60 protein-coding genes, 1 tRNA gene and 1 riboswitch (1 of these 62 running past the window's edge) are annotated in these 56723 nt (G+C 49.0%); of the genes, 38 read left to right on the plus strand and 23 right to left on the minus strand.

Annotation, left to right across the window (positions count from 1 at the left end):
• Positions 1–448 precede the first annotated feature (448 nt).
• Positions 449–1093 (plus strand): fructose-6-phosphate aldolase, encoded by a 645-nt coding sequence (fsa, locus tag ACI4J0_RS11140; protein WP_439765885.1) that lies wholly within the window; start codon positions 449–451, stop codon positions 1091–1093.
• A gap of 73 nt (positions 1094–1166) precedes the next feature.
• On the opposite strand, the gene ACI4J0_RS11145 is transcribed toward fsa, so the two are convergent.
• The 13 genes from ACI4J0_RS11145 to ACI4J0_RS11205 form a co-directional block, all read right to left on the minus strand.
• A complete protein-coding gene (locus ACI4J0_RS11145) occupies positions 1167–2423 on the minus strand; it encodes an HAD hydrolase family protein (RefSeq protein WP_439765886.1) in 1257 nt (418 codons plus the stop codon).
• Positions 2420–3346 carry a M14 family metallopeptidase gene (locus ACI4J0_RS11150; RefSeq protein ID WP_439765887.1) on the minus strand — a complete coding sequence of 309 codons (927 nt, stop codon included), beginning with the start codon at positions 3344–3346 and terminating at the stop codon, positions 2420–2422. The genes ACI4J0_RS11145 and ACI4J0_RS11150 overlap by 4 nt, the downstream gene beginning before the upstream one ends.
• A 97-nt stretch (positions 3347–3443) precedes the next feature.
• Positions 3444–4376 (minus strand): M14 family metallopeptidase, encoded by a 933-nt coding sequence (locus tag ACI4J0_RS11155; protein ID WP_439765888.1) that lies wholly within the window; start codon positions 4374–4376, stop codon positions 3444–3446.
• Positions 4377–4422: 46 nt separating this feature from the next.
• On the minus strand, positions 4423–5199 hold the full coding sequence (locus tag ACI4J0_RS11160) for a transglutaminase family protein (protein WP_439765889.1): 777 nt from the start codon (positions 5197–5199) through the stop codon (positions 4423–4425).
• The gene (locus ACI4J0_RS11165; RefSeq protein ID WP_439765890.1) at positions 5180–5887 is read right to left on the minus strand and encodes an alpha-E domain-containing protein; all 708 of its coding nucleotides are present in this window, start codon (positions 5885–5887) and stop codon (positions 5180–5182) included. The genes ACI4J0_RS11160 and ACI4J0_RS11165 overlap by 20 nt, the downstream gene beginning before the upstream one ends.
• Positions 5866–7182 (minus strand): circularly permuted type 2 ATP-grasp protein, encoded by a 1317-nt coding sequence (locus ACI4J0_RS11170; RefSeq protein WP_439765891.1) that lies wholly within the window; start codon positions 7180–7182, stop codon positions 5866–5868. The genes ACI4J0_RS11165 and ACI4J0_RS11170 overlap by 22 nt, the downstream gene beginning before the upstream one ends.
• Before the next feature lie 344 nt (positions 7183–7526).
• Positions 7527–8840: a phosphomethylpyrimidine synthase ThiC gene (gene thiC, locus ACI4J0_RS11175; RefSeq protein ID WP_439765892.1), complete on the minus strand. Its 1314-nt coding sequence runs from the start codon at positions 8838–8840 to the stop codon at positions 7527–7529.
• 87 nt (positions 8841–8927) lie between these two features.
• Positions 8928–9018: riboswitch (TPP riboswitch) on the minus strand.
• 64 nt (positions 9019–9082) lie between these two features.
• Positions 9083–9586, minus strand: coding sequence for a hypothetical protein (locus tag ACI4J0_RS11180; protein WP_439765893.1), 504 nt, complete (start codon positions 9584–9586; stop codon positions 9083–9085).
• 36 nt (positions 9587–9622) lie between these two features.
• A complete protein-coding gene (locus tag ACI4J0_RS11185) occupies positions 9623–11047 on the minus strand; it encodes a cellulase family glycosylhydrolase (RefSeq protein ID WP_439765894.1) in 1425 nt (474 codons plus the stop codon).
• Positions 11048–11119: 72 nt separating this feature from the next.
• Entirely contained in the window at positions 11120–11605 is a 486-nt protein-coding gene (locus ACI4J0_RS11190) for a S1 RNA-binding domain-containing protein (RefSeq protein ID WP_439765895.1), read from the minus strand.
• Positions 11606–11643: 38 nt separating this feature from the next.
• Positions 11644–12009 (minus strand): hypothetical protein, encoded by a 366-nt coding sequence (locus tag ACI4J0_RS11195; RefSeq protein WP_439765896.1) that lies wholly within the window; start codon positions 12007–12009, stop codon positions 11644–11646.
• Between the two features lie 52 nt (positions 12010–12061).
• On the minus strand, positions 12062–12565 hold the full coding sequence (yabQ, locus tag ACI4J0_RS11200) for a spore cortex biosynthesis protein YabQ (RefSeq protein ID WP_439765897.1): 504 nt from the start codon (positions 12563–12565) through the stop codon (positions 12062–12064).
• Between the two features lie 50 nt (positions 12566–12615).
• Positions 12616–12903 (minus strand): YabP/YqfC family sporulation protein, encoded by a 288-nt coding sequence (locus ACI4J0_RS11205; RefSeq protein ID WP_439765898.1) that lies wholly within the window; start codon positions 12901–12903, stop codon positions 12616–12618.
• Positions 12904–13124: 221 nt separating this feature from the next.
• On the opposite strand from ACI4J0_RS11205, the gene ACI4J0_RS11210 reads away from it, so the two are divergent.
• The 8 genes from ACI4J0_RS11210 (at position 13125) to ACI4J0_RS11245 (ending at position 18943) form a co-directional block, all read left to right on the plus strand.
• Positions 13125–14795 carry a DAK2 domain-containing protein gene (locus tag ACI4J0_RS11210; protein WP_439765899.1) on the plus strand — a complete coding sequence of 557 codons (1671 nt, stop codon included), beginning with the start codon at positions 13125–13127 and terminating at the stop codon, positions 14793–14795.
• Positions 14796–14806: 11 nt separating this feature from the next.
• The gene (locus ACI4J0_RS11215) at positions 14807–15466 is read left to right on the plus strand and encodes a nucleotide-binding protein (protein WP_439765900.1); all 660 of its coding nucleotides are present in this window, start codon (positions 14807–14809) and stop codon (positions 15464–15466) included.
• A 41-nt stretch (positions 15467–15507) separates the two neighbouring features.
• Entirely contained in the window at positions 15508–15714 is a 207-nt protein-coding gene (locus tag ACI4J0_RS11220) for a 4Fe-4S binding protein (protein ID WP_432650120.1), read from the plus strand.
• 28 nt (positions 15715–15742) lie between these two features.
• A complete protein-coding gene (locus ACI4J0_RS11225; RefSeq protein ID WP_439765901.1) occupies positions 15743–16810 on the plus strand; it encodes a 3-methyl-2-oxobutanoate dehydrogenase subunit VorB in 1068 nt (355 codons plus the stop codon).
• The gene (locus ACI4J0_RS11230) at positions 16810–17556 is read left to right on the plus strand and encodes a thiamine pyrophosphate-dependent enzyme (RefSeq protein WP_432650122.1); all 747 of its coding nucleotides are present in this window, start codon (positions 16810–16812) and stop codon (positions 17554–17556) included. Before ACI4J0_RS11225 ends, ACI4J0_RS11230 begins: the two co-directional genes overlap by 1 nt.
• A gap of 18 nt (positions 17557–17574) precedes the next feature.
• Positions 17575–18111 (plus strand): 2-oxoacid:acceptor oxidoreductase family protein, encoded by a 537-nt coding sequence (locus ACI4J0_RS11235; protein ID WP_439765902.1) that lies wholly within the window; start codon positions 17575–17577, stop codon positions 18109–18111.
• Between the two features lie 114 nt (positions 18112–18225).
• Complete coding sequence (locus tag ACI4J0_RS11240; RefSeq protein WP_439765903.1) at positions 18226–18792, plus strand: hypothetical protein; 567 nt, start codon at positions 18226–18228, stop codon at positions 18790–18792.
• A 4-nt stretch (positions 18793–18796) separates the two neighbouring features.
• Entirely contained in the window at positions 18797–18943 is a 147-nt protein-coding gene (locus tag ACI4J0_RS11245) for a hypothetical protein (RefSeq protein ID WP_439765904.1), read from the plus strand.
• 52 nt (positions 18944–18995) lie between these two features.
• Here the strand turns inward: ACI4J0_RS11245 and ACI4J0_RS11250 are convergent, their stop codons facing one another.
• Complete coding sequence (locus ACI4J0_RS11250) at positions 18996–20837, minus strand: cell division FtsA domain-containing protein (protein ID WP_439765952.1); 1842 nt, start codon at positions 20835–20837, stop codon at positions 18996–18998.
• A gap of 620 nt (positions 20838–21457) precedes the next feature.
• Between ACI4J0_RS11250 and ACI4J0_RS11255 the strand changes: the two genes are divergently transcribed.
• A tRNA-Leu gene (locus ACI4J0_RS11255) sits at positions 21458–21541 on the plus strand.
• 185 nt (positions 21542–21726) lie between these two features.
• Here the strand turns inward: ACI4J0_RS11255 and hisC are convergent.
• The 3 genes from hisC to ACI4J0_RS11270 all read right to left on the minus strand — a co-directional run bounded on the left by hisC (position 21727) and on the right by ACI4J0_RS11270 (position 24157).
• Positions 21727–22782 (minus strand): histidinol-phosphate transaminase, encoded by a 1056-nt coding sequence (gene hisC / locus ACI4J0_RS11260; RefSeq protein WP_439765905.1) that lies wholly within the window; start codon positions 22780–22782, stop codon positions 21727–21729.
• Positions 22783–22919: 137 nt separating this feature from the next.
• Positions 22920–23111: a YjfB family protein gene (locus ACI4J0_RS11265; RefSeq protein WP_439765906.1), complete on the minus strand. Its 192-nt coding sequence runs from the start codon at positions 23109–23111 to the stop codon at positions 22920–22922.
• Between the two features lie 50 nt (positions 23112–23161).
• Positions 23162–24157 (minus strand): PocR ligand-binding domain-containing protein, encoded by a 996-nt coding sequence (locus ACI4J0_RS11270; protein ID WP_439765907.1) that lies wholly within the window; start codon positions 24155–24157, stop codon positions 23162–23164.
• A 266-nt stretch (positions 24158–24423) separates the two neighbouring features.
• Between ACI4J0_RS11270 and ACI4J0_RS11275 the strand changes: the two genes are divergently transcribed.
• Positions 24424–25173, plus strand: coding sequence for a PP2C family protein-serine/threonine phosphatase (locus tag ACI4J0_RS11275; RefSeq protein WP_439765908.1), 750 nt, complete (start codon positions 24424–24426; stop codon positions 25171–25173).
• On the opposite strand, the gene spoVAC is transcribed toward ACI4J0_RS11275, so the two are convergent.
• Positions 25166–25606, minus strand: a complete 441-nt coding sequence (spoVAC, locus tag ACI4J0_RS11280) for a stage V sporulation protein AC (protein WP_439765909.1) — start codon at positions 25604–25606, stop codon at positions 25166–25168. The genes ACI4J0_RS11275 and spoVAC overlap by 8 nt on opposite strands.
• Before the next feature lie 123 nt (positions 25607–25729).
• On the opposite strand from spoVAC, the gene ACI4J0_RS11285 reads away from it, so the two are divergent.
• The 7 genes from ACI4J0_RS11285 to ACI4J0_RS11315 all read left to right on the plus strand — a co-directional run bounded on the left by ACI4J0_RS11285 (position 25730) and on the right by ACI4J0_RS11315 (position 33662).
• On the plus strand, positions 25730–26719 hold the full coding sequence (locus ACI4J0_RS11285; protein ID WP_439765910.1) for a GNAT family N-acetyltransferase: 990 nt from the start codon (positions 25730–25732) through the stop codon (positions 26717–26719).
• Positions 26694–27332 carry an FAD-dependent thymidylate synthase gene (gene thyX / locus ACI4J0_RS11290; RefSeq protein WP_439765911.1) on the plus strand — a complete coding sequence of 213 codons (639 nt, stop codon included), beginning with the start codon at positions 26694–26696 and terminating at the stop codon, positions 27330–27332. The genes ACI4J0_RS11285 and thyX overlap by 26 nt, the downstream gene beginning before the upstream one ends.
• Before the next feature lie 12 nt (positions 27333–27344).
• The gene (gene cmk, locus ACI4J0_RS11295) at positions 27345–28010 is read left to right on the plus strand and encodes a (d)CMP kinase (protein ID WP_439765912.1); all 666 of its coding nucleotides are present in this window, start codon (positions 27345–27347) and stop codon (positions 28008–28010) included.
• Positions 28011–28026: 16 nt separating this feature from the next.
• The gene (locus ACI4J0_RS11300; protein WP_439765913.1) at positions 28027–28650 is read left to right on the plus strand and encodes a lysophospholipid acyltransferase family protein; all 624 of its coding nucleotides are present in this window, start codon (positions 28027–28029) and stop codon (positions 28648–28650) included.
• A 46-nt stretch (positions 28651–28696) separates the two neighbouring features.
• Positions 28697–30673, plus strand: coding sequence for a bifunctional 4-hydroxy-3-methylbut-2-enyl diphosphate reductase/30S ribosomal protein S1 (locus ACI4J0_RS11305; RefSeq protein WP_439765914.1), 1977 nt, complete (start codon positions 28697–28699; stop codon positions 30671–30673).
• Positions 30674–30938: 265 nt separating this feature from the next.
• The gene (locus ACI4J0_RS11310) at positions 30939–32393 is read left to right on the plus strand and encodes an ABC transporter substrate-binding protein (protein ID WP_439765915.1); all 1455 of its coding nucleotides are present in this window, start codon (positions 30939–30941) and stop codon (positions 32391–32393) included.
• A 114-nt stretch (positions 32394–32507) separates the two neighbouring features.
• Positions 32508–33662 carry an FprA family A-type flavoprotein gene (locus ACI4J0_RS11315; protein ID WP_439765916.1) on the plus strand — a complete coding sequence of 385 codons (1155 nt, stop codon included), beginning with the start codon at positions 32508–32510 and terminating at the stop codon, positions 33660–33662.
• A gap of 103 nt (positions 33663–33765) precedes the next feature.
• On the opposite strand, the gene ACI4J0_RS11320 is transcribed toward ACI4J0_RS11315, so the two are convergent.
• The 4 genes from ACI4J0_RS11320 to ACI4J0_RS11335 form a co-directional block, all read right to left on the minus strand.
• Entirely contained in the window at positions 33766–35163 is a 1398-nt protein-coding gene (locus ACI4J0_RS11320; protein ID WP_439765917.1) for an oxaloacetate decarboxylase subunit alpha, read from the minus strand.
• Positions 35164–35184: 21 nt separating this feature from the next.
• Positions 35185–35553 (minus strand): biotin/lipoyl-containing protein, encoded by a 369-nt coding sequence (locus tag ACI4J0_RS11325; protein WP_439765918.1) that lies wholly within the window; start codon positions 35551–35553, stop codon positions 35185–35187.
• 32 nt (positions 35554–35585) lie between these two features.
• Positions 35586–36956 (minus strand): carboxyl transferase domain-containing protein, encoded by a 1371-nt coding sequence (locus ACI4J0_RS11330; RefSeq protein WP_439765919.1) that lies wholly within the window; start codon positions 36954–36956, stop codon positions 35586–35588.
• Positions 36957–37108: 152 nt separating this feature from the next.
• Entirely contained in the window at positions 37109–37660 is a 552-nt protein-coding gene (locus tag ACI4J0_RS11335) for an NAD(P)H-dependent oxidoreductase (protein ID WP_439765920.1), read from the minus strand.
• A 188-nt stretch (positions 37661–37848) separates the two neighbouring features.
• On the opposite strand from ACI4J0_RS11335, the gene ACI4J0_RS11340 reads away from it, so the two are divergent.
• The 19 genes from ACI4J0_RS11340 (at position 37849) to ACI4J0_RS11430 (ending at position 55154) form a co-directional block, all read left to right on the plus strand.
• Positions 37849–38916 carry a hypothetical protein gene (locus ACI4J0_RS11340; RefSeq protein WP_439765921.1) on the plus strand — a complete coding sequence of 356 codons (1068 nt, stop codon included), beginning with the start codon at positions 37849–37851 and terminating at the stop codon, positions 38914–38916.
• A 123-nt stretch (positions 38917–39039) separates the two neighbouring features.
• Positions 39040–39780, plus strand: a complete 741-nt coding sequence (locus tag ACI4J0_RS11345; protein ID WP_439765922.1) for a TPM domain-containing protein — start codon at positions 39040–39042, stop codon at positions 39778–39780.
• A 22-nt stretch (positions 39781–39802) separates the two neighbouring features.
• Positions 39803–39979 (plus strand): hypothetical protein, encoded by a 177-nt coding sequence (locus ACI4J0_RS11350; RefSeq protein ID WP_439765923.1) that lies wholly within the window; start codon positions 39803–39805, stop codon positions 39977–39979.
• On the plus strand, positions 39976–40302 hold the full coding sequence (locus ACI4J0_RS11355; RefSeq protein WP_439765924.1) for a hypothetical protein: 327 nt from the start codon (positions 39976–39978) through the stop codon (positions 40300–40302). The genes ACI4J0_RS11350 and ACI4J0_RS11355 overlap by 4 nt, the downstream gene beginning before the upstream one ends.
• Positions 40303–40309: 7 nt before the next feature.
• Complete coding sequence (gene ispD, locus ACI4J0_RS11360) at positions 40310–41011, plus strand: 2-C-methyl-D-erythritol 4-phosphate cytidylyltransferase (protein ID WP_439765925.1); 702 nt, start codon at positions 40310–40312, stop codon at positions 41009–41011.
• Positions 41008–41490 (plus strand): 2-C-methyl-D-erythritol 2,4-cyclodiphosphate synthase, encoded by a 483-nt coding sequence (ispF, locus tag ACI4J0_RS11365; RefSeq protein WP_439765926.1) that lies wholly within the window; start codon positions 41008–41010, stop codon positions 41488–41490. Before ispD ends, ispF begins: the two co-directional genes overlap by 4 nt.
• Positions 41491–41515: 25 nt before the next feature.
• Complete coding sequence (locus tag ACI4J0_RS11370) at positions 41516–42133, plus strand: flavin reductase (RefSeq protein ID WP_439765927.1); 618 nt, start codon at positions 41516–41518, stop codon at positions 42131–42133.
• A 478-nt stretch (positions 42134–42611) separates the two neighbouring features.
• The gene (locus ACI4J0_RS11375) at positions 42612–43871 is read left to right on the plus strand and encodes a transglutaminase-like domain-containing protein (RefSeq protein ID WP_439765928.1); all 1260 of its coding nucleotides are present in this window, start codon (positions 42612–42614) and stop codon (positions 43869–43871) included.
• A 15-nt stretch (positions 43872–43886) separates the two neighbouring features.
• Complete coding sequence (locus tag ACI4J0_RS11380; protein WP_439765929.1) at positions 43887–44303, plus strand: EamA family transporter; 417 nt, start codon at positions 43887–43889, stop codon at positions 44301–44303.
• Positions 44304–44318: 15 nt separating this feature from the next.
• Entirely contained in the window at positions 44319–45005 is a 687-nt protein-coding gene (locus ACI4J0_RS11385) for a DUF6062 family protein (protein ID WP_439765930.1), read from the plus strand.
• Between the two features lie 191 nt (positions 45006–45196).
• Complete coding sequence (locus ACI4J0_RS11390; RefSeq protein ID WP_439765931.1) at positions 45197–45514, plus strand: hypothetical protein; 318 nt, start codon at positions 45197–45199, stop codon at positions 45512–45514.
• Positions 45498–45938: a HEPN domain-containing protein gene (locus ACI4J0_RS11395; protein WP_439765932.1), complete on the plus strand. Its 441-nt coding sequence runs from the start codon at positions 45498–45500 to the stop codon at positions 45936–45938. The genes ACI4J0_RS11390 and ACI4J0_RS11395 overlap by 17 nt, the downstream gene beginning before the upstream one ends.
• A gap of 13 nt (positions 45939–45951) precedes the next feature.
• The gene (locus ACI4J0_RS11400) at positions 45952–46773 is read left to right on the plus strand and encodes an amidohydrolase family protein (protein ID WP_439765933.1); all 822 of its coding nucleotides are present in this window, start codon (positions 45952–45954) and stop codon (positions 46771–46773) included.
• Positions 46774–47091: 318 nt separating this feature from the next.
• The gene (locus tag ACI4J0_RS11405) at positions 47092–48285 is read left to right on the plus strand and encodes a type II secretion system F family protein (protein WP_439765934.1); all 1194 of its coding nucleotides are present in this window, start codon (positions 47092–47094) and stop codon (positions 48283–48285) included.
• Between the two features lie 67 nt (positions 48286–48352).
• Positions 48353–49927 (plus strand): pilus assembly protein PilM, encoded by a 1575-nt coding sequence (gene pilM, locus ACI4J0_RS11410; RefSeq protein ID WP_439765935.1) that lies wholly within the window; start codon positions 48353–48355, stop codon positions 49925–49927.
• Positions 49924–50697: a hypothetical protein gene (locus tag ACI4J0_RS11415; RefSeq protein WP_439765936.1), complete on the plus strand. Its 774-nt coding sequence runs from the start codon at positions 49924–49926 to the stop codon at positions 50695–50697. The genes pilM and ACI4J0_RS11415 overlap by 4 nt, the downstream gene beginning before the upstream one ends.
• Positions 50698–50824: 127 nt before the next feature.
• The gene (locus tag ACI4J0_RS11420; protein ID WP_439765937.1) at positions 50825–53926 is read left to right on the plus strand and encodes a hypothetical protein; all 3102 of its coding nucleotides are present in this window, start codon (positions 50825–50827) and stop codon (positions 53924–53926) included.
• Positions 53927–53938: 12 nt separating this feature from the next.
• Positions 53939–54337: a type II secretion system protein gene (locus ACI4J0_RS11425; protein WP_439765938.1), complete on the plus strand. Its 399-nt coding sequence runs from the start codon at positions 53939–53941 to the stop codon at positions 54335–54337.
• A gap of 13 nt (positions 54338–54350) precedes the next feature.
• Entirely contained in the window at positions 54351–55154 is an 804-nt protein-coding gene (locus ACI4J0_RS11430) for a type II secretion system protein (protein ID WP_439765939.1), read from the plus strand.
• A 60-nt stretch (positions 55155–55214) separates the two neighbouring features.
• Here ACI4J0_RS11430 and ACI4J0_RS11435 read toward each other — a convergent pair whose 3' ends face one another.
• The gene (locus ACI4J0_RS11435; protein ID WP_439765940.1) at positions 55215–56216 is read right to left on the minus strand and encodes a prepilin peptidase; all 1002 of its coding nucleotides are present in this window, start codon (positions 56214–56216) and stop codon (positions 55215–55217) included.
• A gap of 195 nt (positions 56217–56411) precedes the next feature.
• Between ACI4J0_RS11435 and ACI4J0_RS11440 the strand changes: the two genes are divergently transcribed.
• Positions 56412–56723, plus strand: partial view of a GspE/PulE family protein gene (locus ACI4J0_RS11440; RefSeq protein ID WP_439765941.1) — the beginning only. 1380 nt of this gene lie beyond the right edge of the window; only the first 312 of its 1692 coding nucleotides appear in the window; it begins with the start codon at positions 56412–56414; its stop codon lies off the right edge, out of view.

Below are 56723 nucleotides of genomic sequence, written 5' to 3' on the forward strand. Positions count from 1 at the left end.
CACTAAAAGTTTCGCTCAAGCCTTTTCCAAAGGCTTGCGGGGGTCAAGGGGGCAGCGCCCCTTGTCGCCCTCCGCAGAGGGCGAAATCCCCTTTATCCTTCCAAAACGGAGCAGGGGTGAGGAAATGCGACAGCATTTCCGAGGGGCGCAAACACGACCGCGCCCCTTTCTAACAAATTCTAATTATTTTTCCCTCAAAAACGTTCCGGTGGAACGTTTTTGACAAAGCTATTTTTACATTGGTTTGTACATATTATATAATTGTCGTATCTTTTTCGACAAGCTGAGGTCAGTCCGTATCGGGCTGACCTTTTTTTGCACAAAATATATGTTGAACTGCACAATAATTGGCAGGAAAAATCGTATAGAATGATATATAATAAAACAGTAGACCGATACTGTATTTTATTGCAGTAAACCAATAATTTCCGGAAAGGACAGGATAAAAATGAAGCTTTTTATTGACACCGCAAACACCGATGATATCAGAGAGGCTGAGAGCCTGGGAGTTATCTGCGGAGTGACCACAAATCCCTCCCTCATCGCAAAGGAAGGCAGAGTTTTCGAGGAGGTCGTTGCCGAGATAACTCAGATAGTTGACGGACCCATCTCCGCCGAGGTCATCTCTCTCGAGGCTGACAAAATGGTCGAGGAGGCGCTGGAGCTGGCGAAGATACATAAAAACATCGTTATCAAGCTGCCTATGTGCGCCGAAGGTCTCAAAGCCTGCAAGCGCCTTACCGCACAGGGCATAAAGACCAATGTGACCCTTATTTTCTCCGCAGCACAGGCAATTCTCGCCGCAAATGCAGGTGCGTCATATGTTTCCCCCTTCCTGGGAAGGCTTGACGACATCGGCATGGAGGGAATGGAGCTTATCAGAGAAATTGCGGATATCTTCGATGTTCAGGGAATAGAGACAGAGATAATCGCCGCTTCTGTCAGAAACCCCATTCATGTTACCGCTGCCGCAAGAGCAGGCTGTGATATTGCCACAGTGCCCATGAGCGTTATCAGACAGATGATAAAGCACCCCCTCACCGATATCGGTATAGCAAGATTTCTCGACGACTGGAAGAACGCAAAAAAATAAGCCTGCTCCTCGCTTGCAGACTTATAAATAATTTATGTGTATCTCCCCTTCTGCGGCAGGGAGATACACATTTTCATTTTCTGCCAAGATAAAGAGGCTCGAAGCTCTTTTTCAGCTCATGGGCAATTTTATTTATGCTTCGTGCGGATCTCTCTCCGTCAACGCTGAGAGTGACGAATTTTTCAATGCCATAGCTTTCGCATATGTATTCTATCATCTTCCGCTTGCCTGCGTTTTTGTTGTATATCTTGATGTAGGCATATCCCTTGTAATCATCGGAAGGGTAGGTCATTATTCTGAGTTGTTCACCGAAAGCCCCCGTCAGCTCCGAATAAAGAGCCGCAATTTTTTCCGCACTGTCAACTATCATGATATATATGACCCTGTCCTCGGGGGAGGGCAGGCGGTTCACATAGTTTCGGTAGGGAGACCGTTTCAGCGACGTGTAAATGGACTGCTCCGCCTCATTTTTCAGCTCGTCATAGTATATCATCAGATTATCGCCGCAAAGCGCATTCGTAAACATATTCATATCATATCTTCTGACAATGCCGCGAATTTTTTCGCAGGTGCTGTCCGAAATGATATACGCCATAACATAGCTGTTTTCCCGCATATCGTAAAGTGCGGCGCCGTTCATCACGATAACGGGCAGCTTCATTTTTACATCGGAAAGTATCTCGGTAATGGCTCCGGGGGTCCGCATGGTGGCAAGGGTGAAATTTGCGCCGTCGGAGAGCATTCGGTTTATCTCCACCTTTGAATAGGGCGTGAGCCGCTCGTTTACGGGGGAGAGCATATCGTCAAGCTCGGCGGCGAAAAGGGTGTCCGTAATGCGCCTGCGGGGCAGCCTTACGGAATTTACCGCAATTCCCGCGCCTATGCCGATGAAGGTGTCAAGCACTCTGTTGAGTACAAACAGAAAGGGGTCACTGTCCGTCATATGAATGACCGTTATGGAAAGAAAAACCACGCAGGAAAAGTAGCTTGCGTTCTTTTTGTCAAGCAGCACGGTGGTGTAAATGACGGGGATTATCATCAGGGCTATGAACGCATATCCCAAAAGCGTGTCATAAACGGGAACGGCGTATATCTCGATAACTATGGTGATAAGCCCGAACAGCGCGCCCACAAAGGTGCCTGCGGTGCGCTGAGCAGCCATTTTCAGTGTGCTTTCCGAATAGGGTTGTATGCACCACAGCACTGCAAGCATGGAATAAAAGGGTATGCCGCCCTTTCCCCGCAGAAAATATACCGCCCCGCAGAGAAAAACTCCTGCGGCGGATTTTAATATGCGGTTCCCTATGGGCGGCAGAGATGTTTTTTTCATATGCTGATTATCTTGTAAAGCACGCTTTTTTCAAATTCAAGGGGACGGTTGTAGGTGAAAAATACTATGCCGTTTACGGGCGCGAAAATTCTGGAAATGACCTCGCCCTCAAGCGGGTCTATTATCTCGCAGAGCAGGTCGCCCCTGCGTATCTCGTCCCCGGGACGCACATGGCTCCTGCATATTCCCGCGCAGGGGGAATGTATCTGGATAAGTCCCCTTTCGTCCACTATCTCGGTAACGCTTCCTCCCGTGACCTTCGTCCTGATGATGCCCCGCTTTACCATAAAGCGGATAACTGCGTCCACAGCAATTTTTGCGGAAGCCTCGTCAATATTATCGGTGGCATTGGTGTAAACGGAAAATGCCTTTGTCTCCCACACCTGCCAGTTGTAGTTGAGGGTGGTGGTATCATAGGGACGGGGTGTTCTCACAAAGGCATAGGGCAGACCGAAATCTACCATATCCTCATGGTCGGTAAAGCCCGTTTCCATCAGCTTCACATGGGGAAGAAAATCTCCCTGCTGATAGAAGCTTGCCATCTGCACGCCGTAGGTATAGCCCTGTATCTCCTTGAAAAGTCCGTCTGCTATGCGCTGGGTGGTCTCGCCCAGGTCATAGCCGGGGAACATTCTGTTTATATCGGTGTTGTCCATTGTCCAGAAGCGCTTGCCTATGTTCATGGAGTAATAATTCACGCAGGGAACTATCATAATTTCCCTGCCGCTGCAAATGCTGCCCTCCCGCTCAAGCTCCTTGAGTCTCCGCACAAGCTGGGAGCAGACGTACATCTGCTGTATCTCATTTCCTCTCATGGCGCCCACAACGCAGATCGCCTTTTCGCCGCTTCCGAATTTAAATCCCGTTACCTCCATGGGCTGACGGTAGGGCGAGCGAATGGAGTATAATACCTGCTTACGCATTAAAATGTCCTTCCTTTCTTGAGAGTTTTGTGGTTTCCGTCAGGAAATCTTTGGCGGCAGCCAAAGAAACAAAACTCGGTTTGAAAATCTTTGATTTTCAAACATCACCCCCTAAAATTCTTGCAATGAGTGAGCCGCCGTAAACTATGGGAAATTCTCTTAATGTAAAGATCCTGCCGCTGCAGGGGGCGGTCACATATTCCTCAAGCCTGCCCGTTGCAGGGTCGATGACATCGCCGATGTGGTCGCCCTTCTCTATATCCACCCAGTGCTCAACACAGGGCACAAAAATACCGTCTGCACCGCTGTTAACAAATTCCACCGCTCTTTCACCCGAAACGATAGGCTCTCTTACGGGTTCTGTTTTTCCCGACCACATTCCGAGCTCTTTAAGCAGATTAAATATCCCTGCGGTAAGCTGACGGCAGTATTCTCTTGTTATTCTCATTCCCACGCCCATTTCTACCACAAGGGTCTTTGTGCCTGTGGTGTTAAGGCTGTAGGCAAGGGTGCTTTCAAGCACCGTCGCAGAGGAATGTATCCAGATAAAATCGCAGCCAAGCATTTTTGCATAGGGCAGAAGCTCATCTGCGCTCAGCTCGTTTATCCGTATCTGAGGTATCTCCTTGAGATAGATGTTGCTGGAATGGATATCTATGCAGATATCCGCGCCGCTTATATCCTTGATGATATCCGCAGCAAGGCACTCCGCCATAGTTCCCTCGGATGTACCGGGGAATATCCTGTTCATATCAAGGTCGAAAAGGGGTATGCCCCTGGTGATGCTGTCCACTCCAAGAGGATTGAGGGCAGGGTAGATATCCACCACACCGTTTAGCTTCGAAAGATTTTCGCTAAGTACACGAGCTATCTCCGCACAGACATACTGACCCTCCAGCTCATCGCCGTGGGTGCCCGTTACTATGCAGACCCTTTTGCCGTTATTTTCTCCCTCTCCCGTAATTCTGTTTCTGCGTATCTCAATACGTTCGTTGACCGCAAGACCTGCGCTTGCTATAACCGTTGTCATAATTATGAACTTTCCTTTCCCTGAAAATTTGCGTAATGATGGTCGGTCAATTGTCTGTCACTCTTGAAGAAACTGTCTGAATGCTGCCTACATTTCCGAGGTAAATGCCCCGTTCAATGGGACAGTCGGAATAATCCCTGCCGTGGCACAGCTTGATATAGCAGTCGCCTATAAGACGGTTGTGAGTGGGGTCAATGCCGATCCACCTTGAGCCGTCGTTTACCTCCACCCATGCATGGGTCTCGCCGCATTCAAAGGCAAGCCCCGACACATAGCGGCTCCGTATGCCGTCCATACGCAGGAGTGCCAGCAGGATATGGGCATAGTCCTGACATACCCCGACCCTGCCTGTCATTGCCTCCTCGGCAGTTGTGCCCACACGGGTAACTCCCCTCTCATAGGTCATAGCCTTATACACGCTTTCCGAAAGCCCCACAGCCCTGGTGAGCAGGTCGGCGCTTTCGGGCGCGTTCTCCCTGTAAAATGCGGTGATACTTTCACCGGACACCGTCAAGGGAGAAGCAAAACGGTAATACTCGGGAGCCGTGCCATAGCTTTCGCAGGAATTAAGTATCTGCGCCTCACCCGTTACCTTGAAGGAAAACTCATCGTGAGGCTCGTCCATTCTTCCGCAGATAAGCATATTGCCGAAGCTGTCGCGGCTGTGCCATATGCTGCCCGTTTTCGGCAGTATCTCGCAGACAGGCTCGGTTATCACCTGTCTGCCGTCCGAAAAGGGCACGCAGCGCAGCGTAAAGGAATGGGACGTTACGCTGCGTGAAAATTCAAGCTTTGTTTCATATTCAAACCGAAGCTGTTTCAAGGAAGTTCACCTCAACAAGTCTTTCAATATTGTCAATAAGCTCTGCCCTTTTACCTCTGTAATCACGGCTCCGCGCCGCCGTTTTCAGTGCTTCAAAGGCATCTGCGCTGATAATGCTCGTCTCGCCGCCGTACCTTGCAACGTGCTTTATGAGATTGTCAAGCTCGGCGGAAATATCCTCCGAAGGATAGCCCAGACGCAGGAACATATCCGCACGCTCCACCGATTTTCCCAGATGGATAACTCTCAGAGCCTCCCCATTGGTCATATTGTTGTCAACGCTGCCCCAGAAAGCATATATGGCGTCTCTCACGGGGAGCATATCATAGCGTATCTTGTCCGTTCCCTCGCATGCCTTGAACTTGTCCATAGCCATCTGCAGATAGGAGAGAGAGGGAGTTTTTATCTCCTCTCTGAGGACAATGCCGTTGCCCAGAGCCCTGTCAAGATTTGAGATTATGGAGTTGGGGTCTGACATATCGAAAACATAGCGGTGGAAAAAGTCCTCCGAGTCTTTGTAGATATCGGGAACGTTTATATCCGCAAGGTATTTTTCATATGCCTCCTGACCGCCCTCGATAAACCTGTCGGCGTATTTGAAAAAGCTGTTTAAGGTAGTGAATACCCTCTCAACATATCTTCCCAGCCAGAAAAGATTGTTTATATTTATTCTGGTAATAGCACCCATGTGTCTTTAAAACCTCCGCCCTGTGATGAATTTACAACGAATGAATCTGCCTGCCTTGAGAAACGGGTCAGACCGCTTGCCCATACTCTTGTTTTGTCTCCGCTGAGCACAAAGGCTCTGAGATCAGCCTTTCGCATTACCGTTTCTCCGTTTTCTGCTACCTCAAGGTCAATAAAATCAATGACCTCCTGAGCAATAAACCGTCTCGACTGCTCGGTGATGAGCTTTCTCCAGTCCGAAAGCTGTTCCTTTGTCATATCCCTGCCGAATACCACGCCGTAGCCGCCTGCTTCGGAAACGTCCTTGACCACCAGCTTTTCCAGATTGTCAAGCACATATTTCCTGTCCTCCTCGTAGAAGGGAAGATATGTGGGAGCATTTTTGAGGATAGGCTCCTCGCCCAGATAATACTTTATCATCTTGGGAACGAAATAGTAAATGCCCTTGTCGTCCGCAACGCCGTTTCCGGGAGCGTTTATTATCGCCACATTGCCCGCACGGTAGGCGTCCATGATATGAGGAACGCCGATAAGGGACTCGGGCAGGAAGGTAAGGGGGTCGAGGTACTCGTCGGAAATACGGCGGTAGACCGCTCCGACCCTCGTTTTTCCGCCGCGGTAATCCTTCATGTAGAGGATATTGTCCTCAACGAAAAGGTCGGTGTTCTGAACAAGAACAGCACCCGTTTTTTCCGCAAGATAGCTGTGCTCGAAGTATGCGGCATTGTATCTGCCGGGGGTGAGGATAACGTTGATCCCGCCGCAGTTTACGCAGTCCATGGTGCTTCTGAGCAGGGAGGCATAGTTGCGGTTGTCCGCAATGCGGCTGTTTTCGAACACGTCGGGGCTGGTCATACGGCAAAGCTCCCTTGCGATAAGGGGATAGCTGGCTCCCGAGGGGATACGCAGGTTGTCCTCAAGTATGTACCATGTGCCGTCCTTTGCCTGGACAAGGTCAATTCCCGAAATGTGGCTGTATACCCCCTTCGGCGGCATAACTCCCGCACAGGGTGCAAGATACCCCTTTGAGATATAAACAAAATCCTCGGGAACAATTCCGTCCCTTATTATCTTTCCCTCGGAATAGATATCTCTCAGAAACATATTAAGAGCGTCCACCCTCTGGACAAGTCCCTTTTCTATGTCCGCAAAATCCTCTGCGGTGATGATCCTGGGAATGGCATCAAAGGGAAAAAGCTGCTCCTTGAAGGTGCCGTGCTTGTAGATCCCGAATTTTACTCCGTATCGTGCAAGGAGTTCGTTTATCTCTCTTGCGTCTGCAACAGGTGTGTTCATAACATTCATCTCTTTTCAAAATAAAAAGGCGTTCCGTCCCCGGAAACGCCTTTGTTTCTTTATATTATGATAATACCACCTTTTTTCGGATATGTCAATCGCAAAAATGACGGAATTTTCATACGTAATTTCATTTATGTGGTATAATTCGACTAAAATAATATATTTTCACATAAATATGAATAATTAAGTTTATAAACTTGCATATTTTGGTAATATAATCTGTGATGGAAAATCAGACGGAGAAACTTTGTTCATTCTGCGAATTGACAAATAGGAACTTTTGTGCTATAATTTTAACATGGCAAACGGGACCTCCGAGATCCGGGGAGTCCCGTAAAAGCTTACTTTTCCGAGCAGAATTTGACCTCTTTGCCCTCAAGTATCATATTGGTAGTTCTCACAGCGCACATTTTGCCGCACATTGAGCAGGTGTGGCGGTCGGCAGGGGGGGTGCTTTCAAAGTATGCCCTTGCCTTATCGGGGTCGGCGGCAAGCTTGAACATTTCCTCCCAGTCCACCTTGTGCCGCGCCTCAGCCATTTTGTTGTCAATGTCCCTTGCGTGGGGTATGCCCTTGGCGATGTCGGCGGCGTGGGCGGCTATCTTGCTTGCCATAATGCCCTCCTTGACGTCATTCACATCGGGGAGACGAAGGTGCTCGGCAGGGGTCACGTAGCAGAGGAAATCCGCTCCGTTTGCTGCAGCGATGGCTCCGCCTATGGCGCTTGTTATGTGGTCGTAGCCGGGGAATATATCCGTTACGATGGGTCCTAAAACGTAGAAGGGCGCATTGTGGCATATCCTCTTCTGGAGAGTCATATTTGCGGCTATCTCGTTCATTGCCATATGTCCGGGGCCTTCCACCATTACCTGAACGTCCTTTTCCCAGGCTCTGAGGGTCAGGTCCCCAAGCTCGATAAGCTCGCTGATCTGTCCCGCATCGGTGGCGTCGTCGATACAGCCGGGACGGAGAGCGTCTCCCAGACTTATGGTCACGTCATACTCTCTCAGGATATCCAGCACATCGTCATAATACTCAAAAAACGGGTTTTCATTTCCCGTCATTGCCATCCAGGCAAAGAGGAGTGAGCCGCCCCGGGAAACGATATTCATCTTTCTTCCCTCACGTCTGAAGGCTTCCACCGCACGCTTGTTGATGCCTGCGTGGATAGTCATAAAGTCCACGCCTTCCTTTGCATGAGCCTCCACCACTTTAAGAAAGTCCTTTGCGGTGATGTCCAGAAGGTCCTTTTCAAGATAGCCGATGGCGTCGTACATAGGCACTGTGCCTATCATTGCGGGGGACATTTCGATAAGCTTTGTGCGGAATTTGTTGGTCTTGCCGTAGTTTGAAAGGTCCATAATTGCCTCTGCGCCGAAGTTTATGGACATTTTCACCTTTTCAAGCTCTCTTTCGTAATCGGCGCAGTCTCCCGAAATGCCGAGATTTACGTTTATCTTTGTGCGAAGCCCTGCGCCTATGCCCTCGGGGGACAGGGACTTATGGTTTATATTGGCAGGGATAGCCACAGAGCCTTCCGCAACCTTTCTCATTATTTCCTCGGGCAAAGCGTATTCCTTTTTCGCAACGGTCTCCATCTCGGGGGTGACGATACCCTTTTTCGCCGCTTCCATCTGGGTCTTGTATGCTCTCATAAATGCTCGTTCCTTTCATTGATTCGCTGAATAAAAAAAGCCTTGATAAATATATCCTCTGTCTGCGGAGAATATACATACAAGGCATAAGTTTCTTTGTATGCTCCCTCCCACGGTATTGACCGACAGGTTCAAAGGGTCCTTCTCAACCGCTTTCGCAGTGCCCCTGCATTACTTTTTATATTATAACATCTGTTTGGGGATTAGTCAAGGGGAAAATAATGATAAACCAGGCTGCGGAACTATTGCTCGATCCTTCTGAACTCCTCGGGCAAAAATGAAAAGACCGCAGACACCAGTTCATTTAACAGCTTAGCATTATCTGAAACAGGTTCACACCACCAATAAAAGCTTCGCCCGTTTATTACCACCGTATGGCTGTAGCCGTCAAGCCCCAATGCAGATCTTATTTTCCTGCATTTTATTTTGCTTATCTCCTCAATACGTTTTTCTATGCTTCTTTGTCCCTCATTATCAAGCATTTTTATGCCGCAGAAATTATCGGTAAGAAAATCGTCCCCGAAATCCGCGGATATTTCGGTACATTCCAAAAGCCTTGCATCATAGCGGCTGAAATGTTCATAGCAAATATAAAATTCACTGTTTCGTTTTCTCACCTGACAATAAACGGTTTTCCCCTGACTTACATATGAAGGCTCATACAATATTTCAGCCGCAATGCTGCTGTTTTTCAGGTTCATTGCAAGAGTTCGTTCAAGCAGGTCTCTGCATACTTCTATTTTCATCGTTTCACTTCGTCCTATTTTGCTTTGTCTCTATTATCAGACCTTCACAGCCTTGGACAGCTCACCGTTTTTATAGCCCTCATCGGTTTTGGAAACGGCGCAGACAACAAATCTGCGGCTTGATGCTTTGGTCAATTTGATCGTGCAGGAGGTGCTCTTGACGGTTTTTATCCTCACATACTTTCCCTTTTCGGAATTATATTCATAAACTCTGTAGCAATATGCGTTTTCAATGCTGTTCCATTTCAGAGTTATGCTGCTGCCGCTTTTTTTGGCTGTGACCTTGGGACGGGGAAGCTTTTCGGTTTTATCGGCTGATTTCTCCGGAACGGAATATTTCGTCAGCGCCTTTACTATTTCCGGGTGGGTAACGGTGCATTTCTCACGGTCAAACAGCGCCATATTTCCCGTATCCCACCAGAAGCATTTTATTCCGTGCTTTGCCGCTGCGCTTACAAAATACTCAGCATAAAGCTTGCGCGAACTGTTATTATCCTTGAAATCCGCACCGAACTCACCTATGACAAGGGGCGCTCCCTGTTTTTTGGCAAAGCTGTCAAGCCTTGAAAAAAGCTTGTCAAAATATGCCTTTTCGGGATCCGTTCCCCATTTATCCGTCATTGTTGTCCATGTTGCGTCGGAGGCGGTAAAGCCCTGGGGATCGTAATTATGGGTGTGAATTATCAAATGATCTTTTGCTGTATCGTCAGGAAGCACAAATCCTGCCAGAGCCTTCTCGGAACAGCTTCCCGAATAGACCTGCACCATAAGATTTCGCTCTGCATTGTTTCCGCCGGTTTTCCTTACCGTATCCACAAAAAGCTGATTAAAATCATTCACCGCTTTATATGCGTCCTTTGTCCTTGCGTCCGTCCAGCTGTTTTCGCTGTCGAGCATTTCGTTAAAGCCCTCAAATATCAGCTTTTCGCCGTAATCCTTGAAACGGAGAGCGATATTTTTCCACAATGCGGCGAATTTCTTTGAATTTTTTCTGTAGCATTCCGCAGACGCCTCAAGCCAGCCGTCCGCTCCTGCGTCGTGGTGAACATTCAGGACACAGTACATATCCTGAGAGATAACGTAATCCACCACCTCCTGAACGCGGTCAAACCATTCCTTGTCGATATTTCCGCTGTCATCGATATGCTCAGCCCAGGTCACAGGTACTCTTACCGCATTGAAGCCTGCCTTTTTTACTGCTGCAATGAGCTTTTTGGAAGCTGTGGGATTGCCCCAGGCAGTTTCATAGCTTGAGGGCTTGCCGTCGGTATACAGCCCTATCCATTCTCCGCAGCTGTCAAGGGTATTGCCGAGGTTCCAGCCCGCATTTATAGCCGTTACAGCTTCTTCCGCCGTTTCTATCGGCTTTGCGGCTCCTGCAGGCACAGCTGTGGCTGTAAGGAGCATTGCCGCGGCAATAAGGGCAGATATTGCTTTTTTTAATAATGATAAATGTTTCATATCGTTTCTCCTGTATTTTTTTATAACAAAAACCGCCCCAGCCAAAAAGCTGCGGCGGCAATGAATACGCTGTTAACCGCCTCTTCTTCTGGAGGTGTTTCTGCGCTTATTGTCCATATTCTTGCGGATATCTCCGATCCTTTCATCGGAGCTTGCCTTGAATTTATTTAACATATCCTCAAATGCAGATTCGGGAGTCTGAGGCTCCTTGGGAACTGCCTTTTCCTGCCGCGGTTTGCCTGCATTTCCACCCGGCTTGCCTGCATTGCCGTTCGGTCTGCCGCCGCCCTCTCTGGGACCGCGGAATTCCTTTTTCGGAGGTGCGGGAAGCGCCTTCTTTATGGAAAGGGATATCTTGCCCTCCTCGGAAACGGAAAGCACCTTGACCTTTACCTGCTGACCCTCTGTAAGATGATCCTTTATCTCGTTTACAAATGTGTTGGCAACCTCGGAAATATGTACCATTCCCGTTACCCCCGGCTCGATCTCCACGAACGCTCCGAATTTGGTTATGCCTGTGACCTTGCCCTCATAAATTTTTCCTACATCCGGCTGCATAAATAGAATATTATCCTTCCTGTTTTTATTATGTATTATCAGCTTCTGGTGGTGTCGTAGAAGCGGCGCTCGTCGGGATACGCATAGCCCAGCTTTTCAATTGCCAGGCGCTCCATATATGTGCGCTCGTCCTCTTCGTTCAGAATGCTTTCATACTCGGCGTTTTCAGCCTCAAGCTGCTCGGCTCTGAGCTTTAATTTCTCAAGCTCCGCCTGCTTCTCGTTGTATTCCAGCATATCGCTGAAAATCGAGGCTCCGCAGGCTAAGATAAGCAGCAGGGAAACCGCTGTTCCCACGAATTTAAGCAGACCATGGTTCTGACGATACTTCTTATTATATGCCTTTTTAAGCACGGCACGAGCCGCTTTGCGGTCCCTTGAGCCCGATTCCTTCTCTGCATACATAATAATCACCGTCCTGACTCCTGCTGATACATCTCAGCTGCACAACCTGCTTTTACTTCATCTTAGCTGTTTTATTATACACCATCTGCCCCTTGCTTTTCAAGTCTTTTTGATAATATTTACATTTATGGAACATTTTTTTGGCGTTTGTCACAAATTTGTAACCTTTTTTTGTGCCAAATTTTTGGAACATTGGGATAAAGGGCTTTGATATTTTTCTGAACAGGCTCCCCAAAAGCCTGTAAACAGTGCCGAAAACACACCGTATTATGCCGATGACCACCGTTCCTGCGGTGAGGATATATATGACCGCTCCCAGAAGCGCCCCCAGCCAGTAATATCCCCTCACCTGCCCGTCACCCATAAGGAGGGAGAAAATGTATACCCCTATGCCGCAGAGGATAAGATAAAGCCCGTCGCAGATGGCTGTGGGAACGGTCTTTCCCATAACGGGGAATATGGCTCTTAATGCTCTGAAAACGTCCCACAGCACCCCCTGACAGCCCCCCAGCAGCACCGACAATAAAAACAGCTCCGTCTGGCGGCAGACGGGCATAAAGGTCTCAGGCTCGATATTTGCAAGCAGCTCCGTAGCTTTTCCCTCCCTTATTTAAGCAGCCTTCCCAGAAAGCCCAGCGGCGACTTTACCTGGCTGTCTCCGTAGATCATGCCGTCTATTTCTCCCTCCACCGCCATATCGCCGCTTTCCACCGACAATAGCGTTACACGAAGTCCCCTGCCCTTTATGATAAGCTCACCCATACAGGTGTAGAGCAGCACCGAGTTTTCGGTGAATTTATCCGTGTCGGTAACTCCCGTTATCACTACCTTGCTGCGGTTCTCCATATTTACCGTATGGCTTTGCTGCGGCTTCTTCTGCTGCTTAGTTTCCATTATGAACACCTCGAAAGCTTTATTCGTATATGTATATGACAAAAAATATCGTTTTATTCTTAATATACTTAACAAAAAATTCCTTAATATAATATTTGTGCCCATTCTTATTCATAATTTATTATAGAAATTTTGAGAGCTGTGTGGTATAATTAAATTTAACTGAGCAAACTTTTATTATTGTACCGATAATTACAGCTGTGCTGTCAAGATATAACAACATGGGAGATGATTTCGTGATCAGCGGAAAAATGCTTAAAGACGCTCTTATTTCGGCGGCTCTTACCCTGTCTGAGATGAAAAAGCAGGTCGACGAGCTGAATGTTTATCCCGTACCCGACGGTGATACGGGCACAAATATGTCCCTCACCCTTGCAAACGCTATGAACGCACTTTCCTCCGTTTCCGACGAGGCAGATGTTTCCGAAGTGGCTTCCGCTGCCGCTTCCGCAATGCTCCGAGGCGCAAGAGGAAACTCGGGCGTTATCACATCTCTGCTTTTCCGCGGCTTCTCCAAGGGGCTTGCGGGCAAGAAGGAAGCAGGCTGCGACGATATGGCAAACGCTCTGGAGATAGGCGTTGAGGCAGCTTACAAGTCCGTTATGAAGCCTGCGGAGGGCACTATCCTCACCGTTGCAAGAGTGGCAAGCGAAAAGGCTCGCGAAAGCTCTTTCATGACAAACGACCCCGTTTCCCTGTGGAACGATGTGTGCATTGCCGCAGAAGATGCACTGGCAAAGACCCCCGAGCAGCTCCCAATTCTCAAGAAGGCGGGAGTTGTGGACGCAGGCGGCAAGGGACTTGTTATTATATTCAACGAAATGCTCAGAGCCTTCAGAGGCGAGCCGAGGACTGTTTCCGCCGAGCCTAAGGTGGTTTCAGACGGTAAATATTCCTTCTCGGTCGAGGATGATGAGACTCTTGAGATAACCTTCGGCTACTGCACCGAATTTATCGTAAATGTAACGGACACCGCCAAAAAAACCGCCGAGCTGAGAGAATATCTCGAGTCCATCGGCGACTGCGTTGTGGTGGTGGACGACGAGGATATCATAAAGGTACACGTTCACACCGACCACCCCGGTCTTGCCTTTGAAAAGGGACTGGAATACGGCTCCCTCTGCAATATGAAGGTGGACAATATGCGTCTCCAGCGTGAGAAGAAGGCGGCGGCTGTGAAGGTTTCGAACGAGAAGCCCGTTCCCGCGGCTCCCGAAAAGCAGTTCGGCTTTGTGGCTGTGGCAAACGGCAGCGGCATTGAGGCTATGTTTACAGACCTGGGCGCAGACGCTATCGTAAGAGGCGGTCAGACCATGAACCCCTCTGCCGATGATATACTGAGGGCAGTTTATTCCGTTCCCGCCGAGACCGTATTTATCCTGCCCAACAACAAGAACATCATTATGGCAGCAGAGCAGGCTATGAAGCTCTCCGAAAAGACTATCTGCGTTCTGAGGACCACTTCCGTTCCTCAGGGAATGTCCGCAATGATGAATTTCGACCCCGACTCGGATTTTGATACGAACCGCATGAATATGACCCTTGCCGCAGAAAAGGTGCAGTCGGGTCTTGTGACCTTTGCAGCAAGAGACAGCAGCTTCAGCGGTCATGAGATAAAGTCGGGAGATATCCTGGCTCTCGAAAACGGCAGGCTGTCCTTTATCGACAGGGACGTTACCCGTGCCGCATACAAGCTTACAAGAAAGCTTATGAAAAATCTCAAGAAAAACGCAGGCTTTGTTACGGTGATGTACGGTGCGGACGTGTCCGAGGACAAGGCTGCGGAGCTTGAAAACATTATGCGCTCAAAGCTGGGCTCTGTTGACGTTAACTTTGTACGAGGCGGTCAGCCTGTTTATTACTACATCGTTTCCGTTGAGCCCAACGGATAAAAAGGAAGTCTATGAAAAAAATCACTGTTATAGCAGGCCATTACGGCAGCGGCAAGTCCACATTCGCCGCAAATTACGCAATAGATATGGCGGCAAAGGGCGAGGCGGTCACGGTTGTGGACATGGACACCGTCAATCCCTATTACCGCACCGCAGACCTGGGGGATATATTTGAAAAAAACGGCGTAAAGCTTGCCGCTCCCAGATATGCCGGAACAAATCTCGATGTACCCATTCTGGATTTTGATATCCCCGCTCTTTATGCCGAGGGAAGAAGCCTTGTCATCGACCTGGGCGGAGATGACGCGGGGGCATATCCTCTGGGCAAATTCAGACAGTTTATCGACCTTCACAGAGATGAATGCGATATCCTGTATGTGGTGAATTTCTGCCGCTTCCTTACCCACAATGCAGAGGAAGCAGAGGAAATACTCCGTGAAATAGAACGTGCCTGCGGTCTTTCCGCCACGGGCATCGTGAATAACTCAAACTTAGGCTTTGAGACCGACAGCGAAATAATCGGAAGCGGCAGGCTCAAGGCGGAAAAAATTTCCGCGCTTACGGGTCTCCCGGTTTTCTGCCACACTCTGCCCCGGATCCCTTCCTGCGAAGGTATTGACAGAGAGGGCTATTATCCGCTGACAGTATATATCAAAAACGTGTGGAACTGACAATTCCCCACATATCCTACATAAGAAAGGTGGCTTGCAAAATGGCTAAGATGACCGTTCTGAACGACAGATGCAAGGGCTGCGGCCTCTGCGTTTCCGCTTGTCCGAAGCAGATCATCAAGATCCGCAAGGATATCCGCACACCCAAGGGCTACTGTCCTGCCGAATGCTCCGACCAGAGCAAATGCACAGGCTGCGCCGTTTGCTACACGATGTGCCCCGACTGCGCTATTATCGTTGAAAGATAACATTCATACCTGAAAGGAATGAGAACCAATGGCTAACGAAAGAATGCTTATGAAGGGCAATGAAGCCCTTGCCGAAGCGGCTGTACGGGCAGGCTGCAAGTGCTACTTCGGTTACCCCATCACTCCCCAGACGGAGATCGCCGCTTATATGTCCAAGCGTATGCCCAAGTGCGGCGGCGTGTTTTTACAGGCGGAGAGTGAGATCGCCGCTATCAATATGGTCTACGGCGCTGCCGCAACAGGCGTGCGCGCAATGACCTCCTCCTCTTCCCCCGGAATTTCCCTTAAATCCGAGGGTATCTCCTATGCGGCAGGCTGCGACCTGCCCTGCGTTGTGGTAAATGTTCAGAGAGGCGGCCCCGGTCTGGGCGGCATACAGCCTGCTCAGTCGGATTACTACCTTGCAACTAAGGCGGGCGGTCACGGCGATTTTTACATACCCGTTTACGCTCCCTGCTCCGTTCAGGAAATGGCTGACTACGCTGTAAAGGCGTTTGATATGGCTGATAAGTTCCGCACACCCGTTATGATACTCTCCGACGGTCTGCTCGGTCAGATGATGGAGCCTGTTGTGTTCCCCGAGATAACAGACAATGAGCCCGAGAAGGAATGGGCTTGCACAGGTCATGGCAACAAGAGACGCCACAACATCATCAACTCCCTCTATCTCAAGCCCGAAGAGCTTGAGGAGTCCAACAGAGAGCGCTTCAAGAAGTACGAGATCGAAAAGGCAGAGCTTCCCGAGGTTGAGACCTATCTCACCGAGGACGCAGAGATCGTAGTTACAGGCTACGGCGCTTCCGCAAGAATTGTCCGCTCCGCAGTAAACGCCGCAAGAGCTGAGGGCATAAAGGCAGGTATGATAAGACCTATCACCCTGTGGCCCTTCCCCGAAAAGGCGTATGCAGACACTGTAGAGACCGCAAAGGCTTACCTTGTTGTAGAGCTTTCAATGGGTCAGATGGTGGACGATGTAAGGCTTGCCACAAGCTGCAAGCGACCCGTTCGCTTCTTCGGAAGAACAGGCGGAGTTATCCACACTCCTGCCGAGATACTTGCTCAGATCAAGCAGATAGCTAAGGAGGAACTGAAATAATGGCTATTTATCAGAAGCCTCACGCTCTTGAGGATATCAGTATGCATTTCTGCCCCGGCTGCACTCACGGTATCGTTCACCGTCTTGTATGCGAGGTAATTGACGAAATGGGCATAGAGGGCGACACTATCGGAATTTGCCCCGTTGGCTGCTCGGTAGTTTCCTATGACTACTTTGCCTGCGATATGATAGAGGCGGCTCACGGACGCGCTCCTGCGGTCGCAACAGGCGTTAAGCGCTCAAGACCCGACAAGTTCGTATTTACATATCAGGGCGACGGCGACCTTGCCGCTATCGGTACCTGCGAGACCGTTCACGCTGCTACAAGAGGCGAGAACATCACTATAATCTTTATAAACAACACCATTTACGGCATGACAGGCGGTCAGATGGCTCCCACCACTCTCCCCGGTCAGGTAACTCAGACTACCCCCTTCGGACGTGACCCCAAGGTTGCGGGATATCCCGTAATGGTCTGCGAAATGCTCTCTCAGCTTACGGGCACAGCCTATGCGGAAAGAGTTTCCGTTGACTCCCCCGCCCATATCAATGCGGCTAAAAAGGCTATCCGCAAGGGCTTTGAGGTACAGAAAAACAAGCAGGGCTTCTCTATTATCGAAGTGCTGTCCACCTGTCCCACAAACTGGGGCATGACTCCCGAGGAGTCTATGGAAAGAGTAAGGACCGAAATGATTCCTTACTATCCTCTCGGCGTTTACAAGGACATAACCGCCGAAAACAAGTAAGGGAAAGGAGAATACGTGATGACCAGTGAAATTCAGCTTGCGGGCTTCGGCGGACAGGGTATTCTTTTTGCGGGAAAGGTGCTTGCATACTGCGGTATGCTGGCTGACAGAGAGGTTTCCTGGCTTCCCTGCTACGGTCCCGAAATGAGAGGCGGCACCTGCAACTGCTCGGTTTGCCTTTCCGATGAGCCTATCGGCTCCCCCGTTGTTAACGACCCCGACCTGCTTATCGCAATGAACGAGCCTTCATATACTAAGTTTATAGGCGCTGTTAAGGCGGGAGGCTATGCCTTCATCGACAGCACACTTGTGGACTCCGCAAATGCACGAAACGATATCCACGAGTTCAGAGTTCCCGCAACAAGGCTTGCGGACGAAAACGGCCTTAAAGGCGGCGCTAACATTATCCTCATAGGCAAGCTCATCAAGGAGACGGGCGTTATCTCTATGGACGATATCGAGGCGGCTATCAGAAAGATAGTTCCTGCGAAAAAGGCGCAGCTTATTGAAAATAACCTGAGAGCTATCAAGCTTGGGTATGATTATACGGAATAAGAATGTAATATAAAAAAACGCCCTTCACCGGTGTGGTGAGGGGCGTTTCAGTTTGATGCAAAAGGACTTGACAATTCTGTCGGATGTGATATAATAAAGGCAGGGAGTGAGAATGTGGCTCTTGAATATCAGCGTTACGGACGAAACAAGGATACACTCGTAGACAAAACATATATTGACAGCGGTGAGTATCGCAGAAAATTTGATAACCTGACAGACGATCCCACTGTTAATAAAGTAATTTATAATAGTGCAAAAAAAGCGCTTAAACACAGAAGCGGTACTGCACTTGAAGATATGTATTGGTTTGACAGTATAAGCGGAAAAGTTCTTCTTTCCGTCACCGACAGCACAGATGAAAGAGCAATTATATATACCGATAAAATTCGTAATACGATCAAATCGGGCACAAAAATAATAACATTGCACACGCACCCGAGCAGTATGCCGCCAAGTATTGATGATTTTAATTCCTGCTTTAAAAATGGGTACGAAATTGGCATTATCGCCTGTCACGATGGACGTGTATTCAAGTATTCGTCAAAACAATTTGTCAGCAAAGCACTTTATGAGCTTTATATCGGTGAGTATCTTGATGACGGCTTAAATGAATTTGATGCCCAGTTCAAAACACTTGAAAAGCTGAAAGAAAATCATCTGATACACTTTGAGGAGGTGTAATATTATGGCAGAAAAGGAATATTTCATAGATGATCGTGTTGTTATTCCTGAGAATGTCAGGAATATGACTCGTGAAGAAAGACGCGCTGAAATAGTACGCCTTGAAAATATCGCAAAAGCAGAAAAAGAAAAGATCCTTAAGAAAAAATAATTTAAAACCAAAACGTCCCCAACCGCAGACGGTGAGGGACGTTTTTCTATCCTTATGTATCCCACTTAATAACAATACTGTCTCCCTCATGGAGAATGTCCATAAAGCTTGCGTTCTGACCGTTCAAGGTAAGTATCATATTGCCGCTTGGAGGAGGGTCGCTGATGTCGATATCCGCAAGAGCCATAAGCTCGATGAACTCGTGGGGAGAATTGTCGGTACGGGGGTCAAGATGAGTGCGTCTGCCGTTGAGGGTAACGGTAATGCTGCCCGATGTGCCGCTGTCAGCTTCGGGAGAGGGTTCTGCAAGCGCTGCGGCAGGCTCCGGAGGAGGCATAGTTATTCCCGAAAGGGTCTGGACGGTGCGGCTTGCCTTTTCGTCCTTGAGGGCGATATCCCGTGCGGCATTGGGAAGATTTTCGGTGGCTGTATGCTTGTCCCTTGTAACAAAAGCGTCATTCTCCTCGAGAATGTGATCCGACCTTACAAGCCTGTCGTTCTTGAAAAAGGCAATTCCCGAGCAATCAAAGGGCAGGGACATTATAAGGTCGCCCAGAGTCTCGATGGACTCTATCTCGATATTGTCGTAATTCTGGACGCTGTAATTTCCCGTAACAACAACTCCGTTGACACGCACTGTTCTGCCGAAGGTGTATTCCTCTCCGTCAATGATTATCTTCTTGGTAAATACCTCCCCTGCAATGTCGCTGACTGTAACAGCAGCATTTGCGCCTACGGTGGCAGGGGTGAAGTCGATAACGTCACCGGGCTTAACGGTGTATTCAAGTGTGGCAGGGAGACCGTTTACCATTATCTGCGCAGGAGTGGAGGTCTCTCCTCTCAGACTCTGCTTTTCGCCGTTTAAGGTAAAAATAAGTCCTCTGCCCGATTTACCGATTATCTGGGGCGTCTGGAAGCCTGCGTTCATAAGCAGGTCGGCGGCAGTCACGGTCTTGGTGTCGAAAATGCGGAATTTTCCGCCGTTGAGAGTAACCTGAGAGAACTCATAGCCCTTCTGCAGAGTGGCGGTAATGCCAATTCCGATAGGCGTTACAAACTCGGGACCCGTAAGCTTCACCTTGCCCAGATTTATATTCTTGCGGTAATTCTGACCGCCTATGGCTACCCTGTTTTCGGGTATCTCAAGCTTTTCCGCAACAAGAGAGGTAAGCTCCGGGATAAGGCTTCCGCCGCCCACAAGAAACACCGCCGCAGGAGCGGAGCCGTTGGCTGCAAGAACATTATCCGCAATGGTGTCCGCAAGCTGGTCAACAGCAGGGAAAAGCCCCGAGAAAAACTCGTCCGACTTGACCGTATGCTCAAAGCCTAAAATATCCGTAAAGCTTACGTCCTCGCCGGGAGGGGTGAGCTTCATATTTTCGGCTGTTTCGAAATCAACAAGGTATTTCTGAATGATATCCTCGGTTATCTCATCGCCTGCAATGGTTGCCATAGCATATGCCACAATACTGCCGTTTCGGGAAACGGCGATATCCGTAGTACCTGCGCCGATATCAACCAGGGCGATGTTAATGAGCCTTACCTCGGGGGGGATTATCACGTTCATAGCGGCGATAGGCTCAAGGGTCAGGCTGCAAACGTCCAGCCCGTTCATATCCATAACTGTATAAAGGCTCTCCACCACAAGGCTCGGGAGGAATGCGGCAATAAGCTCCACCTCCACCTTTTTTCCCTTGTGACCCAGAAGGCTCTTTATGGGATAATCGTCCAAAGCGTATTTGATAACGGTGTGTCCCACGCAGTAAAAGGTCATGCCATCGGAAGTGCTGTCGCTGTCAAGCTCGGACTGAGCCTTTGCCACAGCTTCAAGCTCCAGGGACTTGAGCATATTCTCGGTAATGCTCTCTCTGCCGTCAAGCTCGGTCTCCACCATAGCGCGCTTGGTTTTAAGAGCGCGTCCTGCGGCAGCGATAGCCACCTTTGAAAGGGTCATCTCCGTCTTGTCCTCAAGAGCGTTCTTGACCTGTTCAACTATTCTTGCGGTCTCAACGATATCCTCTATCTGACCGTCCAGCATGGCGCGCCGCTTGTGCGGAACGGAAACAGCCTCGCTGACCGTGAAAACGCCGTCCTCCATATGCCCGATAACGCCCACCACGTTCCGGGTGCCTATGTCGAGGGCAAAGATATCGTTCTCGCCCTGAGGGGATTTCTGCGCCTTGCGTATCACCGAAGCGCCCTGAGCTCTGCTTTTAGGCATATTTATCATTCCTTTATGTAAAAAATTGTATTTTTTTATTGTGCGGCTCAAATTCCGTACCCTTTCGCCGCATAAAACAGTATTCCTTTTTATTATAATATATTTCCGTGAAATTTGCAATATTTTTCTTTGGTCAAAGGCGTAAAATTTCAACCCGATTTTTTGCCGTTTTGTTCTTCGGAAAAATTTTTTGAGAAATTTCAAAAAAACTCTTGACAAGTAAATTTATATGTGATATAATAGCATAGTCGGTTGATAAATCCGACGGTTGGTTGAAGAAACCGAGATAATATGCGAGAGTGCTGGAATAGGCAGACAGGCACGTTTGAGGTGCGTGTGTCTTTGACGTGTGGGTTCAAGTCCCATCTCTCGCACCAAGCTTTAAGTCCGCAGGCTGTGTTAAAACGGTCTGCGGATTTTTTTGATTTAATTTGACAAAATATGCTCAACTAAAAGGTATAACAGCCCTTCTGAAATAGCAAGCCCCCTCGGAAAGCCACTTCCGAGGGGGGGCATTTGTGTATACCTCTGACAATAATGTCAATACCCATTCCGGGATTTTTTATTTTATGTACTCTTTCAACGCCCCGATAAGCGCGTCTATCTCCTCGTCTGTGCCGATAGTTATCCTAAGATGGTTATCTATCCTGGGCTTATTGAAAAAGCGGACGTAAATGTCCTTGGTTTTAAGGAATGCGCTGATATCCGCAGCCCTGTATCCGGGGTGAGAGGCAAAAAGGAAATTGGTGCTGCTGTCCTTAACGTCAAAGCCCATTTTACGAAGCTCTGCGGTAAGCCTGTCTCTTGTTTTTATTATCCTGCCCACCGTCTCTCTGAAATACTCCTCGTCCGCGATGGAAGCACAGCCTGCGGCAATGGCAACGCTGTCTACGGGATAGGAATTGTAGGAGTCCTTAGCCGCCCTGAGTGCGCCGATGATGTCCTTTCCGCCGAAGCAGCAGCCAATTCTCATGCCTGCCATAGAGCGTGATTTGGAGAAGGTCTGCACAACTGCCAGATTGGGGTATTCCTTTAAAAGGGGCAGAGCCGAAACGCCGCCGAAATCCACATATGCCTCGTCGGATATGACCACGCTGTCGGGATTTGCGTCAAGTATCTCGCGGATAAAATCAAGGTCCCTGCCGATGCTTGTGGGAGCGTTGGGATTGCAGATGATAACGCCGCCGTTTTCGCGCCTGTAGTCCTCGGCTCTGATGTTAAAATCCTCGTCAACGGGAATAAGCTCATAGGGAATTTTCAGCATACTGCACCACACGGGATAGAATGAATAGGTGATATCGGGGTAAAGCACAGGCTTTCCCGAGTTGAAAAAAGCCCTGAAGCAAAGGGCAAGCACATCGTCCGAGCCGTTTCCGATGAATACATTTTCCTCGGAAAGTCCTGCCCTTTCCGCCACGGCTCTCACAAGAGGAGTGGCGTCGGCGTCGGGATATTTGTTGAGTCCCGAAGCCTTGAAGCCGGCTATTGCCTCAATGACCCGGGGAGAGGGGGGATAGGGATTTTCGTTGGCGTTCAGCTTGATGAAATCCGCCTTTTTAGGCTGCTCCCCCGCCACATAGGGGGCTATGTCAATAAGATTATCTTTCCAGTTACCCATGAGAAAAACTTCCTTTCAGAAAAAGCTGTAATCATTATACCACATTTTTCCGCAGGGTTCAAGAAAAATTTTATTTTAAAAAAATCCTCCGCACATAAAAATGTACGGAGGAAAGAGGACCTGCGACCTACGGGAAATCAAGCTCTCACATCAAGGATAGAGCCTATCTGACCCTGGACCTTGGGCATATTCTGAGCCATTTCAATGATACCCTGAGCCTGGGTCTGCATAACGTCCTGGGTCTTCTTGACCATAGCCGTGCTTACGGCATTAGCAAGCTGAGCCTGCTTCATACCTGTAGCCATAGAAGAAATTGCCATAGGATCCATAAAAACACTTCCTTTCGGTATATCAATTTACAGCGGGGCTGTAAATCACATTATGACTGTATCTCGCTGATAACGCTTTTAAGCTCCTCAATTCCCGAAACGGTCTCGGAAACCAGCTCGGAGGCATCCTTGGCGCTGCTGTCTATCTGAGCCGCAAAGCCGCCGATGCTCTTGATCTTCTGCTCGATGGTGTCAGCGGAGCTTTTCGAGGTATCTGCAAGGCTTCTTACCTCCTGAGCGATAACGCCGAAGCCCTTACCGCTCTCCTTGGCTCTCGAAGCCTCGATGGACGCGTTGAAGCCCAGGATACGTGTGTTCATAGCGATATCCTGGATAACCTTTGCAGCGTCGTTAGCGGTCTTGACCTCGGAAACGCACTTGTCAGCGATCTCGGAAAGCTGCCTGAACTTTTCGTCCATGGAAGAAACAGCCTTGATACAGCTTTCCGCAATGTCGTTGACCCTGCGGATAACATCGCCGGTGGCGGTGATATTGCTTGAAAGAGCAGCATTGTTCTGCTTCATCTGATAGCTGGAATAAGCCATAGTGGAGATATTCTTGGCAATGGTGTGAAGGAACCTGGCAGCAGCCTCCACCCTCTCCTTGGGAACGATCTTCACCTTTCTTACAGCGGCGATATACTCGTCGGGATCAATGCTCAGTTCCTTAGCTATCCTGCGGAATTTAGCCTCGTCGGGCTTTTCGGTAAGGACCTGTCCGCCGATAAAGGAGCCGATGAACTCGCCGTTGACCATAATGGGAGCAGCAAAGTCCATAAGACCTGCATGGCAGGCGTATGCAGCAGCTCTGCCTGTGCGGTGAGTCTGCTCGCCGCCGTCGCGGTCGCACTTTTCGCATCTTTCGCAGCCCAGTCTGGAGCGGCGTGTGTATTTCATACAGAAATCGGTGAAATTGCTTCCCTTGGTCACAGGATTTCCGTCGGCATCGGTAGTGAGAGCCGCCATGCCCGTTACCTCTGCAAAGCCGTCCTGTATTTCCTGAAGCACCTGAACGCTTATCAGGTCGGTTAATTTAATGGAAGACATTATGTAAAACCTCCGTGTGAGTATTTTGGTATAATGGTACATACTAATTTTACAATATTTCCTTCCGTTTGTCAATGTTTTGTTGAGATATAATTGTTTTTTCGTGCAAATAATACAAATTATTCCTCTCTAATATGATAATTACGGAAAACCGCACCCCGCAAAGAAAATACGTTCCTAAATTTATATGATTTACCTATTGCAATCTGCGGCAGATTGATGTATAATGTTATTATGTATATTTATAGCTGTCCGAGGTGTCCGATTTGTATTATTGCTGCGGTATTTCCGACAAGGGAGCTGTCCGCACGCACAATGAGGACGCTTATCTTGTAAACAAAATAGTATTATCAAAGGCTCAGATGGAGAGCGACATCAGTGCCCCCTTCATCGCCGCCGTTGCCGACGGCGTAGGAGGAGAAGCATCGGGGGAGATAGCCTCAAGAATGGCGCTGGAGCTGCTTTCCGCAGTAAAGCCCGGGAAGCGCACCGACCTTCGTGCAAAGCTCCTTTCCGTCCACACGAAGCTGAAGCGCTACGGCATCACCCACGGCAGCTCCGCCAATATGCAGACCACCCTCTGCGCCCTTGCGGTGGACGACAGCGAAAGGGCATATGTGGTAAACGTGGGCGACTCACGGATGTACCGTTTCAGAGGGGGCATAATAAAGCAGCTTTCCCGTGACCAGTCCCTTGTCCAGCTGCTGTATGAGCAGGGAAAGATAACGGGCGAGGAAAAAAAGACCCATGCCCAGCGGAATGTGATATTCCCCGTTCTGGGCAACCTTTCCGATGATCCCGACCCCTGCGTTACGGAGATAGAGGGAGGCATAAAAAAGGGCGACATCATCATTATCTGCAGCGACGGACTTTCCGACTATATCACCTCGGGAGAATTTGAAGAGATACTTTCAATGCCCATGCGCCTGCCCAAGCGGCTCAGACGGCTCATCGACACCGCCATAGACAACGGCAGCACCGATAACATCACCGTGGTGGGAGTATCCGTCATCTGAGGAAAAAGTAGTAGATAAGCCCGTAGACCACCGAAGCGGCAGTTCCGTAAAGGATAACGGGTCCTGCGATAATGAATATCTTTGCTCCCAGACCTAAGATATATCCCTCAGACTTAAATTCCACCGCAGGAGAGGCAACAGCGTTGGCAAAGCCCGTAACGGGTACGAGAGTTCCCGCGCCGCCGTATTTTGCCAGCTTTTCGTAAAGCCCCAGCCCCGTAAACAAAGCGGAAAGGAACACCAGCGTTATGGTGCACCAGGCTGCGGCAGTCCTGTCGTCAAAGCCAAGATAGGAGTAAAAGTCGGTGATAGCCTGTCCTATGACGCAGATAAGTCCGCCGATAAGAAAGGCAAGGGGCACATCACGCATACATTTTGAGTTCGGTGAAGCCTTTTTGACCATTTCGCCGTACTGCTTCTGAGATATTTTCATTGTAATATCACTCTTTCCGATAAAATATTTTAATGTAAATTTATGCCGTATCACGGCTTTAATTTAGTATATCCCGCAGGCAAGCCAATATTCCCAAAAATAAAATGAAAAGGAAAATGACTTATGCTAAAGAACATTCTTTCAAACGAAACCTGCGCAAAATGCCGTCTGTGCTGTATTTTTGACAAATACGATGTGTGGGAGACCCCCGTTATCACAAGGGAGCTGTATACAAAGCTCACAGCGGAGCGCCCCGACCTGAAAATGGTCTCAAAGGGCGGAAACGGCGGCTATATATTCAATATGGAGGACTGCTGGGACGAGGCAGACGAGCTTTATCGCTGTCCCGCCCTCGACCCGAAAACAGGCTGTACCCTTGGGGACAATAAGCCCTTTGACTGCCGCATCTGGCCCTACAGAGTTATGGATCTAAACGGCGCAAGGGTGATATCCATCGCGTCCGTCTGCCCCGACCTGTATAAAAAGCCCCTGAACGTCCTTGTTGAGGAGCTTGACAACGGGCTTGCCGATATAATTTTTGCGGAAGCAGCTAAAAATCCTTCCATCGTAAAGCCATATGAGCAGGGCTACCCCATTCTCAAGGTAACAAACGAGCTTTGCAACCGGAAGGTGCGCCTTGCGGAGGTAACGAGAGGCGACCTGCCCTTCCTCTGCGACCTTTACAACCGCACCGAGCTTCTTGACAGGCTTGGAGCGGGCGAGCTTGACATCGAGGACTGGGACGAAGCCTTCGAGCAGTGGCGCGAGGACGGCGACGAGGAGGACTATATTATATATTACGGCTCCGAGCCTGCGGGCTGGGTGAAGCTCTGCGGACTTGAAAGCGGAGACTGCGGCTGGATATCCATGCTTGTCATCGCCCCCGAGTTCAGAGGCCACGGAGTGAGCCGTGAATGTATCTGCCTTGCGGAGGAGATATTCATCGAAAAGGGCATCAACACCGCCGCAATGCACGTATATAGCTCAAACACCGCCGCCGAAAAATGCTGTCTCAGCTGCGGCTATACTGCCGTTCCCGACGATACCCCCGACGGCGAGACCGTTATGTATAAAAAGGAGAACCTTGATGAAAATTATCGCACCCTCTCATGAGATATTATCGGAGATAGACGGGGCAAAAATGCTCCGCAATATAGAGCTCTGCGGCAGAGTATGCTATAAGAGCGAGGACAGGATAACAGACGGCTCTGCGGAGAAATTCGTGGGAATGATACTTAAATCGGGTCATGAATCCGTCCTCGAGCACGAAAAGATAACCGTAAGATTTATCTGCGACCGCGGCGTTACCCACGAGATAGTCCGCCACAGAATAGCAAGCTACAGCCAGGAAAGCACCCGCTACTGCAACTATTCCAAGGACAAATTCGGAAATGAAATAACCTTTATCCGCCCCTTTTTCTGGGCTGAGGACGAGGAGAAATACGCTGTCTGGAAGAACACCATGCAGGAGATAGAAAACGCCTATGGGAAGCTTATCTCGCTGGGAGCAAAGCCCGAGGAAGCAAGGAGCATACTGCCCAATTCCGTAAAAACGGAGCTGGTCGTAACAATGAACCTCCGCGAATGGCGCCACTTTTTCAGGCTCCGCACCTCCGAGCGCGCCCACCCTCAGATGAGAGAGGTCGCTCTTCCTTTGCTTTGCGAGCTGAAAGGGCTTGTACCCGTTATTTTTGACGATATAAACGGAGCGGACGCTTCGTATTAAGGAGAGATATCAATGAGCATCAATATTGCCATAGACGGCCCCGCAGGCGCGGGAAAATCCACCATTGCAAGGAAAGCCGCCGCCGAGCTGGGATTTATATATGTTGACACAGGAGCGCTCTACCGCTCTGTGGCATACTACTCTGTTTCAAAGGGCGCAGACGTGAGCGTTCCAGAAAATGTGGAAAAGCTCCTGCCCGGGATAACCCCCGAGCTGCGGTTCATAGAGGGCGTTCAGCACGTTTTCGTAAACGGCGAGGACGTTTCGGATAAGATCCGCACCCCCCAGGTGTCAATGGCAGCCTCAAAGGTCTCGGCGATACCTGCGGTAAGAGCCTTTCTGTTTGAGCTCCAGCAGAAAATTGCCCGTGAAAACAACGTTATCATGGACGGCAGGGACATAGGCACCGTAGTCCTGCCGAATGCCGACCTGAAGATCTTCCTCACCGCCTCCCCCGAGGCAAGAGCCGACAGAAGATTTAAGGAGCTGAAAGACAAGCCCGATGCACCTTCTTATGAGGAAGTGCTTGCGGACATAATAAAGCGTGACCACGACGACTCCACCCGTGCCATAGCCCCCTTAAAGCAGGCGGAGGACGCAGTGCTCTGCGATACCACATCGCTCTCCCTTGAGGAGTCGGTGGATAAGATCATCGGTATGATAAAAAAACTTCTGTAAAGGACGGTAAGCTCACTTGAACGCATTTGTCAGATATACCGTAATGGGCATATATAAGCTGTTTTACAATTTTAAAATAGAGGGCTGGGAGAACGTCCCCGAAAAGGAAGGCGTTATCATAGCCTGCAACCACCGCAGCTACGCCGACCCCGTGGTCATAACCATGCCCATGAAAAGACCCGTCACCTATATGGCAAAGGAGGAGCTTTTCAAGAACAAGCTCTTCGGCGCATTTATCCGCTTCTTAGGCGCGTTTCCCGTCAAAAGGGGCGCAGGAGACATGAAGGTAATAGACGACTGCGTTGAGATACTGGAGAGCGGCAGGAACGTGGTCATCTTCCCAGAGGGAACACGTTCCAAGGAGAATAAGGTGGGCAGAGGAAAAACAGGCGTTGCCCTTATCGCCGCAAGATCGGGCGCGGACGTTCTCCCCATGGGCATAGTGTTCGAGGGCGAAAAGCTCCATTTCCGCAGCAAGCTCACATTGAAAATAGGAAAGCTCATAAAGTCCGAGGAGCTTGACATCGGAGACGGAGACACAAAAAATCTGAAGAAAGTAAAATCCGTCATTATGGACGCCATAACCGAGCTGGTCGAAGGACCGAAAACGGAGGAAAATTCTGCCGAAAGCACTGAATAACCCCTGAAAATATGGCAATAATACACATAAAGACGGTGTGAAAATTATGAAAAAATTCACAATTACCGCCGCAAAGACCGCAGGTTTCTGTTTTGGTGTTGACAGAGCGGTAAAACTCGTGTATAATGAAATAGAACACGGCTTCAAGGCAGTTACTCTGGGAGAGATAATCCACAACCCCACCGTTGTGAACGACCTTGCCGAAAAGGGCGTCCGCGTCATAAACACCCCCGCCGAGGCAGAAAAGGACGAAAAGGTCATTATCCGCTCTCACGGAGTAGGCAGGGATGTGTACAGAGAGCTTGAGGAAAGAGGTATCCCCTATTCCGACGGCACCTGTCCCTTTGTGAAGCGCATACAGAACACCGCCGCAAAATGCTCCGCCGAGGGTAAGGACATCATCATAATGGGCGATGAAACTCACCCCGAGGTGATAGGAATAGCAGGACACTGCCAAAACAAAGCATATGTTTTGCAAGATCCCGAGGAGCTTGAAGCTTTTCTGAAAAAAAATTTTGAAAATTCAAAAAAAAAGGTTGCAATTATGCCGCAAACAACGTATAATATAAATATGTGGCAAAATTGCGTCCGTATCGCCGCCTTTTATGAGAACGCCGAGACCTATGACACCATATGCAGTGCCACCTCGGAAAGACAGGCGGAAGCGGCAAGGCTCGCCTCCGAAAGCGATATAATGATCGTAGTCGGCGGGCGGCACAGCTCCAATACCGTTAAGCTCTTTCGGATATGCAGCGGGCTTTGCGGGACTTGCTTTCACGCAGAAAGCCCTGGAGAACTCAGTATGCTGAAAATGCCGAAAGGCTTTTCTAATAAAAGTGATATCCGAATAGGTATCACCGCCGGAGCGTCCACCCCGGCATCTATTATCAAGGAGGTCAAAAACCAGATGAGCGAAATTATCAAAAATATGGACGAGGACTTTAACTTTGAGGAGGCGCTCAACGCTTCTTTCAAAAGATTATATACCGGTAACAGGGTGAAAGGATACATAACTGCTGTAAACAACACAGAAGCTATAGTTGACGTTGGTACAAAGCACACAGGCTATGTGTCTCTGTCCGAGCTGACAGATGATCCTTCTCTGAAGCCCGAGGATGTAGTTAAAGTCGGCGACGAGGTCGATCTTATCGTTATCAAGATCAATGACGCAGAGGGCATCGTTCAGCTCTCCAAGAAGAAGGTCGACGCACTCAAGGGTCTTGACGAGCTTGCCAAGGCTAAGGAAGAGGGCACTATCCTCGAGGGTACTGTTACAGGCGTTGTTAAGGGCGGCGTTATCGTTCTTGCAAACGGCGTAAGAGTATTTATCCCCGCTTCTCAGGCAACTATGAGAAGAGACGAGAAGCTTGAGGAGCTCCTCAAGCAGACCGTTAAGTTCAAGGTTATCGAAGTAAACGAGCAGAGAGGCAAGGCTGTAGGCTCCATCAAAGCTGTTCGCAGCGCAGAAAGAGATGCAGCAAAGGCAAAGTTCTGGGATACCGTTCAGGTGGGCGACGTATTCAAGGGCGAGGTCAAGTCTCTTACCTCCTACGGCGCATTCGTAGATCTCGGCGGCATCGACGGAATGGTTCACATTTCCGAGCTCAGCTGGGACAGAATAAAGCACCCCTCCGAGGTAGTTTCCGTAGGCGATACACTTGAGGTATATGTAAAGGATCTGGACAAGGAAGCAGGCAGGATCTCTCTCGGCTACAAGAAGGACGAGGACAATCCCTGGGTCAAGTTCGAAAGCGAGTATAAGGAAGGCGACACAGTTAACTGCAAGATCGTATCCATCACCGCATTCGGCGCATTTGCACAGATCATTCCCGGCATCGACGGACTTATCCACATCTCCCAGATCGCAGACAAGAGAGTAACAAACGTAAAGGACGTTCTCTCCGTAGGCGACGAGGTAACAGCCAAGATCACCGAGATCGACTCCGAGAAGAAGCGCATCAGCCTCTCCATCAGAGCAGTTCTCGAGGAAAACGGCGAAGCTGCCGAGTCCGAGGAAGAATAATCGTAAAATATTAAAACGGCAGAGCCTTCGGGCTTTGCCGTTTTTTACTTTTTATCGGGATTTTTTACATTAACTTATACGTTTAACTATTTAAAATGCACAAAGTGAAATAAAAAATATTGATATAAACGTCATTGACAGTAAAAGAAAAAAATGATAAAATTATATTGCAATTATTTATAATCAAATGCGCATAAAGCGCATAATGCGAAACGTTTCCGTCTTTGCAGCAGGCGGAGATTTCCGCAAATTTTAGGAGGTCAATATGAAGAATTTCAAGAAAACGATCGCAGGCATTTCCGCCCTGACATTCACACTTGGACTTACCGCCTGCGGAGGCGGCTCCGAGGGAGAGGGCGCATCCACCAGCGATACTACAGCTGTGACCACCACAGCAGCAACAGTTGAGCTGAACACAGCTACATACGCCGAAGAGGACCAGAAAACTCTCGACGACCTGGCAAATGAAAAGCTCCGTGACGTTGAGCTTGAGAACAAGACCATCAAGTGGCTTGCTCACTACGACATCAACCCCTCAACTTCCAAGGGCGACTCCGAGGCAGTAAACATCACCCTCTTCAAGAGCAAGTACGGCGGAAATATTGAATATATCCCCACCACCTGGAATACAAGATATTCCGACCTCTCCACCCACGTTCTGGGCGGCGACGGAGTAGACTTCTTCCCCTGCGATACCGCAGCGCTCCCCAAGGGTGTTATCAACGGAATGTTCCAGCCCGTTGATGATTATATCGATATGGATTCCGAGCTCTGGGCAGACGTTAAGGACGCAATGGAGATCTACAACTTCAACGGCAAGCACTACGAGATCGTAAATGACGTAACCGCCGAGGCAGTAGTTATCTACAATAAGCAGACCATCGAAGAAAACGGCTTTGACGATCCCTGGGAGCTTTACAAGGCAGGCGAGTGGAACTGGGATACCTTCACATCAATGCTTGAGCAGTTCTGCGACCCCGATGCCGACCAGTGGGGACTTGACGGCTACTGGTCAGAAAAGGCTCTGTTCCTTTCCGCAGGCGTACCCTCCGTTACCTCCGAAAACGGTTCTCTTAAAACAAACCTTATGGATCCCACAGTTGAAAAGGCAATGAACTGGATGTATGACCTTTACAACAAAGGTCTCGTAATGGACAGATCTCTCTTTGACTGGAACGAGCAGCCTGCATTCATGGGTGAAGGCAGAGAGCTCTTCTACATCGTAGGCGCATGGCACGTACAGTCCAACCCCGACACCTGGGCAACAGGCATTGCTCCCGAGAACCTGGGACTTGCACCCGTTCCCTCCCCCGCAGGCTCCGATCCTTATCAGGGCGCAACACTTGACGGCTGGGTACTCTGCAAGGGCGCAGGCAACCCCCAGGGCGTAGGACTCTTTGCAGACTGCACACGTCTTGCAAATACAAGTGACGAGGCTATCGCAATTGCCGATGCAAAGGCAATTGCAGACTACCAGTGGTCCGAGGAGCTTATTGCTATCAACAAGGAGATCAACGACCTTGCCCGTCAGTATCCCGTTGTTGACCTTGCAACAGGCGTATCCACCGACGTTGCATCTCTCACCACCGACGGCGGCGACGAGATCGGCCTCAGAGCAGCGCTCCACGGCGTAGAGTGGGCATCCAACAGAGAGGAAATTTCCGCAGTTGTTGATATGCTCGTTCAGGAAGCAGACGCTTCACTCAAGTCCGTTCAGTAAAATAATACAAATTTTCGGGTATCATACGCGGGTATGATACCCGTTTTTTCTTGACAATACAGCGCATATGTGGCATAATAAATATAGAGTATTTTGCAGAAAGGACGAGATATTATGAAAATATCATCGGATATAGCATACATAGGCGTAAATGACCATATTGACCCTCTTTTTGAAGGACAGTACAGCGTTCCCAAGGGAATGTCCTACAATTCCTATGTGATAAAAGATGAAAAAACTGCGGTAATGGACACGGTAGACGGGGGCTTTACAGCAGAGTGGCTTGAAAATCTTGAAGCAGCCCTTGACGGACGCAAGCCCGATTACCTTGTAGTCCACCATATGGAGCCGGATCATTCCGCCAATATCGCCGTTTTTGCGGAGCGATATCCCCAGGCTGTGATAGTGTCCTCTCAGAAGGCATTCGCCATGATGAAGAACTTTTTCGGCACCGACTATGCCGACAGAAGAATCATAGTGGGCGAGAATGACACCCTTTCCCTGGGACAGCACACCCTCACCTTCATAACCGCCCCCATGGTCCATTGGCCCGAGGTAATAATGAGCTATGACAGCACAGCTAAAGTCCTTTTCTCCGCCGACGCATTCGGCAAATTCGGCGCACTTGACAGCGAAGAGGAATGGGATAGCGAAGCAAGACGCTATTATTACGGCATTGTGGGCAAGTTCGGAATGCCCGTATCGGGAGTGCTGAAAAAAGCGGCAAAGCTTGATATCAGCACAATATGCCCCCTCCACGGCCCTGTGCTTTCGGAAAACCTCCCCCATTACCTTGAGCTTTACACAAAATGGGCAGCATACGAGCCCGAGACCGACGGCGTATTCATCGCATATACATCTGTTTACGGAAACACAAAAAAAGCGGCGCTTTGCCTTGAAGAAAAGCTTTCCGCAAAGGGCTGCCCCGTAATATCAATGGACCTTGCCCGCTGCGACAGAGCAGAAGCCCTGGCAATGGCATTCAAGTATAAGAAGCTGGTCTGCGCCTCCACCACCTACAACGGCGGCGTGTTCCCCTTTATGAGAGACTTTATAACCGACCTTGCCGACCACGGCTATAAGAGCAGGCAGGTCTATCTCATAGAAAACGGCTCCTGGGCTCCCACAGCGGCAAACGCAATGAAAAAGCTTTTCGAAGGCTGCAAGGACGTTATCATTTCCGAGAATATCGTTAAAATAAATTCTGCCGTAAATGCAGAAACCATAGCTCAGACCGAGGCTCTGGCAGAGGAAATAGCTGCACAGTAATATTTGAAGGGCAGCGCCGTATGAATTTGTACGGCATTGCCCTTTTTTCACGTACCAAAAAAATCCCCCGAAACACATTTCGGGGGACATTTCATTTATAATATCAAACCATATGAATTTTCTTTTCGGGATCGGAGTTCTTGCCGTCAATGCCGTATTTCTTGTTGCGGCGCTTCTCAAAGAATTTAGGCGCAACCTTGGGGAACATAGCATAGGTGAGAACGTCTTCCTCCTGCTCGAGCCACTCGGAGCACTCCTCTCTCAGCTTGTCCAGCTCGGGAGCCAGCAGATCGGCAGGGCGGCACTCGATAGCCTCCTCGCCCTTGAGAATGGACTTTCTGAACTCGGGGTCGATGGGTGTGGGGGTCTTTCCGTACTTGCCCGCTACCACGTCCTTGAACTCCTTAGTTACCATCTTATACCGCTCGCCGTTGATAACGTTGAAAACCGCCTGAGTGCCCACGATCTGGGAAGAGGGGGTAACGAGAGGGATATTTCCGGCGTCCGCACGTACTCTGGGTACCTCCTTGAGTACCTCCTCCAGCTGGTCCTCCTTGCCTGCCTGCTTGAGCTGGGAAAGAAGGTTGGAGAGCATTCCGCCGGGAACCTGGTAAATAAGGGCGTTTGCGTCCGCAGCAAGCATCTTGGGGTCGAGAAGACCGCTGTCGATGTACTTTTTACGCAGCTTCATAAAATAATCGCGGATAGCGGTGAGCTTCACAAGGTCGAGACCTGTGTCATACTCTGTGCCCTGGAGAGCCGCTACCATAGACTCTGTAGGGGTGTGAGATGTGCCGTGAGCAAGGGGCGACATAGCCGTATCAACTGCGTCACAGCCGTTTTCGATAGCCTTTAAGAGGCACATGGAAGCCAGACCCGAGGTGTAGTGGGTGTGGAGCTGAACGGGAATGCCGATGTTCTCCTTGAGCGCCTTTGTAAGGGAAGCCGCTCTGAAAGGAGTGATAAGAGCCGCCATATCCTTGATACAGATGGAATCGGCACCCTCCTCCTCGCACTGCTTTGCGTAGTTAACGTAATACTCGTCGGTGAACACATCGCCCAGGGTAAAGGACATAGCCACCTGTGCGTGTGCGCCCTCCTTCTTAGCCGCGCGGATAGATGTGCGGAGGTTTCTGATATCGTTTAAGGCGTCGAAAATACGGATAATATCCATGCCGTTAGCCACGGTCTTCTGAACGAAGTATTCCAGAACATCATCGGCATAATGGCGGTATCCAAGCATATTCTGACCTCTGAAAAGCATCTGGAGCTTGGTGTTGGGCATAGCCTTTCTGATGACCCTCAGTCTCTCCCAGGGGTCCTCGTCCAGAAAGCGGATACAGGAGTCAAAGGTGGCGCCGCCCCATACCTCGGCGGAGTAATAGCCTATCTTGTCCATCTCCTGCATAATGGGGAGCATTTCATCTATGCTCATTCTCGTTGCGATAAGGGACTGATGAGCGTCTCGGAGGACGGTCTCGGTGATCTTTACCTTAGCCATACTAAAACCGTTCCTTTCCCTTTACGCAATGGTTGCGATAACATCGTCGGAATTAACGGTATCGCCCTTCTTAACGGTGATAGAGGTGATCTTGCCCGTAGCGTTTGCCACGATATCGTTCTCCATCTTCATAGCCTCGAGGACTACGATAACCTGACCTGTTGTAACGCTGTCGCCAACGCTTACCTTTACATCCAGGATATTTCCGGGCATAGGTGCCTTAACGGGAGTGCCGTTTCCTGCTGCGGGTGCGGGAGCAGCGGCAGGTGCGGCAGGTGCAGGGGCAGCAGCAGGCGCGGAAACGGGTGCTGCTGCGGGTGCGGAGCCTCCCACTTCTTCAACAGCTACATCGTATGCTTTTCCATTAACAGTAATATTAAATCTCTTCATTTTTATCAGACCTTTCGGTTAATTTATTTTTATCAGAGGGGAAGAACGCTGTGCTTCTTGGGCAGGCGCTTGTTAAGGCGCTTTCCTGCGGTAATGTCCAGCACGCCCATTACTGCGCTTCTTACGCTCTCGGGAGCGATAACATCATCAACTGCGCCCTTTTCTGCTGCGGCAAATGCGGAAGCCTCATTCTCGGCGTACTCGGCTGCGACCTTATTGCGCTCTGCGGCAAGGTCGGAAGCGCCCTTGAGCTTATCATGATACAGAAATTCTGCGGCTGTAACGGGGTCAACGGGAGCAATGACTGCCCCGGGAAGAGCAAACACCTGATCTGCTGCGGCGTTTCTGCCTGCGAAGGCGATAAATGCCGCACCGTATGCCTTTCCGCTAACCACTGCGATCTTTGCGCAGGTGGCGTCTGCATATGCGCCCGAAAGCCTTGCGGCAGCCCTTACGGACTCTGCTCCGCTCATATCGAAGCCCTTGGTGTCAACAACGGTAACAACGGGAATGGAGAATGCGTCACAGAGACGTACAAAGCCTGCGAGCTTAGCGCAGTCGTCTGCGGTGAGCTTGTCCGATGCCTTACCTACAGCAGCAATGCCTGCGGAGGTTCCTCCGATGGTGCAGAGGGCTGTCATGGAAGCCTTTCCGAAGCCTGCACGAAGCTCAAGAACGCTGCCCTCGTCGGCAATGCTCATAACGCTGTCCGAAGCGGTCTCAAAGGAAACGGCTGCGGGTGCGTCAAACTCAAATTCGGGGAGAGGAGAGAGGTTATTCTGAGGCATAAGAGAGAGATATTTCCGAACGCTCTCCATAGCTGCGGCATCATTTTCCGCAACAGCCGATACAACTCCGCTCTCTGCGGCAGCCTTTGCGGAAGAGTCTCCGCCCACAGCGGCGTAAAGCTCTGCGCCCTCGGTCATTACCACATAATCGGCAGCTGCGGCAACAACTGCCATACTGCCTGCGCAGACTCCTGCTATGACCGAAACTGTGGGAACTACACCCGAGAGATTTCCTGCCTCAAGGAGCATATCGCTGTATGCGTTAAGTGCGTCTGCGCCGTCCTCGATGAAGGCACCGCAGGAATCGTAGATACCCACAACGGGAACTCCGTTCTTAGCGGCAAGGTCGAACATTCTGCACACCTTTTCCGAGTGTGCCCTGCTTACAGCGCCCTTAGCCGATGTGCTGTCCTGAGAAAAGGCATAGGCGGGGCAGCCGTTGATATATCCGTAAGCGGTCACAACGCCCGAGGGGTCTCCTCCTGCGCTCCGACCGGTCGCTGTTTCTGTAAATACGCCGTCGTCAAAAAGAGCCGAGAGTCTTTCTCTTGCGGGGCATGGAGCTTTCGCTGCCGTGTATTCCGCCAGCTTCGACTTCTGACTTTCAGTCATCATATTAGTTCCTCCGTTTCCGGGCGCAATACGATTGCGCCGACAACCAAAAATTTATCCGAGTATAATTATACAACATTTCCTCAGAAGTTACAAGAAAAAATCGGGATTTTTTTTGCCTTTTGTAATTTTTTACAATTTGGCAAAATATTCGCTCAGTCAAGATGATATTGCTCCGCACATTCCGCAAGTATTATTTCCGGGTCATTTCCCTCTATATCAAGCATTTCCGCTTTTATCAGCACCGCCCTGCCTATACCGAAATAGTTTTCAGCCATATCCTTTATATAATCAAAGCTGTACCTGCCGTCATAGGGTCCACCCGCTGTTGTGACATAATACAGGGTGTCCGCTCTGCACAGCCCCTCAGGTCTGCCGTCGCTGCCGTATCGGGATACTATACCTGTGACGTATATATTCTCGATATATATTTTCAGCTCGGACGGAAAGGACAGATCCCAGAAGGGGGCGGCGATAACAATGGTATCGGCGGCGGCAAACTGCTTTGCATAGTCAAACACAGGGTCTGAGTATTCACCCCGTCCTATAAGCTCGTTTCGGCGCTCCAGCCTTTCCCTGTGAAGAGGAAGGAGCCCATCCTTTCCGGGGCATATCTCCGTATATTCTCCAAGCTTCATAAGCAGCTTGTCGGCAAGCATTTTCGTTCTTGAGCCGTTTCTGGGACAGCAGTTTACAAATAATGTCATTTAGACCACCCTTTTTTGTTAATGTCATTATTATAGCACATTTGCTCCGAAATGTCAACGAATATGCTTCGGGTCATACTGTTTTATTATCTATTCTGCCATAATTTATGTTGACTTAATTAGAAAAGTATGATAAAATATAAAAGAAAAAAATTCCTTTCGTCATAGAGAAAAGAGGTAATGTGATTATGAGCGTGACCGCATTCAAATGCCCCTGCTGCGGAGCGGAGCTGACCTTCTCCTCGGAAGCGCAGAAAATGTCCTGCGAATACTGCGGGACCGAGCTTGATGTGGAGGCTGTAAGCGAGCTTTCACGAAACGAACAGTCCTCAGACGATATGAACTGGAGCACGGTGTCGGAGACTACCGTGGGTCTTGAGGGCGATATATGCACCTACACCTGCGGCTCCTGCGGCGCTGAGATAACAGGCGACAGGAGCCTTGGCGCCACCACCTGCCCCTACTGCGACAGTCCATTTGTGGTGAACGACAAGTTTGACGGTATGCTGAAGCCCGATTATGTTATCCCCTTTAAGGTGGATAAGGATAAGGCTGTCGCTCAGTTTAAGGAGTTCTGCAAAAAGCGCCCATTGCTCCCCGGAAACTTTATGTCCTCCCACCGAATCGAGAGCGTTCAGGGTATGTATGTTCCCTACTGGCTCTTTGACTGCGGCGCAAAGGCACATTTCCGTTTCAGGGCTCACAGGGTGGCTCACTGGACCGAGGGGGACTATGACGTTACAAGGACAGACCACTATATGCTGGTAAGAGACGGCTCAATGGAATTTGACCATGTTCCCGTTGACGGCACTACAAAGCTGCAGAAGGAGATAACCGAGGCTATAGAGCCCTTTGACCCTTCGGGTGCCGCTGCCTTTAACCCTGCTTATCTTTCGGGATACCTTGCGGACAAATACGATGTTTCCGCCGAGGACAGCCGCCCGAGAGCCGATGAGCGCATAAAGGAAAGCGTTGAGTTTGCTTTCAGGGAGACCGCCGATACATATATGGGCGTTATGGTGGAAAACTCAAACATATCCCTTGAAAACGGTCAGATACATTACGCGCTTTTGCCTATGTGGCTTATGACCGCAAAGTATGACGGAAAGCTTTACACCTTTGCTATGAACGGTCAGACGGGAAGATTTGTGGGCGAGCTCCCTATCTCATGGGCGAGATTCTGGGGAATGTTTGCGGCGATATCCGCAGCCTCGGGCGTTCTGCTGGCGATAATACTAAAGCTTCTCGGCGTATAAAGGAGGGTACACTTATGTTTAAAAAAGCTGTTGCGGCATTTCTGGTCGCATTCTGCACATCTGCGGCGGTGTCACTTGTCCTTCACGCTGTTGACAAAGCCGGCAGAAGGGAGGAGTGAGCCTATGAAGAAGTTTTTGGGGGCTTTCTGCGCTCTTGCCTGCTCTGCGGCAATGCTCGCGGGGGGCATGACCGTTTCTGCGGAAAGCGAATACAAGGTCTATGATTACGGCGATCTCCTGTCGGAGAGCGAGGAGACCGCTCTTGAGGAGAAGCTTTTTAGCATTGCCAGTATGTACGATCATGACATTATCATTTATACTACCGACAGCATGGACGGTATGGACGCCGAGGAATATACCGAGTATCTTAAAGACAGCCTTAACGCGGGCATTGACGGCAGCGGTATTATATATATGGTTTCTATGGAATACCGCGATTATGACATTTACTCCTTCGGCAGAATGTACAATGAGATTATGATACAGTCCATCACCGATGATATGGCGGAGGAGCTGCAGCCATATCTGTCGGACGGAAGATATTACGACGCTTTTGACAAGTATGCCGACAAGGTCCTTTTTGAAATTCAATATGTGGAGGAGAACGGTCCCAATGAAGAGCCTTCTTTTGCCATTCCCATCGGCATCGGCTGCGGTCTGCTTATCGGTCTCATTACGGTGCTTGTGATGAAGGGCAATATGAAGACTACACGTGCCGAGTCTATGGCGAATAATTATATCCGTCAGGGCAGCTTTAAGCTTACAAATTCCCGTGACATTTTCCTCTATTCTCAGGTAACAAGGACTAAGCGCTCATCCGACAGCAGCAGCGGCGGCGGCGGTCATTCAAGCGGCAAATTCTGATTTTTTCGGGAAGTTATCGGATATGGAAAATATGAACTGTCCCTGCAAAAGAACAAAATGTGAAAGGCACGGAAACTGCGCTCTGTGCAGAGAGCATCACCTGACGCTTTCGGGAAGGAAAGCTCTGACCCGATGCGAAAAGCTCAGGATAAAAGAGCAGAAAAAGACTGAGAAGTCAAGGGAAAGAGGCAGGCTATGAAAAACATCTGGACGGGAAAACGGGAAAGGAAAATTTCCGCCGCTCCCCTGCTCATATTCGGTGCGGGGGCGGTCTTTACGCTGATAGCTTTGTCAAATTCCCGGAGCGCCAATGAAGAACTGAGGCAGAGCAGCATAAAGGAAAGCATTTCCAAGGCTGCGGCACTTTGCTATGCGGCGGAGGGGGCTTATCCCGAGAGCCTTGATTACCTTGAGGAGAATTACGGGATCAGGGCAGAATATGACAATTTTACGGTTCATTACAGCTATGCGGGGGGAAATATCCCCCCCGACATAATCGTTACCCCAAAAACGAAAGGATAAATTCAGTATGGACAGGGTTTCGGTCATCATTGCGGCAGGCGGCAGGTCTCAGCGTATGGAGGGCGTTAACAAGCAGCTCGCTCTTCTTCGGGGAGTCCCCGTTATTGCCCGTTCGATGATGGTTTTTCAGGGGCTTGAGGAAGTAGACGAGATAATCGTTTCCGCCCGCCCCGAGGATATAGATACGATCGAAAATATCGCTATGATATATGGCATTACCAAGTTTGCAGGCTGCGCAGAGGGCGGCGAGACCCGTCAGCAGTCGGTGGTAAGCGCTTTGAAGAAGGTGTCAAGGGAGACCTCTCTCATTGCCGTTCACGACGGGGCAAGACCTCTTGTTAATGCAGAGTTTATCAGGCAGTGCATAAGGGACGCTTCTATTTTCGGCGGTGCGGCGCTTGCTGTTCCCGTAAAGGACACCATTAAGCAGGCGGATGGGGGATTTGTCACCGACACCCCCGACAGGAGCAGGCTTTTTATCACTCAGACCCCTCAGATATTCAAGAAAAAGCTTTATTTTGACGGGGTGAATTTTGCGGGAGACCACGGGCTTGATTTTACCGATGACTGCCAGCTGGCGGAGGCGGTGGGGGGCAAGATACATCTCACGGCTTCCGATTACAGGAACATTAAAATAACCACTCCCGAGGACATGGCTATTGCAGACGCCATTCTCGGGGCTTTGGAAAGGAAGGATAGCGGGGCATGATACGGATAGGTCACGGCTATGATGTTCACAAGATGGTCCCCGGGAGAAAGCTCATTCTCGGAGGGGTGGAGATACCCTATTCCTTCGGGCTTCTGGGTCATTCGGACGCGGACGTTCTCACCCACGCGGTAATGGACGCACTGCTGGGTGCCTGTGCGCTGGGGGATATCGGAAAATATTTCCCCGACAATGACCCCGAATGGGAAAATGCTTACAGCATTGAACTATTAAAGCAGGTTACGGCGCTGCTTCGGGATAAGGGCTTTGCGCCGTACAACATTGACTGCACGGTGGTTTGTCAGAACCCCAAGCTTGCGCCTCATATGGATATTATCAGAGAGACCCTGGCGGGGGCTATGGGGATAGACGTTTCATTTGTGAGCGTCAAGGCGACCACGGAGGAAAAATTAGGCTTTACAGGCTCGGGACAGGGCGTTTCCGCTCATGCGGTATGCACGGTCAGAGAGCTTTCGGAGTAAATTTATTTTCAGGAGGAAAAGTTTTATGAACAAAAAATCGGTTTACAAAATATCCTACGGTCTTTTCGTTCTCACCGCATCGGAGGGCGACAAGGACAACGGCTGTATCGTTAACACAGTTATTCAGCTTACAAGCGACCCTATGCAGATAGCTGTTACGGTCAACAAAGGCAATCTCACCCATGATATGATAAAGAACACGGGCAAATTCAACGTTTCCGTTATTGACCAGACCGCTCCCTTTGAGCTGTTCAAGCACTTCGGTTTTCAGAGCGGCAGAGACTCCATGAAGTTCGGCACTCCCGACTCATACAAGTTCGCTCCCAAGTATGCGGACAACGGTCTGCTTTATGTAAGCGCATATGCAAATGCCTTTATGTCGGGAAAGGTCGTAAAGGAAGTCGATCTGGGCACTCACACCATGTTCATTGCGGAGATGACCGACGGCGAGGTGCTTTCGGACAAGCCTTCCATGACCTACGAGTATTATCAGTCGAATGTCAAGCCCCGTCCTGCCGCTCAGAAGAAAACAGGCTGGGTATGCAAGGTCTGCGGCTATGTTTACGAGGGCGAGGAGCTGCCTGCGGATTTCGTTTGTCCTATCTGCAAGCATGGTGCTGTGGATTTTGAAAAGATAAAATAAAATTATTCGTTCAGGAAACGGTTATCCCCTTCTGCATATGCCTGCGGGCTGTGCGGAAGGGGATTTTTGCGGGGGACGCCCCGCGGCGAGGTCGCGCTGTCAGTTTGTGCGGAACTTCTGCTTTGTCTCCGCGCCGATAGATTTTGCAGCAGAACGATATTTCTAATACTAATAACCAATTGTTCTATGGATAAAGACGGTGGATAGAATACGACAAATCAAGGAAAACGACCGCAGGCGGGCTGTCGCCCGGCAAGGGAGTTTGACGCAGAGTTGGCGTATTATAGCCGCCGTATTTTGTCCATAGGTTAATTGGTTATTAGTATAAATATTTGTATCGTTACCGAGCCGCCTGTCTGCTGTCCAAACAAACTATAGAACGAGCGGTGGCAGGCTCAGTCTGCTGCTTGACAAATCAGCTTTAAATATGGTATAATTAAACAAAATGGGATAATGTCGGCAGAAGGGCGGTGATGGTTTGAAGAGGAATATTATTGCGGCTTTATGTGCGGCGGTATTGCTGTGCTCCTGCGGGAACGGGAATGAAAGCGCTGAGCAGACTTCGGCGGTATCTTCCGAGACTTTTTCAGCCGTTTCGGGTAGCTCTTCAATGCCCGAAACTGCCGATACTATGGTGAGTTCGTCTGCCGAAAGCGATACATCTGCCGTGAGCTCGGAGCTGTCTCAGACGGTTTCGGACGTTTCCGAAATATCCGAAGCATCGGAAAGCTCCTCCGAAATTTCCGAGACCGAAAGTGAAACGGAAACATCGCCTATTGTCACCGAGACAGAGCCGCCCGTTTCGGAGATCATCACCGAGACGGAATATTCGGAGCTTTTAAGCTCGGAGACTTCCGAGAACCTTCCTCCCGAGACAGAGCCGTCCATGACTACTCTGTCAGCCGTTGTAGGCGAAAAGCCTGCAAAGGTGGTGGTTCCCAAAATAAAAACGGGCAGCTTTACGGGTGAGAAAATGCTCCAGAACGACCTTGCCGCTGCCGATATCACATCTGCCTGCGACGGAGTGGTCATGGTCTCCTACAAGGGTGAGTGCCAAAAGGTAAAGGTGCGCATCACCAAGGGCAAGGCGGTATATGACTATGACCTTGACCCCAAGGGCACTGTTTTTCCCCTGCAGTCGGGCAGCGGTACGTACAATATAAAGGTGCTTGAAAATGTTTCGGGAAAGACCTATGCCATTGCTATGGATATGGACTTCGAGGCTTCAATAAAAAATGAGCTGGCGCCCTTTTTGCTGCCATCTCAGTACATAAATTACAGTCAGTCGGACAACTGCGTTTACAAGGCGGCGGAGCTTTGTGCGGGCAAAACGGGTACTATTGAAAAAGCCGGGGCGATGTTTGATTATGTGACGAGCCACATCACCTATGACAAGGAGCTGGCGGCAAATGTCAAAAGCGGATATATCCCCGACCCCGATGCCACTCTCGAGAGCGGCAAGGGCATCTGCTTCGACTATGCTTCACTTTTTGCTTCAATGTGCCGCTCTCAGGGCATTCCCGCAAAGCTTGTGATGGGCTATGTCCGCGGGGACGTTTACCATGCCTGGAACGAGATATACACCGAGGAGACGGGCTGGATAACCGTTGACCTGTTCCTTGACAAGGGGGGCTGGGAGCTGCTTGACCCCACCTTCTACGCAAGCGCTTCAGACAAAGCGCAGGTGTCACAGTATATAGGCGAGGGCAGCGATTATTCGGCTGTATATTATTATTAACAAGAGGTGAGCCTTATGTGGCTTTTGTTTGCGCTGCTGTCGGCGGTGTTTGCCGCCCTCACATCGGTGCTTGCCAAGATAGGCATTGAAAATGTGGAGTCAAATCTTGCTACTGCCATAAGGACTGTGGTGGTGCTCATCATGGCGTGGGGAATGGTATTTCTCACAAAGGGACAGGGCGGTATTTCAGATATTTCCCGCAAAAGCTGGATATTCCTTATCCTTTCGGGGCTTGCTACGGGAGCTTCATGGTTATGCTATTACAAGGCTATCCAGATCGGCGAGGTATCAAAGGTGGTGCCTGTGGACAAGCTGAGCGTGGTAATTACCCTGATACTTGCGGCGGTGTTTTTACACGAGAGGTTTACTCCGAAAACTTTGCTGGGGGCGGTGCTTATCACCGCGGGCACCCTTATTCTTATTTCAAAATAAAGGACGGTCATCTTTATGAGAGAGAGCATTCTTACCATTCCCATAAGCGAGATACTTGAGCCTAAGGAGGGCTGCCCCATATGCCGCATGAGGAATATGCTGGAGAGCAGGACGGTGGAGTATATTATGGGTGCGGCGATGATGGAGCCCGATGTGCGCATTGAGACAAACCGCGCAGGCTTCTGCTCGGTGCATTTTTCTCAGATGCTGAAGCAGAAAAACCGCCTGTCCCTGGCGCTTATGCTGCAGACCCATTTAGATGAAACGAGGGGGCAGCTTTTTTCACGAAAAAAGCTGTTTGAGCCGAAAAACGCCCGTAAGAAAAGGCTTTCGGAGATAAATGAGAGCTGCTTTGTATGCGAAAAGATAGACTGGGGCATGGAGAGGCTCATGAGGACCTTTTTTGAGATGTTCGGAGACCCGGGAACAAGACAGCTCCTTTCGGAACAGGAATTTATCTGTCTGCCCCACTTTGACCTTCTGCAGTCTGTTGCTCCGAATTACCTGAAAAAGCAGGAGCTTGACAGCTTTAACGAGCTTTGCGGACAGCTTACCGAAAACTATATGAACGCCCTTTACGAGGACGTTTCCAAATTCTGTTCCATGTACGATTACCGCAGCTCCGGCAAGGACGCAGACTGGGGCAATTCCCGGGACAGCATTGAACGGGCGGTGGGTTTCCTGACTTCAAGACAGCCTTGAGATACTATTTTATTACAGATGCAGCCGGCTTTATGAGTCGGCTGTTTTTTTATAGTTCTCCGGTAGTCGGATACGGAAAAAATCTAACCCTTTTACCAAATATAATACCGAAAAACGGTTGACTTTTTGTGCGAAATGTGGTATAATTACAATATAAAAATTTGTATATTTATTCAATGGGAGGAATGTGTATGCCCGAGGGAAAAAATATAATCGCTCAGATGACACGGGATATCACCGCTTTATGCGACCCCTGTATGATATACCTGGTGTCCGAGAAGAAAAATTCCAAAGGTGAGCTTACAGGCTTCAAGCTGTGCGTTGTGGTCCCCGACAGCGTGAGCGCGGGTCCTCTGGAGACAAGGCTGCTCCTGAAGACCGACTGCCCCGTGCCCTGCGATTTTATCGTGTACAACCTTACAGACTGGAACGAGCACGCCGAGGACGACTGCTCGTTTGCATACAGAGTCGAGAACGGCGGTGAACTGCTCTATGTCAAGAGGACCTAAAAAGGGCGACAGCAAGCGGTATTACGACTGGATCTACCACGCGTCCCTTGATATGATGGCGGCTGAGGCTCTGGCTCCCGAGCCTAAGCTTTATTACACCGCCGCATTCCACTGTCAGCAGTGCATCGAGAAGGCGCTGAAGGGGTATCTCCTCTTTAAAAGCAGAAAGCTCCTTGACGGTCACAACCTTACATGGCTGTGCAAGCAGGCTGCTATGATGGACAGCAGCTTCGTTCAGTGGCTGGACGAAAGCGCAGTTCTGAACAGATACTACATTGAAACAAGGTATCCTGCCGATATTCCCCTTGAAATTGACGAGGAAACTATGAAGTCCCTGCTCAGAATGAGCGGCGAGATGATGGACTTTATATGCGGTCTTACCAAGTTCGATTTCGGCAGCTACCACAAAAAAAGCAAAAGATAAAGGAAGAATTTTTTTGATAATCGATTTTCACACCCACGCATTTCCCGACGCTCTGGCACAGCGCGCTATGGCAGGGCTTGTAGGCGCTGTTCACGAGGCTGATATGGGATTTCCCGAGATAATGTATTCCGACGGCACCGCAAAGGGGCTTACAGACAGTATGGACAGGGCGGGAGTGGATATTTCCGTTCTGCTCCCCGTTGCCACAAAGCCCTCCCAGCCAAAGAGCATCAACGAATGGGCAGGGGAATTTGCCAAAAAAGACCCGAGGATCATCCCCTTCGGCGCCTTCTTTCCCGACGATACCTTCGAGGAGCAGCTTGAGGCTCTGGCGCAGAGCGGTCACAAGGGCATAAAGCTTCACGGGGATTTCCAGGGCTTTTATGCGGACGAGGAGCGTATGATAAAGATCTACCGCCGCTGCGGCGAATACGGGCTTATCTGCGTTATGCACGCGGGTCTTGACTGCATTTCGCCGAGAGATATCCACGTTACCCCCGAGAGAATGGCGAGGGTCCTGGACAAAGTGAGCGGAGTGAGATTCGTTCTTGCTCATATGGGCGGGAACTGCCTTGAGGACAGGGCTGCAGAGCTTCTTGCGGGCGCTGAGGGACTTTGGGTGGACACCGCTTATGCGGCAGGCAGGCTTTCACCCGATAAAATGGCGGAGCTCATTTCGGCATTCGGCGCGGACAGGGTCCTCTTTGCTTCGGACAGCCCCTGGAACGACCCTGCCGATGATATACGGCTCATTCGGGAGACACCCATTTCCGAGGAGGAAAGGCAGGGCATTTTACACAAAAATGCAGAAATGCTTTTGGGTCTTTCGCAATAATGTTGTCAAAGGTTACAAAACAGACGCTTTATGAATGAACTGCCCAAAAAACTTGACAAAAATTCCCGAGAATTTGTTGCGTGTTAATGAAAATCAGGTTAAAATTTCGTGCTGTTTATCGTTTTTGTACAACGGTCAGGATAGAGATTTGATACATTTGGTTAATACTCCCTAATATTTGGTTACAATTTGGTTAAATTAACATCTTGCTAATTTTTCGTCAAAATGCTATAATATGATAAGTATTTGAAATGCTTACGGAAAATGTAATGCATTTCCGGTATAACGTAATTTTTTATTCGGAGGTGTCAAAGCTTAATGAAGACTTTTATCTATACGGCTACCGACGTTCAGGGCAAAGTCGTCAAGAATCAGAAAATGAATGCCGAAGATGTCAATGATTTTCTCGAGAAGATACATGACAAAGGCCTTTTCTGTTCAAGCTACAAGGAAGCCAAGGGCGGAAGCGGCAAAAATCTTCATAAGTTCACAACCAAAGAGCTGGCTTACGACTGCCGACAGCTGTCAGCTATGCTCACGTCGGGTCTTACTCTCGTAAAGAGCCTCGACATTATGCAGAGAGAACAGGTCAAGGAAGCTCCCAAACAGATCTACCGTGAGATCTACGAGGAAGTTCAGAAGGGTACCTCTTTCTCCGACGCTGTCAAGATGCAGGGTGACGCTTTCCCCAACTTCTTCATCTCAATGGTCCAGGCGGGCGAGTCTTCCGGTAGCCTCGACGTTGTTATGAAAAAGATGGAGGATCAGTACACCAGTGACGCAAAGCTCAACAACAAGATCAAGAGCTCCATGATGTACCCTATCATACTCGGAGTCCTTTGCGTTGCAATCGTTATCATCATGTTCACATTCATCATGCCTACCTTCAAGGACCTCCTTACCGAGGAGGATATGAAGGGTCTGACCGGTGCGCTGTTTGCGTTCTCAGATGGCTTCAAGAAGTACTGGTGGGTGATCGCGCTCGTCATTGCCGCTCTCGTTTTCGTCATCAAGTACGCTATGAAGATCCCCGATGTACGATACAAATGGGACCAGCTCATTATTAAAATGAAACCTGTGGGTCCTCTGGTAGTTAAGGTTTATACCGCTCGTTTCGGTTCTACCCTTGCTTCCCTCTACTCCTCCGGTATCCCCATGGTAGAGTGTCTGGCAAAATCCTCCAACATTCTGAATAACCTGTACATATCCAAAAAGTTCGAAACTGTTATCGATGAGGTAAAACAGGGCGAGACCCTTTCGGTGGCTATTCAGAGAACAGGCATTTTTGAGTCCATGTTCACATCTATCATCTATGTCGGCGAAGAGTCGGGTGCTCTTGACTCCATCCTTACCAAATCCGCAGCCTTCTACAAGGAAGAGGCGGACGAAGCTATTACTCGTCTCGTTGGTCTCATCGAGCCTGTAATGATCATCTTTATGGGTACTTGTATCGGTCTCGTTATCGCAGGTATCCTCCCCGCTATCTACAACTCCATGGGCAACATTACCTAATCAAAGTATTCTTTCGGGGTCGTCCCGTAAATAAAAAAATTCTAAAGAAATCAGTGAGGTGACGAGAATGCTTTCATTTGATATTACTGACAGACACATCCGCATTGTTCGTGGTTCAGAGGCAAGAGGAAAGATAAGACTTTCCGCTGCTTCCACCATCGACCTTCAGGAGGGTCTGATCGTAAACGGTCATATAAAAGATATTCCCAGATTGGCAAACATCATCAACGACGAGCTCAAGGCTCACGGTATGGAGGACAAGGAAGCTGTTGTTACTCTTTCCTCAAACCTTGTTATCTTCAAGGAGCTCCATATCCCCAAGGCTAAGACCAGCTCCCAGATGCTCACTATGGTAACTAACCAGATGCAGCATACTATGGGTATCGCAGAGGAATACTCCATCTCCTACTCCATCGCAGGAGAGGTCGAGGAGGAGGGCGTTCAGGCTCAGAAGATCCTGGCTACCGCCTGCCCCTTTGAAGTGGTTGACTGCTTCAGAAAGGTTTTCCAGATGCTGAACATTTCGCTGAAGTCGGTATGCGTTTCCTGTAACGCTATCTCCAGACTTATCCTCAGCGACAAGAAGATCGCTTCGAGAATGCCTATGCTGGTAGTTCAGGTCGATCCCACATTCGTAAGCATCAACCTTTACGAGAACAATCAGCTCTCCTTCGCAAGATTTGCTTCCATCGATCCCCTGGACTACGATAACTCCGAGGATTACGTTTACGAGGCTGTTAACGAGAACATCTACAGAATGGTTCAGTTCCACAAGTCCAGAAATCCCCAGAACCCCATTCAGAACGTTGTCTTCTACGGCGATACAAGCGAATATATCCGTCTCACCAACGCTCTCGAGGGCATGGAGATCGCTACCAGCCAGCTGAGCGTTAACACCACAAGCATCAGCGGCTACGAGAACATCGAGGCTCTTACATACGCAAACGCTATCGGTGCCATGTTCAGAAGCAACAAGGACGTTGACCGTATCAACCTCCTTGAGACAGACTCCTCCGCAGGACGAAGCGATGCAGGTTCCGGCTTCCTCCTCTCCTGGGGCGGCGCTGTGGTACTTGCCGCTGCAGTTATCCTTGCAGTTAATCTCGGTATCGGAACTGCTATCAACAACAACGACAAGAAGGTCGAAGAGATCGACAAGTACATCAACAGCGAAGAGGTCGTAAAGACCCTGGCTGAGGTGGACCTCACCCAGAACAAGATCGACAAGGTCGCTCTTTACAAGAACGATCTCGACATCGCTGTAAATAATTTCGCAACCAAAAATCCCGCTCAGGCAGAGCTTATCGACAGACTCTTTGATACCATAGAGGGTCAGGACTGCATGGTCAAGGAGCTTTCCTTCGGTTCGGGTCAGATCACTCTTACCTGTGTTACTAAGGATAACCTCGCTCCCGATAATGCGGCTCAGGCAATTTACGACCTTGACGAGTTTGACAACATCATTTATACAGGATTTACTTCTTCGCAAGGTTCCGAAGAGCTGGGAGACTTCGCTACCGAGGATGATACAGTATTCCAGTTTGATATCAAGTTTAACCTCAGACCTATTGAGCCTGAGGTAGAGCCTGCGGCTGAAACCGCCGAGGACAATGCAACTGAGGAAGGCGGTGCTGCAGAATGAGTATGAAGCTCTCTTACAGAGATAAGGTCATTATTATTGTTGTTTCGGTGCTGGTAGTTCTTGGAGTCGGAATTTTCTGTTTCGCCAAGCCCAAGTACGAGGACCTTCAGGTCTCCAAGGAAAGACTTGCTGCCAAAGAGGACGAAAAGGCTCAGGTCGAAGCTAAAATGGGTACCCTCGAGGAACTGAAAAAGCAGCTCGAAAATAATATCAAGGCTGTTGTTGAGGATCAGGAGCAGTTCCTCAGCGAAAAGGAATACGGCGACACCTATCAGATAAGCAAGTACCTTATGGAACTTCTCTCTCCCGCAGGAGATTTCAAGATCACAGGTGTTACCTTAGATCCTCTGTCAAGCACTGTTCTCGACGCATATTACTATAATAAGAGCGCAGTTGCTTATCCCATGAAGGTCAACGGCGATATCGCAAACAAGCTCCCTCCCGAGGTAGGATATGTTTACAACAACAATTATCCCGCTCCTCCCGCAGGTGTGGCTGTCGGCGGCACAGTTGCTACTGTAGAATATGAGTGCGAAAACAGTGTGGATCTTCTTAACGCTGTTCAGCTCATTGCCGATAACGACAAGAACATCTATCTCCTCACCTTCTCCGGTTCTTATATCGAGGATCCCAACGCAGATCCCGAGGATCCCAAATTCTCCGGTGAGCTTACCATCCAGATCTACGAGATCTATCCTCTTGATCCCGAGGATGTTGATGATGTTCCCGCAGCACTTTCCGAAACTGCTTCCGAAACTGCTGCCGAGTAATTTTTAATAACACGTCCGACCCGAAAAAACAGCATTTGCTTTTTCGGGTGGGCTTGTTTATAAAATTGCAAATTCTTTTTACAAAATCTTGCGCAAAATATTAAATTTTTAGAAAGGGTGGAAAATTATGAATGCGGCAAAAGCAAACAAGAATCCCGCAAAGGTCAAGGGCGCAGTACTCATAATGATCCTTGCGGTCATGTCGGTACTGATAATTCTTCTTGCCGGCTCCATTGCTGTGGTTTACTCGGCTCATAACCGAACTGAACTGAAGTTCAGAGAAAATCAGGCATATTATACAGCCAGGTCGCTGGTCGAAGAGTTTGTTGACAGCATGATGAATGACACATCGCAAAAGACTACATACAAAGAAGTTTATTACCAAAAAAATGAAGCTACAGGTCTTATAGAGCGAAAAGAAGAGATCCTGGATATGGCAGGAGCTCTTGAGTTCGACTTATATAAGGTGCCTGTTTCCACTGAGACAGACCCTACCAAGCCTAACTACAACAAGTGGTATGCTGAGCAGGTCAACGGTATGAGCGCAGCCGAAAAAGCGGAGTTTGACGCTTCCATGAACTTTACTCAAAGCGCTTGCTCAGACTACACCCTGTATTCCGATTACTACAAGCAGTATTTCAGCAAGAACTGGGACAGCACCTGCAATGTAGGCGAAGATGATACTCTGGTATATGAAATAAACACTTCCTATCTCGGCAGCTACGGCTCCGACGGCACCAATACATATGGAAATGTTTTTAACGGTGATACCACCACTGTACCCCCTATCAAGGTACAGGTCCTTGAAAGAAAGTTTGATATGGGTTCGGGCTCTTCCGTCGGCGAACGTATCAGAAACGGCGACAGAAAAAAAGACCACATTGTTATCAAGGTTTCTGCTGAAGTAAACTCAGGTACAAATGAGATGCCTGTTACCACTTCTCTCATTGTTGGCTCAAAATACAATCCCCCTCCAACGACCAACAATGCCGTTGTTTCCATGGGTTCCATCGAATCTCAGGCTTCTCTCCATGCGATCGGAGGAATGTCCTCACTTTTCCCCAACTGGACCAACCTTTCAAACAACTCCACAACTGCCGGCAACCTCTACTATAAGGGCAGCGTTTATCTGGGCGGCACAGACTCACACATCAACCTCAAGGATAACGAAATAATGTTCGTTAAGGACGTATTAAAATTAGGCAACCCCATCAAGTTCTCATCAAGCATGAAGAGCGCTACTATCTACGCCGGTATAACAGAGCTGGCGTGCAGCGGTCAGTCTTTGGGCAATGAAAACTTAAAGGTAAACCTGATAACCCAGAAGTTCCAGGTAAGACCCGGCGCTCAGCAGATGAAGGTCTACGGCAATATCTTTGCCGATGAGTTCGTTCTGACAAACGGCTCTGACAGTAACGGTGCAGACCTTGCGCAGGCAGGCTGCGAAGATATTATCAACGGCGACGTTTACTGCAATTACCTGGCTATCCCCGATACAAATGTAACTATTCTTTACGATGATGTTGCTGTACCTCCCGTGGCATATTTACAGATCGATAACTACGTAAGAAGCGGTACCTGGGGCAGCTATACCTATACAACATCGGGTCAGGCATCCACAGGCTGGACAGGAAACCCCATAACCGAAAAAGGCGATAAGCTTCTTGACTACTGTAAGGGAAATGTCAACATTTACAGAGGTATCAAGATAATCTGTGCCGGTGCAAACGGTATGACATCCAACGTTTCAACTTACCCTACCATTGATATTGCTTACGGTGCCTGCGCTGACGCAAATGGTGCAGATCCCTATACTTATACCAAGGTTCTGGGTCATAATTACAACAGCGCTATCTCAGGCAGCGAATATATCAATTTCGGCGATACCATCAGCGGTCCCGGCGGCAAGCTTTACAAAGTAGCTCTGGACACAGCCCAGTCCCCTGCAAACTGCAAGCAGGCTACCGGTTTCATGGATCTTCGCTACGAAAGATACGACCCTGTCGATAACCCTACAGGTGCAGATACAACCACCTTTACTATCGGCGGAACAACAAAAACTGTTTCCAACAAGCTTGAAAAAGACTTTACAAGAAAAATAGAGCTTCCCGCTAAGCTTTATGACCACACCAACAACACAACTCCCATGGGTGATACAGAAGTCAAGTTTCCTACAGAACGCAGCATTTTCGGAGATTATTTCTTTGACTATGTTGGTAAGGACTTTGTTACGGGAGTAGACGGATATCACTCAGATATCGACTATGACGGAAACGAGCTCAAGAACTGGACCGATTCAGTAGGCTTCCATGACGGTTCTAAAGATCATAACTCGCCTTCCGGCGGATATTGGGGCGGTTATACCTGGACAAAGGACGGTGCATTTGACCTTAATGTCACCACTCCTCCGGTAGATTTCGCAAATGACTCCACTCGTACCGCGTACATCAAATCCAGGATCATTCCCTCAGAGATCGTTCTCGGCGACAGCTTCGGATACTCTCTTGTACAGTATTCAAAGCCCGTCACCACCTCCATAAGCGATGGTTCCGATGTTAACGGTTATGTTATCCCTTCAGGCTCAACTATGATAACCGGAAGCGGAATACTTCCCGAAAGTCACACCGGAATTTATTACATTGATGCACGTTCAAGCTCTATCGAGCTGCAGATAGGCGACGGCTCCGGCTCAGGAGACTGCACTATCAGAGGTGAATTTGTAGTAGTAGGAGATCAGCAGGTCACCATTCTCGTTCCCGGACAGAAGAAAATGTCCCTCGGAAAGCCTGTGGGCGAAACCGTTAATATCGGCTGGACAGACCACGGTTTTACAGAATGGACAGATCCTATCAAGAAATCCCTTGATATCAGAGTACAGGGAGCAACTCCTTCTTCGCCTTATCCCAATGTAACATATTACGTTGCATATTATATCAACAATCTGAATTTCTACAGAAATGATACTGTTGTATGCGGCACTATTTATGCGCCCTATTCATATGCAATGTTTGACACCAGCATGAGCAGCGGTCAGACAAGAAAGACATATTACGGAGAGACGGGTAATATCGGCAGCCTCGGCGACATCAACAGCTATGTTTACGGAAATGTTATCTGTGCCAGATTTAAGGCAGGTCAGCATGCGGGTATCACATTTATCCCCAATGACGATCCTCCTGCTTACGGAACAAAGAAGCTCAACTTTGATCCCTATGGTGCAGCAAGATAACGGAGGGCGGCTATGAAAAAAAGATTAAAAGCATTTACTCTTATTGAGTGTATCATTGCTATGGCAATTCTGGCGGTATCTTCAATGCTGCTGGTCCAGGCATACTCGGCCCTTGCAAGTGTTTCCAACAAAACATCAGAAAACAATAACAGCATCTATCTTCAGATGCAGGACGCAGAATCACCCGCTGCCGCTGAAGGCAAGACCGACGGTGTGAAGCCTGTTAAGATAACCACAGACTCCACAAAAAAGACCTTCGAGATAAAAACCACCATCGGCGGCGTGGAAAAGAAGTATACTACTAAAGTTGATGTTTATGTTGTAAGCCCCTATGGTACTGACGACTACCAGAAGAGTGTTTCCGGTTCCGAAACCACCGAGTATAACCGTTACATTTATTTCCATTCGTAAGGAGGAAAGCAATATGTCAAAGGCAAAGGCAAAGGGTTTTACCCTTGTTGAGCTGATCGTCGCTATGGCGGTGTTCAGTATCCTGATGCTCGGTATTATGCAAATTGCCGGTCCTATGTCTGAAGCAGCTGCTACAAACGAGGTAGTCAATAACCAGAAAATGGTCGAAAACAACATCGTTACCTATATCGGAGAAACTCTGAGATATGCAACGAATGTTATGGTGATCGAGGGTAAGTCAGGATTTTCTCCCGATGATGCAATAAAGGCATTTGCAAAAGAAAATCCTGTGGACGCTCTGGGAAATCCTTATTTTGCAAATCCCAACAGCCCCACAGACGCCGAAAAGCTGAAGGTAAGACTGATCTGTTTCGACAGATCCAATACCTACAAATACAAAAATATTGATTACAGCGGAAGGCTCATTGCAACTATCCCGGGCAGAACTACCAACACGATGAGCTTCAGCAACATCAAGCAGGACGGCACTTCCAATCTGTACGAAGTATTCGGAAACGATTATTACAACCACGCCGAATACTACCTTACCGCACAGATCAAGGACAATCAGCTGTACCTGAATGTTGACAGCGACTACTATTACAACAATAACAGAAACGGCAATTTTAACAACAGTTCCACTAATCCGGTTGAAGGCACATTCGAGCTTCGCAGTCCAAATAATTCCAAGGCTGCCCGCATATGCAAGTCCATCAAGCAGGGCGGAACAGCCGACAAGCAGATCGCTTCGGCAGGAAGAGGAACAAGCAATATAGTTTATTTCGTTTACATTTATCCCGAGCATTACACAGATTAAGCAATACCAAAAAAATGACCCGTGCCATGCACGGCACGGGTCGTTTTTTTAAAACTGTTTTTACCTGATAATAAAGCTTGAAAGATACATATCTATGAGCTTTCCACCCGCAAATGCGCCTACGGTAAGCCCGATTATCAGAAAGGGTCCGAAGGCAAAGGCGTTTGACTCGTTTTCATCTTTTCTTACAGACTTGAGAATGATACCGTAAACAGCGCCTGTTACAACGGCAATGAGCGCTGCGGTCACAGATGCCTTCACACCAAGCATAAGTCCCCCGGCAGCCATAAGTACAACATCTCCCATTCCGAAGCCGTATACGGGAGGCTGCTCCTTTATCTTGGCTTCCAGAGCTTCCTTTTTGGAAACAAGCACAGAATAATTTCTGTCGGTCTGAGATGTTCTTTTAAGATTATCCTTTATTCCTCTGAGCTCTTTTCTGTCCTCGTCAACAAAGGCGTTGTAGAAAATGGGTGTTATCACAAAACCGATAAGCAGAAGCGGCAGGCTTATACAGAGCATTCCGATGATACCGTCCTTTAAGGTGATCTCGGGGAATGTGAGAAGCTTTCCATCAGAGCCGTTTATGAAGCTCAGAACATGGGTGGCAGCCGCAATTAAAAATGTGTAGACAAGGACCGATATGCACATCTCCTGTGTATCAACGTCCTGAAAGCACAGAACGATAAGCCCCGACATAAAGAGGCAGAGCATTACGGGATAAAGCCCGTAGGTCATAAAATCATAGCGCATAAATACTCCGAGAAATACAATGCCTGTCATAAGCTCGATTATCATATACCGCGGCGTTATTTTCGCTCCGCAGGCACGGCACCTTCCTCTGAGGATGATCCAGCTGAACACGGGTATGAGATCGTACCGCTTGATCTGCGTTCCGCAGGTCATACAATGAGAGTTGTTCGTGATAAGCGACTCCCCCTTCGGAAGTCTGTATATACATACATTAAGAAAGCTTCCGATGGTTATTCCGAACAGGAATACAAAAACATAGATCGTGACCGTCATTATGGTCTCAAGAGTCTCAATACTCAGGCTGCTCATTTTATCAGTCTCCTTTAAATATGAAAATTCGTTTCTCCCGCTTCACAGGCGGTGACGTTACTTAATATATTACCATATATCTTTCCTTTTTTCAAGCAAAAATGCGGTTTTCCGCAAAAATATATTCCGGCGTTTTTTCCGCAGAAGGGCGTTCGGACAATCTCACTCGTCTGCGGAGAAGGAGTTTAAACACTTATGAAGAATATTCCTATTGGCCAGTATATGGTGAACGAGGGAATAATCACCGACGAACAGCTGCAGGCCGCCCTCGACGCCAAAAAGAACGATAATACGCCCGGAAAATTTTTCGGCGATTACGTTGTTGAGCTTGGCTTTGTTACCGATGTTCAGTTCGGTCAGGTCCTGGCAAGGAAAAATAACCTGACCTTCGTTGACCTCGATGACCCCGAGTTTGCCATCGATGTGGAAGCTGTTAAGAAAATTCCCGAGGCTCTGGCTAAAAAGCATACCATCATCGCCATCAAGATAACAGGTAAGCGTCTTACG

Origin of the sequence: Huintestinicola sp. (assembly GCF_051882455.1) — a bacterium.
Taxonomy (GTDB): Bacteria; Bacillota; Clostridia; order Oscillospirales; family Ruminococcaceae; genus Huintestinicola.

Bases quoted from the DNA above. Each gene is read 5' to 3' on its own strand.
- ACI4J0_RS11180 (WP_439765893.1), bottom strand. From the start codon at position 9,586: ATGAAAATAGAAGTATGCAGAGACCTGCTTGAACGAACTCTTGCAATG.
- ACI4J0_RS11355 (WP_439765924.1), top strand. From the start codon at position 39,976: ATGAAAAACATCTGGACGGGAAAACGGGAAAGGAAAATTTCCGCCGCT.
- ACI4J0_RS11195 (WP_439765896.1), bottom strand. From the start codon at position 12,009: ATGTATGCAGAGAAGGAATCGGGCTCAAGGGACCGCAAAGCGGCTCGT.
- ACI4J0_RS11230 (WP_432650122.1), top strand. From the start codon at position 16,810: ATGGCTATTTATCAGAAGCCTCACGCTCTTGAGGATATCAGTATGCAT.
- ACI4J0_RS11190 (WP_439765895.1), bottom strand. From the start codon at position 11,605: ATGCAGCCGGATGTAGGAAAAATTTATGAGGGCAAGGTCACAGGCATA.
- ACI4J0_RS11205 (WP_439765898.1), bottom strand. From the start codon at position 12,903: ATGGAAACTAAGCAGCAGAAGAAGCCGCAGCAAAGCCATACGGTAAAT.
- ACI4J0_RS11325 (WP_439765918.1), bottom strand. From the start codon at position 35,553: ATGAAGAGATTTAATATTACTGTTAATGGAAAAGCATACGATGTAGCT.
- ACI4J0_RS11340 (WP_439765921.1), top strand. From the start codon at position 37,849: ATGAGCGTGACCGCATTCAAATGCCCCTGCTGCGGAGCGGAGCTGACC.
- thiC (WP_439765892.1), bottom strand. From the start codon at position 8,840: ATGAGAGCATACAAGACCCAGATGGAAGCGGCGAAAAAGGGTATCGTC.
- ACI4J0_RS11320 (WP_439765917.1), bottom strand. From the start codon at position 35,163: ATGGCTAAGGTAAAGATCACCGAGACCGTCCTCCGAGACGCTCATCAG.
- cmk (WP_439765912.1), top strand. From the start codon at position 27,345: ATGAGCATCAATATTGCCATAGACGGCCCCGCAGGCGCGGGAAAATCC.
- ACI4J0_RS11210 (WP_439765899.1), top strand. From the start codon at position 13,125: ATGGGAGATGATTTCGTGATCAGCGGAAAAATGCTTAAAGACGCTCTT.
- ACI4J0_RS11415 (WP_439765936.1), top strand. From the start codon at position 49,924: ATGAGTATGAAGCTCTCTTACAGAGATAAGGTCATTATTATTGTTGTT.
- ACI4J0_RS11185 (WP_439765894.1), bottom strand. From the start codon at position 11,047: ATGAAACATTTATCATTATTAAAAAAAGCAATATCTGCCCTTATTGCC.
- ACI4J0_RS11435 (WP_439765940.1), bottom strand. From the start codon at position 56,216: ATGAGCAGCCTGAGTATTGAGACTCTTGAGACCATAATGACGGTCACG.
- ACI4J0_RS11170 (WP_439765891.1), bottom strand. From the start codon at position 7,182: ATGAACACACCTGTTGCAGACGCAAGAGAGATAAACGAACTCCTTGCA.
- ACI4J0_RS11235 (WP_439765902.1), top strand. From the start codon at position 17,575: ATGACCAGTGAAATTCAGCTTGCGGGCTTCGGCGGACAGGGTATTCTT.
- ACI4J0_RS11220 (WP_432650120.1), top strand. From the start codon at position 15,508: ATGGCTAAGATGACCGTTCTGAACGACAGATGCAAGGGCTGCGGCCTC.
- pilM (WP_439765935.1), top strand. From the start codon at position 48,353: ATGCTTTCATTTGATATTACTGACAGACACATCCGCATTGTTCGTGGT.
- ACI4J0_RS11145 (WP_439765886.1), bottom strand. From the start codon at position 2,423: ATGAAAAAAACATCTCTGCCGCCCATAGGGAACCGCATATTAAAATCC.
- ACI4J0_RS11245 (WP_439765904.1), top strand. From the start codon at position 18,797: ATGGCAGAAAAGGAATATTTCATAGATGATCGTGTTGTTATTCCTGAG.
- ACI4J0_RS11420 (WP_439765937.1), top strand. From the start codon at position 50,825: ATGAATGCGGCAAAAGCAAACAAGAATCCCGCAAAGGTCAAGGGCGCA.
- ACI4J0_RS11310 (WP_439765915.1), top strand. From the start codon at position 30,939: ATGAAGAATTTCAAGAAAACGATCGCAGGCATTTCCGCCCTGACATTC.
- ACI4J0_RS11305 (WP_439765914.1), top strand. From the start codon at position 28,697: ATGAAAAAATTCACAATTACCGCCGCAAAGACCGCAGGTTTCTGTTTT.
- ACI4J0_RS11405 (WP_439765934.1), top strand. From the start codon at position 47,092: ATGAAGACTTTTATCTATACGGCTACCGACGTTCAGGGCAAAGTCGTC.
- ispF (WP_439765926.1), top strand. From the start codon at position 41,008: ATGATACGGATAGGTCACGGCTATGATGTTCACAAGATGGTCCCCGGG.
- ispD (WP_439765925.1), top strand. From the start codon at position 40,310: ATGGACAGGGTTTCGGTCATCATTGCGGCAGGCGGCAGGTCTCAGCGT.
- spoVAC (WP_439765909.1), bottom strand. From the start codon at position 25,606: ATGAAAATATCTCAGAAGCAGTACGGCGAAATGGTCAAAAAGGCTTCA.
- ACI4J0_RS11430 (WP_439765939.1), top strand. From the start codon at position 54,351: ATGTCAAAGGCAAAGGCAAAGGGTTTTACCCTTGTTGAGCTGATCGTC.
- ACI4J0_RS11390 (WP_439765931.1), top strand. From the start codon at position 45,197: ATGCCCGAGGGAAAAAATATAATCGCTCAGATGACACGGGATATCACC.
- ACI4J0_RS11225 (WP_439765901.1), top strand. From the start codon at position 15,743: ATGGCTAACGAAAGAATGCTTATGAAGGGCAATGAAGCCCTTGCCGAA.
- ACI4J0_RS11345 (WP_439765922.1), top strand. From the start codon at position 39,040: ATGAAGAAGTTTTTGGGGGCTTTCTGCGCTCTTGCCTGCTCTGCGGCA.
- ACI4J0_RS11425 (WP_439765938.1), top strand. From the start codon at position 53,939: ATGAAAAAAAGATTAAAAGCATTTACTCTTATTGAGTGTATCATTGCT.
- ACI4J0_RS11380 (WP_439765929.1), top strand. From the start codon at position 43,887: ATGTGGCTTTTGTTTGCGCTGCTGTCGGCGGTGTTTGCCGCCCTCACA.
- ACI4J0_RS11315 (WP_439765916.1), top strand. From the start codon at position 32,508: ATGAAAATATCATCGGATATAGCATACATAGGCGTAAATGACCATATT.
- ACI4J0_RS11165 (WP_439765890.1), bottom strand. From the start codon at position 5,887: ATGGGTGCTATTACCAGAATAAATATAAACAATCTTTTCTGGCTGGGA.
- ACI4J0_RS11270 (WP_439765907.1), bottom strand. From the start codon at position 24,157: ATGTCTTCCATTAAATTAACCGACCTGATAAGCGTTCAGGTGCTTCAG.
- ACI4J0_RS11350 (WP_439765923.1), top strand. From the start codon at position 39,803: ATGGAAAATATGAACTGTCCCTGCAAAAGAACAAAATGTGAAAGGCAC.
- ACI4J0_RS11265 (WP_439765906.1), bottom strand. From the start codon at position 23,111: ATGGATCCTATGGCAATTTCTTCTATGGCTACAGGTATGAAGCAGGCT.
- yabQ (WP_439765897.1), bottom strand. From the start codon at position 12,565: ATGCCCGTCTGCCGCCAGACGGAGCTGTTTTTATTGTCGGTGCTGCTG.
- ACI4J0_RS11155 (WP_439765888.1), bottom strand. From the start codon at position 4,376: ATGACAACGGTTATAGCAAGCGCAGGTCTTGCGGTCAACGAACGTATT.
- ACI4J0_RS11370 (WP_439765927.1), top strand. From the start codon at position 41,516: ATGAACAAAAAATCGGTTTACAAAATATCCTACGGTCTTTTCGTTCTC.
- fsa (WP_439765885.1), top strand. From the start codon at position 449: ATGAAGCTTTTTATTGACACCGCAAACACCGATGATATCAGAGAGGCT.
- ACI4J0_RS11330 (WP_439765919.1), bottom strand. From the start codon at position 36,956: ATGATGACTGAAAGTCAGAAGTCGAAGCTGGCGGAATACACGGCAGCG.
- ACI4J0_RS11395 (WP_439765932.1), top strand. From the start codon at position 45,498: ATGTCAAGAGGACCTAAAAAGGGCGACAGCAAGCGGTATTACGACTGG.
- ACI4J0_RS11150 (WP_439765887.1), bottom strand. From the start codon at position 3,346: ATGCGTAAGCAGGTATTATACTCCATTCGCTCGCCCTACCGTCAGCCC.
- ACI4J0_RS11335 (WP_439765920.1), bottom strand. From the start codon at position 37,660: ATGACATTATTTGTAAACTGCTGTCCCAGAAACGGCTCAAGAACGAAA.
- hisC (WP_439765905.1), bottom strand. From the start codon at position 22,782: ATGGGTAACTGGAAAGATAATCTTATTGACATAGCCCCCTATGTGGCG.
- ACI4J0_RS11385 (WP_439765930.1), top strand. From the start codon at position 44,319: ATGAGAGAGAGCATTCTTACCATTCCCATAAGCGAGATACTTGAGCCT.
- ACI4J0_RS11250 (WP_439765952.1), bottom strand. From the start codon at position 20,837: ATGGTGGAGACCGAGCTTGACGGCAGAGAGAGCATTACCGAGAATATG.
- thyX (WP_439765911.1), top strand. From the start codon at position 26,694: ATGAAAATTATCGCACCCTCTCATGAGATATTATCGGAGATAGACGGG.
- ACI4J0_RS11215 (WP_439765900.1), top strand. From the start codon at position 14,807: ATGAAAAAAATCACTGTTATAGCAGGCCATTACGGCAGCGGCAAGTCC.
- ACI4J0_RS11285 (WP_439765910.1), top strand. From the start codon at position 25,730: ATGCTAAAGAACATTCTTTCAAACGAAACCTGCGCAAAATGCCGTCTG.